The 56316-nt window shown below is 67.0% G+C and carries 51 protein-coding genes and 1 pseudogene (2 of these 52 cut by a window edge); 28 read left to right on the top strand and 24 right to left on the bottom strand.

What is annotated here, in order from left to right; all coding sequences use genetic code 11:
- Positions 1-1655 carry the 3' portion of a pitrilysin family protein gene (locus Q9Q95_RS02800; protein ID WP_306093542.1) on the top strand. The gene continues 1219 nt to the left of window position 1, outside the view, so 1655 of the gene's 2874 nt are visible here — the last part of the coding sequence; the start codon falls outside the window, past its left edge; the stop codon is at positions 1653-1655.
- 147 nt (positions 1656-1802) lie between these two features.
- On the opposite strand, the gene Q9Q95_RS02795 is transcribed toward Q9Q95_RS02800, so the two are convergent.
- From Q9Q95_RS02795 to Q9Q95_RS02785, 3 genes are read right to left on the bottom strand one after another with little or no spacing between them, the layout of a single operon-like run.
- Positions 1803-3587, bottom strand: coding sequence for a long-chain fatty acid--CoA ligase (locus Q9Q95_RS02795; RefSeq protein WP_306093540.1), 1785 nt, complete (start codon positions 3585-3587; stop codon positions 1803-1805).
- A gap of 39 nt (positions 3588-3626) precedes the next feature.
- On the bottom strand, positions 3627-5330 hold the full coding sequence (locus Q9Q95_RS02790; RefSeq protein WP_306093538.1) for a gamma-glutamyltransferase family protein: 1704 nt from the start codon (positions 5328-5330) through the stop codon (positions 3627-3629).
- Between the two features lie 45 nt (positions 5331-5375).
- Entirely contained in the window at positions 5376-6368 is a 993-nt protein-coding gene (locus Q9Q95_RS02785) for a quinone-dependent dihydroorotate dehydrogenase (protein WP_306093536.1), read from the bottom strand.
- 245 nt (positions 6369-6613) lie between these two features.
- Between Q9Q95_RS02785 and Q9Q95_RS02780 the strand changes: the two genes are divergently transcribed.
- From Q9Q95_RS02780 to Q9Q95_RS02730, 11 genes and pseudogenes are all read left to right on the top strand, one after another.
- The gene (locus tag Q9Q95_RS02780; RefSeq protein ID WP_306093534.1) at positions 6614-7564 is read left to right on the top strand and encodes a helix-turn-helix domain-containing protein; all 951 of its coding nucleotides are present in this window, start codon (positions 6614-6616) and stop codon (positions 7562-7564) included.
- Positions 7565-7638: 74 nt separating this feature from the next.
- Entirely contained in the window at positions 7639-8160 is a 522-nt protein-coding gene (locus Q9Q95_RS02775) for an SUF system Fe-S cluster assembly regulator (RefSeq protein ID WP_306093532.1), read from the top strand.
- Positions 8160-9623, top strand: a complete 1464-nt coding sequence (sufB, locus tag Q9Q95_RS02770; protein WP_306093530.1) for a Fe-S cluster assembly protein SufB — start codon at positions 8160-8162, stop codon at positions 9621-9623. The genes Q9Q95_RS02775 and sufB overlap by 1 nt, the downstream gene beginning before the upstream one ends.
- A gap of 145 nt (positions 9624-9768) precedes the next feature.
- Positions 9769-10287, top strand: a complete 519-nt coding sequence (locus Q9Q95_RS02765; protein ID WP_306093528.1) for a hypothetical protein — start codon at positions 9769-9771, stop codon at positions 10285-10287.
- Between the two features lie 85 nt (positions 10288-10372).
- Positions 10373-10795, top strand: a complete 423-nt coding sequence (locus tag Q9Q95_RS02760; RefSeq protein ID WP_306093527.1) for a hypothetical protein — start codon at positions 10373-10375, stop codon at positions 10793-10795.
- Positions 10792-11112: a hypothetical protein gene (locus Q9Q95_RS02755; protein WP_306093526.1), complete on the top strand. Its 321-nt coding sequence runs from the start codon at positions 10792-10794 to the stop codon at positions 11110-11112. The genes Q9Q95_RS02760 and Q9Q95_RS02755 overlap by 4 nt, the downstream gene beginning before the upstream one ends.
- A 46-nt stretch (positions 11113-11158) precedes the next feature.
- Positions 11159-11839, top strand: a pseudogene (gene sufC / locus Q9Q95_RS02750) (Fe-S cluster assembly ATPase SufC); the annotation flags it as partial.
- A gap of 181 nt (positions 11840-12020) precedes the next feature.
- Complete coding sequence (locus Q9Q95_RS02745; protein ID WP_306093524.1) at positions 12021-13166, top strand: SufD family Fe-S cluster assembly protein; 1146 nt, start codon at positions 12021-12023, stop codon at positions 13164-13166.
- The gene (locus Q9Q95_RS02740; protein ID WP_371876666.1) at positions 13166-14422 is read left to right on the top strand and encodes a cysteine desulfurase; all 1257 of its coding nucleotides are present in this window, start codon (positions 13166-13168) and stop codon (positions 14420-14422) included. The genes Q9Q95_RS02745 and Q9Q95_RS02740 overlap by 1 nt, the downstream gene beginning before the upstream one ends.
- Complete coding sequence (locus tag Q9Q95_RS02735; protein WP_306093523.1) at positions 14419-14913, top strand: SUF system Fe-S cluster assembly protein; 495 nt, start codon at positions 14419-14421, stop codon at positions 14911-14913. Before Q9Q95_RS02740 ends, Q9Q95_RS02735 begins: the two co-directional genes overlap by 4 nt.
- A 118-nt stretch (positions 14914-15031) precedes the next feature.
- Positions 15032-15391 carry an iron-sulfur cluster assembly accessory protein gene (locus Q9Q95_RS02730; protein WP_306093522.1) on the top strand — a complete coding sequence of 120 codons (360 nt, stop codon included), beginning with the start codon at positions 15032-15034 and terminating at the stop codon, positions 15389-15391.
- On the opposite strand, the gene Q9Q95_RS02725 is transcribed toward Q9Q95_RS02730, so the two are convergent.
- On the bottom strand, positions 15388-16443 hold the full coding sequence (locus tag Q9Q95_RS02725; protein WP_306093521.1) for a glycosyltransferase family 2 protein: 1056 nt from the start codon (positions 16441-16443) through the stop codon (positions 15388-15390). The genes Q9Q95_RS02730 and Q9Q95_RS02725 overlap by 4 nt on opposite strands.
- 113 nt (positions 16444-16556) lie before the next feature.
- On the opposite strand from Q9Q95_RS02725, the gene mgrA reads away from it, so the two are divergent.
- Both mgrA and Q9Q95_RS02715 read left to right on the top strand, forming a co-directional pair.
- Positions 16557-17618 (top strand): L-glyceraldehyde 3-phosphate reductase, encoded by a 1062-nt coding sequence (gene mgrA, locus Q9Q95_RS02720; RefSeq protein WP_306093520.1) that lies wholly within the window; start codon positions 16557-16559, stop codon positions 17616-17618.
- A complete protein-coding gene (locus tag Q9Q95_RS02715) occupies positions 17615-18082 on the top strand; it encodes a GreA/GreB family elongation factor (protein WP_306093519.1) in 468 nt (155 codons plus the stop codon). Before mgrA ends, Q9Q95_RS02715 begins: the two co-directional genes overlap by 4 nt.
- Positions 18083-18256: 174 nt before the next feature.
- Here Q9Q95_RS02715 and Q9Q95_RS02710 read toward each other — a convergent pair whose 3' ends face one another.
- Positions 18257-21034 (bottom strand): TonB-dependent receptor, encoded by a 2778-nt coding sequence (locus Q9Q95_RS02710; RefSeq protein WP_306093518.1) that lies wholly within the window; start codon positions 21032-21034, stop codon positions 18257-18259.
- Between the two features lie 169 nt (positions 21035-21203).
- Complete coding sequence (ligA, locus tag Q9Q95_RS02705; RefSeq protein ID WP_306093517.1) at positions 21204-23336, bottom strand: NAD-dependent DNA ligase LigA; 2133 nt, start codon at positions 23334-23336, stop codon at positions 21204-21206.
- 72 nt (positions 23337-23408) lie between these two features.
- Here ligA and Q9Q95_RS02700 point away from each other — a divergent pair, with 72 nt between their 5' ends.
- Positions 23409-24629, top strand: a complete 1221-nt coding sequence (locus Q9Q95_RS02700; RefSeq protein ID WP_306093516.1) for an MBL fold metallo-hydrolase — start codon at positions 23409-23411, stop codon at positions 24627-24629.
- Between the two features lie 53 nt (positions 24630-24682).
- Positions 24683-25159, top strand: a complete 477-nt coding sequence (locus Q9Q95_RS02695) for a hypothetical protein (protein WP_306093515.1) — start codon at positions 24683-24685, stop codon at positions 25157-25159.
- Between the two features lie 10 nt (positions 25160-25169).
- On the opposite strand, the gene Q9Q95_RS02690 is transcribed toward Q9Q95_RS02695, so the two are convergent.
- Positions 25170-25742 (bottom strand): DUF3617 family protein, encoded by a 573-nt coding sequence (locus tag Q9Q95_RS02690; protein ID WP_306093514.1) that lies wholly within the window; start codon positions 25740-25742, stop codon positions 25170-25172.
- Between the two features lie 481 nt (positions 25743-26223).
- Between Q9Q95_RS02690 and Q9Q95_RS02685 the strand changes: the two genes are divergently transcribed.
- The 6 genes from Q9Q95_RS02685 to Q9Q95_RS02660 all read left to right on the top strand — a co-directional run bounded on the left by Q9Q95_RS02685 (position 26224) and on the right by Q9Q95_RS02660 (position 32045).
- Positions 26224-26886: a DNA/RNA non-specific endonuclease gene (locus Q9Q95_RS02685; RefSeq protein WP_306093513.1), complete on the top strand. Its 663-nt coding sequence runs from the start codon at positions 26224-26226 to the stop codon at positions 26884-26886.
- The gene (locus Q9Q95_RS02680) at positions 26873-27286 is read left to right on the top strand and encodes a hypothetical protein (RefSeq protein ID WP_306093648.1); all 414 of its coding nucleotides are present in this window, start codon (positions 26873-26875) and stop codon (positions 27284-27286) included. The genes Q9Q95_RS02685 and Q9Q95_RS02680 overlap by 14 nt, the downstream gene beginning before the upstream one ends.
- 561 nt (positions 27287-27847) lie before the next feature.
- On the top strand, positions 27848-30043 hold the full coding sequence (gene uvrB, locus Q9Q95_RS02675) for an excinuclease ABC subunit UvrB (protein WP_306093512.1): 2196 nt from the start codon (positions 27848-27850) through the stop codon (positions 30041-30043).
- 108 nt (positions 30044-30151) lie between these two features.
- The gene (locus Q9Q95_RS02670; RefSeq protein ID WP_306093511.1) at positions 30152-30577 is read left to right on the top strand and encodes a hemerythrin domain-containing protein; all 426 of its coding nucleotides are present in this window, start codon (positions 30152-30154) and stop codon (positions 30575-30577) included.
- A 43-nt stretch (positions 30578-30620) separates the two neighbouring features.
- Positions 30621-31148 (top strand): hypothetical protein, encoded by a 528-nt coding sequence (locus Q9Q95_RS02665; RefSeq protein WP_306093510.1) that lies wholly within the window; start codon positions 30621-30623, stop codon positions 31146-31148.
- 525 nt (positions 31149-31673) lie between these two features.
- Positions 31674-32045, top strand: a complete 372-nt coding sequence (locus tag Q9Q95_RS02660; protein WP_306093509.1) for a hypothetical protein — start codon at positions 31674-31676, stop codon at positions 32043-32045.
- A gap of 51 nt (positions 32046-32096) precedes the next feature.
- Here the strand turns inward: Q9Q95_RS02660 and Q9Q95_RS02655 are convergent, their stop codons facing one another.
- From Q9Q95_RS02655 to Q9Q95_RS02640, 4 genes are read right to left on the bottom strand one after another with little or no spacing between them, the layout of a single operon-like run.
- Positions 32097-34181, bottom strand: coding sequence for a tetratricopeptide repeat protein (locus Q9Q95_RS02655; RefSeq protein ID WP_306093508.1), 2085 nt, complete (start codon positions 34179-34181; stop codon positions 32097-32099).
- A complete protein-coding gene (gene prsR, locus Q9Q95_RS02650) occupies positions 34165-35517 on the bottom strand; it encodes a PEP-CTERM-box response regulator transcription factor (protein ID WP_306093507.1) in 1353 nt (450 codons plus the stop codon). The genes Q9Q95_RS02655 and prsR overlap by 17 nt, the downstream gene beginning before the upstream one ends.
- Positions 35514-37568 (bottom strand): XrtA/PEP-CTERM system histidine kinase PrsK, encoded by a 2055-nt coding sequence (prsK, locus tag Q9Q95_RS02645; protein ID WP_306093506.1) that lies wholly within the window; start codon positions 37566-37568, stop codon positions 35514-35516. The genes prsR and prsK overlap by 4 nt, the downstream gene beginning before the upstream one ends.
- The gene (locus tag Q9Q95_RS02640) at positions 37568-38956 is read right to left on the bottom strand and encodes a TIGR03013 family XrtA/PEP-CTERM system glycosyltransferase (RefSeq protein ID WP_306093505.1); all 1389 of its coding nucleotides are present in this window, start codon (positions 38954-38956) and stop codon (positions 37568-37570) included. The genes prsK and Q9Q95_RS02640 overlap by 1 nt, the downstream gene beginning before the upstream one ends.
- A 166-nt stretch (positions 38957-39122) precedes the next feature.
- Between Q9Q95_RS02640 and Q9Q95_RS02635 the strand changes: the two genes are divergently transcribed.
- Together Q9Q95_RS02635 and Q9Q95_RS02630 are read left to right on the top strand one after the other, a co-directional pair.
- Complete coding sequence (locus Q9Q95_RS02635) at positions 39123-40178, top strand: mannose-1-phosphate guanylyltransferase/mannose-6-phosphate isomerase (RefSeq protein ID WP_306093504.1); 1056 nt, start codon at positions 39123-39125, stop codon at positions 40176-40178.
- 11 nt (positions 40179-40189) lie between these two features.
- Positions 40190-40531: an HNH endonuclease signature motif containing protein gene (locus Q9Q95_RS02630; protein ID WP_306093646.1), complete on the top strand. Its 342-nt coding sequence runs from the start codon at positions 40190-40192 to the stop codon at positions 40529-40531.
- Here the strand turns inward: Q9Q95_RS02630 and pepF are convergent.
- The 6 genes from pepF to Q9Q95_RS02600 all read right to left on the bottom strand — a co-directional run bounded on the left by pepF (position 40507) and on the right by Q9Q95_RS02600 (position 46675).
- A complete protein-coding gene (pepF, locus tag Q9Q95_RS02625; RefSeq protein WP_306093503.1) occupies positions 40507-42366 on the bottom strand; it encodes an oligoendopeptidase F in 1860 nt (619 codons plus the stop codon). The genes Q9Q95_RS02630 and pepF overlap by 25 nt on opposite strands.
- 95 nt (positions 42367-42461) lie before the next feature.
- Positions 42462-42686, bottom strand: a complete 225-nt coding sequence (locus Q9Q95_RS02620; protein ID WP_306093502.1) for a hypothetical protein — start codon at positions 42684-42686, stop codon at positions 42462-42464.
- Positions 42687-42838: 152 nt separating this feature from the next.
- Entirely contained in the window at positions 42839-44482 is a 1644-nt protein-coding gene (groL, locus tag Q9Q95_RS02615; protein WP_306093501.1) for a chaperonin GroEL, read from the bottom strand.
- A 53-nt stretch (positions 44483-44535) separates the two neighbouring features.
- Positions 44536-44823: a co-chaperone GroES gene (gene groES / locus Q9Q95_RS02610; RefSeq protein ID WP_066590981.1), complete on the bottom strand. Its 288-nt coding sequence runs from the start codon at positions 44821-44823 to the stop codon at positions 44536-44538.
- A gap of 173 nt (positions 44824-44996) precedes the next feature.
- Complete coding sequence (locus tag Q9Q95_RS02605) at positions 44997-45443, bottom strand: YrhA family protein (RefSeq protein ID WP_306093500.1); 447 nt, start codon at positions 45441-45443, stop codon at positions 44997-44999.
- Between the two features lie 44 nt (positions 45444-45487).
- Positions 45488-46675, bottom strand: coding sequence for a hypothetical protein (locus tag Q9Q95_RS02600; protein ID WP_306093499.1), 1188 nt, complete (start codon positions 46673-46675; stop codon positions 45488-45490).
- Positions 46676-46916: 241 nt separating this feature from the next.
- On the opposite strand from Q9Q95_RS02600, the gene Q9Q95_RS02595 reads away from it, so the two are divergent.
- From Q9Q95_RS02595 to Q9Q95_RS02585, 3 genes are all read left to right on the top strand, one after another.
- Positions 46917-47708 carry a DUF2189 domain-containing protein gene (locus Q9Q95_RS02595; RefSeq protein WP_306093498.1) on the top strand — a complete coding sequence of 264 codons (792 nt, stop codon included), beginning with the start codon at positions 46917-46919 and terminating at the stop codon, positions 47706-47708.
- 93 nt (positions 47709-47801) lie between these two features.
- Positions 47802-49694: a signal peptide peptidase SppA gene (gene sppA / locus Q9Q95_RS02590; protein WP_306093497.1), complete on the top strand. Its 1893-nt coding sequence runs from the start codon at positions 47802-47804 to the stop codon at positions 49692-49694.
- Entirely contained in the window at positions 49691-50251 is a 561-nt protein-coding gene (locus Q9Q95_RS02585; protein ID WP_306093496.1) for a GNAT family N-acetyltransferase, read from the top strand. The genes sppA and Q9Q95_RS02585 overlap by 4 nt, the downstream gene beginning before the upstream one ends.
- A gap of 60 nt (positions 50252-50311) precedes the next feature.
- Here Q9Q95_RS02585 and Q9Q95_RS02580 read toward each other — a convergent pair whose 3' ends face one another.
- Positions 50312-50944: a trimeric intracellular cation channel family protein gene (locus tag Q9Q95_RS02580; RefSeq protein WP_306093495.1), complete on the bottom strand. Its 633-nt coding sequence runs from the start codon at positions 50942-50944 to the stop codon at positions 50312-50314.
- Between the two features lie 78 nt (positions 50945-51022).
- Here Q9Q95_RS02580 and Q9Q95_RS02575 point away from each other — a divergent pair, with 78 nt between their 5' ends.
- Entirely contained in the window at positions 51023-51724 is a 702-nt protein-coding gene (locus Q9Q95_RS02575) for a YoaK family protein (protein WP_306093494.1), read from the top strand.
- On the opposite strand, the gene Q9Q95_RS02570 is transcribed toward Q9Q95_RS02575, so the two are convergent.
- The 6 genes from Q9Q95_RS02570 to Q9Q95_RS02545 all read right to left on the bottom strand — a co-directional run.
- The gene (locus Q9Q95_RS02570; protein WP_306093493.1) at positions 51721-51927 is read right to left on the bottom strand and encodes a DUF2188 domain-containing protein; all 207 of its coding nucleotides are present in this window, start codon (positions 51925-51927) and stop codon (positions 51721-51723) included. The genes Q9Q95_RS02575 and Q9Q95_RS02570 overlap by 4 nt on opposite strands.
- 74 nt (positions 51928-52001) lie before the next feature.
- Positions 52002-52364, bottom strand: a complete 363-nt coding sequence (locus tag Q9Q95_RS02565; RefSeq protein WP_306093492.1) for a DUF2314 domain-containing protein — start codon at positions 52362-52364, stop codon at positions 52002-52004.
- A 188-nt stretch (positions 52365-52552) separates the two neighbouring features.
- Positions 52553-53953, bottom strand: a complete 1401-nt coding sequence (gene lpdA, locus Q9Q95_RS02560; protein ID WP_306093491.1) for a dihydrolipoyl dehydrogenase — start codon at positions 53951-53953, stop codon at positions 52553-52555.
- 98 nt (positions 53954-54051) lie between these two features.
- Positions 54052-54342: a GIY-YIG nuclease family protein gene (locus Q9Q95_RS02555; RefSeq protein ID WP_371876664.1), complete on the bottom strand. Its 291-nt coding sequence runs from the start codon at positions 54340-54342 to the stop codon at positions 54052-54054.
- Between the two features lie 136 nt (positions 54343-54478).
- Positions 54479-55708, bottom strand: coding sequence for a 2-oxoglutarate dehydrogenase complex dihydrolipoyllysine-residue succinyltransferase (gene odhB / locus Q9Q95_RS02550; protein WP_306093490.1), 1230 nt, complete (start codon positions 55706-55708; stop codon positions 54479-54481).
- A gap of 91 nt (positions 55709-55799) precedes the next feature.
- Positions 55800-56316, bottom strand: partial view of a 2-oxoglutarate dehydrogenase E1 component gene (locus tag Q9Q95_RS02545; RefSeq protein ID WP_306093489.1) — the 3' portion only. The gene runs 2414 nt beyond the window's last position; the window shows 517 of its 2931 coding nt (coding positions 2415-2931); its start codon lies beyond the right edge, outside the window; its stop codon occupies positions 55800-55802.

The raw sequence follows: 56316 nt of genomic DNA, 5'->3' as shown, positions 1-56316 counted from the left end.
AAGCGTCGATGAAGCAGCGGATCGCCACCGCGCCGGTCGAATCGGGGATGAAGATCGCCGACGATCTGGTCGAGGCGGTCGACATCAACGAGACGGTGACGACGCCCGAGGCTTCGTACGACATCTTCAAGGCCGCGATCGCCGCGAAGATGTTCACTCCCGAAACCGTGCAGGCCGCGGCGAAGCGCGTATTCGAGGGCACCGCCACCCGCGCGCTGGTCAACGTCCACACTCCCGATCCGCAGCTCATGGCCAAGGTCACCGCGGCGCTGCAGGCCGATGTCGTCGCCAATGGCGGCAAGCGCAAGGCGCTCGGCAATGTCAGCTTCGCCCAGCTGCCCAGGCTCGGCGCGCCGGGCAAGATGGTCAGCCGCACGCCGCTGCTGCCCGAACTCGAGATCGAGAAGGTGGTTTTCGCCAACGGCGTCAATCTGCTGATGCGCAAGGATTCGTCCGAAGTCGGCAAGGTCTATGTCAATGTCCGCTTCGGAGGCGGGCTCAATGCGCTGCCGACCCGACCGAGCCCGGCATGGGCCGGCGAGATGGCGCTTGTCGCGGGCGGCGTCGGCAAGCTCGGCCAGGAAGAGCTCGATGCGCTGATCGGCAATCGCCAGATGGGCTTCGACTTCGACGTCGCCGGGGACGCGTTCCGCTTCAACGGCCAGACCAACAAGCAGGATCTGCCCGATCAGCTGCGGCTGTTCGCGGCCAAGCTGGCGGCGCCGGCATGGGATCCCAATCCGGTGACTCGCGCCAAGACCGCGGTGCTCTCGGGCTATGCCGGGCTGTCCTCTTCGCCCGACGCGGTGCTCGGCCGCGATCTCGAGAAATTGCTCCATTCGGGCGATCCGCGCTGGGGCATGCCCGAGCGCGAGACGATCGCGGCGACCACGCCGGCGAGCTTCCGCAAGCTGTGGGAGCCGTTGCTCGGCACTGGTCCGATCGAAGTCGAGGTGTTCGGCGACATGGATTCGGACGCGACGATCAAGGCCGTCGCGGAAACCTTCGGCGCGCTCAAGCCGCGCCCGGCGAGCAATGCGCCGGTGCCGTTGGCCGCCTTCCCCGCGCATGTCGACAAGCCGGTGGTCCGCACCCATAGCGGCAAGGCCGATCAGGCGGCGGCGGTGATCGCCTGGCCGACCGGCGCGGGCAGCGCGGGCATCACCGAGAGCCGCAAGCTCGAAGTGCTCGCCGCGATCTTCCGCGACCGGATGATCGATCAGCTGCGCAGCCAGGCGGGGGTCAGCTATTCGCCCAACGTCGCCAGCCAATGGCCGCTCGGCATGGAATCGGGCGGCAAATTGATCGCCTTGGGCATGGTGCCCCCCGACAAGACCGACTTCTTCTTCCAGCTCGCCCGCGGGATCGCCGCCGATCTGATCGCCAAACCGGTCGACGCCGACGAACTCAATCGCGCGCTGACGCCGATCAAGCAGATGCTGATCCGCCAATCGAGCGGCAACATGTTCTGGATGCGGCTGGTCGAGGGCGGCGCCTATGATCCGGCGCGGGTCGCCTCGGTGGCGACGCTGGCCCGCGACGTCGCGACCACTTCGCCCGCCGAAGTGCAGGCGCTCGCCCAGAAATATCTGCGGCCCGACAAGGACTGGACGATGGTGGTGGTCCCCGGCCCGGACGCGCAGGCCGGGGGCTGAGCCGAGCTTGATCCTCCCTCGCGCAGCGGGGGAGGGGGACCACGAAGTGGTGGAGGGGGCCTGTCCGCGAGCAGTGGATCTGCGGCGGCGCCCCTCCGTCGCCTTCGGCGCCACCTCCCCCGCTGCGCGAGGGAGGATTTAAGGGACTCAATACAGCGCGTTCAGCCGGTCCCCATACACCTGCTTCAGCACGTGCCGGCGGATCTTCAGGCTCGGGGTCAATTGCTCGTTCTCGATCGTGAACGGCGAATCGGCGATGATGAACTTGCGCACCCGCTCGACCACCGACAGATCCTTGTTGACCCGCTCGACCGCAGCGGCGACCGCGGCCTTGTAATCGGGATCGTGCGACAGCTCCCTGAAATGACAGGGCGTCGCGGTGTGCGCGCAATATTCGGCGGTCCATTCGGGATCGGGGACGATCACCGCGGTCATGTACGGCTTCTTGTCGCCCGCGATCATCGCCTGGACGATCTCGGGCTGGAGGGTGAGCATGCCTTCCACCTTTTGCGGCGCGACATTGTCGCCCTTGTCGTTGACGATGATGTCCTTCTTGCGGTCGGTGATCTTGATCCGGCCCTTCTCGTCGATCACGCCGATGTCGCCGGTATGGAGCCAGCCGTCCTTGAGGACGCGCGCGGTCTCCTCCTCGTTGCGCCAATAGCCGTGCATGACCAGCTCCCCGCGGACGAGGATCTCGCCGTCGGGCGCGATCCGCACCTCGACATCGGGGAGCGGCGGGCCGACCGTGTCGTGCTTGAGCCCGGCGCTCGGACGGTTGCACGAGATCACCGGCGCGGCCTCGGTCTGGCCATAGCCTTGCAGGAAGGTGAGGCCGATCGATTCGAAGAAGATCCCGACCTCGGGATTGAGCGGCGCCCCGCCTGAGACCATCGCCTTGATCCGCCCGCCGAAGCGCTTCGAGATCTTGGGCATCAGGGTCGCCTTGAGCAGCAGGCTCATCGGCGCGTCGAGCAGGGTCGTGCTGCCCGCCGCGCGCTTACCGCCGAGATCGACCGCGCGATCGAGCAGGAAATTGGCGAATTTGCCCTGCTTCTCGATCTGCTTGGTGATCCGGGTGCGCAGCACTTCGAACAGCCGCGGCACCACCACCATGATCGTCGGGCGGACTTCCTCGATGTTCGAGGCGAGTTTTTCGAGCCCTTCGGAATAATAGATCTGGGCGCCGAGCCCGATCGGGAAATGCTGCCCGCCGGTATGCTCGTACGCGTGGCTGAGCGGCAGGAACGAGAGGAACACTTCGTCCTCCCAGCCGAAATCCTCGGAGATGATCGTGCAGCAGCCATTGACGTTGTGGAGGATCGCGCCGTGATGCTGCATCACCCCGCGCGGGCTGCCGCCGGTCCCGCTGGTGTAGATGATGCACGCCGGCTCCTCGCGCCGGAACGAGGCGCGCGCGGCGACGGTCTCGGGGTCGGCCGGATGCTTCGCGATCAAATCCTTGTAATCGTGGAAATCCATCGTTCCCGACTGGCCGGCGCGGACCTCGTCGATGCCGATCACCATCCGCGCCGAGGACGATCGGATCGCGGCGGGAAGCAGGGTCTTGGCCAGCTTGGTGTTCGAGACGACGATCGCGCAGGCGCCCGAATTCTCGATGATGTGCTGGTGATCGCGCTCGGTATTGGTGGTGTAGGTGGGAACGGTGACGCAGCCGGCCGCCATGATCGCCAGATCGGTGATGCAGAATTCGGGGCGGTTCTCCGAGACCAGCATGATGCGGTCGCCATGCTTGAGCCCCAGCGCCTGGAAGGCCGTGGCGAGGCTGGCGACCTGACGCGCGGCCTCGGCCCAGCTGGTCGGCTGCCACGCCCCCCCGGCCTTGTGCCAGAGGAACGGCTTGTCGCCCTTCTCGCGTGCCCGCGTGAAGAACATCTGGACCAGATTGTCGAACCGTTCGAGTGTGCGCATCGCTCTCCCCCTTCGGGCACCGCTTTGGCGGCGTCCCTTTTATTCCGATGGACGGTTCGGCACGGCGCCGAAACGCTTGATCTCGGGCACGCGTCCGTCCTGATGCATCGCCACGCCTTCGCTGCGCGGATCGGCGGCACCGGCCCAGCGGCCGCCGACCTGCTCGATCGCATTGGCCTTGAGCCCGAGCGGCGCGGCCTGGACCTTCTCGCCCAGCGCCTCCAGCGCCGGGATCATCGCCTCGCGCTCGGTGCCCTTCTCGATCAGCGCGACCGGGCCGGGAGCATAGACCAATCCGAGCGCGATCGCATCCTGTGCGCTCAGCTTCCAGTCGACCACGCCGATGATCGCTTTCGCGACCTGCGCGATGATCGTCGATCCGCCCGCCGCGCCGACCGCGAGGCGGACCTTGCCGTCGGGGCCGTAGACGATCGTCGGAGCCATCGAGCTGCGCGGGCGCTTGCCGCCCTCGACCCGGTTGGCGACCAGAATGCCGTCCTTCTCGGGCACGATGTCGAAATCGGTCAGCTCGTTGTTGAGCATCGTTCCGTCGACCGACAGGCCCGAGCCGAACGGGCTCTCGATCGTGGTGGTCACCTGCGCGACATTGCCCGCGCCATCGGCGACCGACAGCGAAGTGGTGCCTGCGACTTCGCTGGTGGAGGCGCGCACGCGGGGCGGCGCCCCCGGCGGCGTGCCGGGAGCGATGGTCGCCATGCTGCCGGTCGGGCTGATCAGCGCCGAGCGGCGGGCGATATATTGGGGGGCGAGCAGACCTTTGAGCGGGATCCGGACATAATCGGGGTCGCCGAGATACATGTCGCGATCGGCATAAGCGAGGCGCGAGCTTTCGGCGAACAGATGCCATGCGACCGGCGAATCCTTGCCGAGCTTCGCCATGTCGAAGCGTTCGAGCTGCTTGAGGATCATCAGCACGGCGGTGCCGCCCGACGAGACCGGGCCCATCGAGCAGATCTTGTGCCGGCGATAGGTGCCGCACAGCACCGGGCGCTCCTTGGCCTCGTACGCGGCGAGGTCGCCCACGGTCATCTTCGACGGGTTGCGCGCGGCATTGTTGACCGTCGCGACCAATTTCGCCGCCTGCGGGCCGACATAGAAGGCGTCGGGGCCGAATTTGGCGACGCGCTCGAACAGATCCGCCTGTTCGGGATTGCGCACCGTGGCGCGCGGCTTGCCGTCGGGATCGTAGAAGATCGCGCGGATGGCGGCGTCGCCGTGGCGAAAGCGGCCGAGCGCGCCGTTGAAGCGCGGAGTCACCGCGAAGCCGTCGCGGGCAAGCCGGATCGCGGGCTCGAACAAGGTCGCCCAAGGCAATTTGCCGCCGCGCCGGTGCGCCATCGCCATCGCGCGCAGCGTGCCGGGAACCCCGACGCTACGCCCGCCGGGAATCGCGTCGCGAATGCCGAGCGGCTTGCCGTCGGCATAGAACCAGCGCGAGTCGGCGGCCATCGGGGCGGCCTCGCGGCCGTCGACGGTGGTCGTCGTCTTCCGCTTCGCGTCGTATACGACGAAGAACGCGCCGCCGCCGATCCCGGCGCTCGCCGGCTCGACCACGTTCAATGCCAGCATCGTCGCGATCGCCGCGTCGGTCGCGGTGCCTCCCTTGCGCAGGATCTCGACTCCCGCGGCGGCGGCGCGCGGGTCCGCGGCGCTGACGATTCCCTGCGCCGATGCGGCGAAGGGCAGGAACAGGGCAATCAGCAGCGCGACCATTCTTCTCATGGTCCCAGCCGTAGCCCGCTTTGGCGTGCCGGCAAAGACGCTATGTCAGCGGCTTGCGGCCAATCCTCGGACGATTTCGCGCGCGAGGCCGGGGCCGCGATAGACGAGCGCGCTATAGACCTGGACGAGCACCGCGCCGGCATCGAGCCGTCTTCGGGCTTCGTCCGGGCCGTCGATCCCCCCCGCCGAGATCAGCGGCAGCGCGCCGCCGCTGGCTTCGCGCGCCTCGATCAGCTTTGTCGCAGCGAGCGTGCGCAACGGCGCACCCGAGAGGCCGCCGGCCTCGCCGGCAAGCGGCGAGCGCAGTGCCGGGCGCGAAATCGTGGTGTTCGAGACGATCAGCGCGTCGATCCGGTTGTCGATCGCCGCGCGCACCGCCCCGTCGATTCCGGCGCGATCGAGATCGGGGGCGATCTTGAGAAACAAAGGCGTTCCGCCCCGCGCGGAATCGCAGGCGGCGAGCAATTCGTCCAATGCCGGGCGCGACTGGAGATCGCGCAGGCCGGGCGTGTTGGGCGAGCTGACGTTGATCGTGATGTAATCGGCGTGCGGCGCGGCCTTGCCCACCCCCTCGGCATAATCGGCGACCCGGTCGGTCGAATCCTTGTTGGCGCCGACATTGATCCCGAGCACCCCCGCGCGCCGCTTCAGCGCGGCGATTCGCGTCAACGCCGCGTCGATCCCGTCATTGTTGAATCCCATCCGGTTGATCACCGCCTCGTCCTCGACGAGTCGAAACAGCCGCGGCCTGGGGTTGCCGGGCTGCGGGCGCGGGGTCAGCGTCCCCACCTCGACCGCGCCGAAGCCGAGCCCGAACAGTCCGGCGATCGCCTCGGCATTCTTGTCGAGCCCGGCGGCGAGCCCGACCCGGTTGGGAAAGTCGATCCCGGCGACCCGGACACCGGCGGATGCATCCGATCCGGAGCGACCCGCGAACGGCGTGCCGAAGCCGCCCCACAGCCGCAATGCGGCGATCGTCGCGCGGTGCGCCGTTTCGGGATCGAGGGAAAATAGTGCGGAACGGAGCGGATAGGCCATGCGATCGCCTTCGCACCGCGGCGTCCGCGCGTCAAAAATCGCGCAATGTCGAATCCGTCCAATACGTAGGTCTACGTATTGGCTAGTCAGGTTTTGCGACCCGAGGGGTTTCCGCTTCAACGGGGGGAACCCTTTCCACTGGCCCGGCCGGGTAATACCGGCCGGGCCACTTTTATCTGCGCGCCCCGCCGGTTATAGACACGGCCGAGACACAGATTCGGGGAACCGGGGGGCTCGGGTCGCAAATGCGGGGCGTAACTACCATCAAATCCATCGTCGCGGATGCACATGCGCATCCCGCCCGCGATATCGTGGGCGCGTCGGGGCCGACGATCGAGCTCAAGCGCGCCAAGGGCCGGCTGCTCCCCCATGTCGAATCCTATTATCTGTTCCGCTGGGAAGGCGAGGGCGAACTCGAGCGTTCGGAGCGGATCGATCTCGGGCATATCCGCTTCCTGATCCAGGGCGAGGGCGAGATGACCTTCCCCGACGGTCATGTCGAACCGCTCAAGCCGATCATGGTCGCCGGCCCCGGCACCGCCGCCGCCAGCTATCGGATGCGCGGGCCGGTCTTGTGCTTCGGCGTGGTGCTGCGCGCGATCGGCTGGAAGGCGCTGATCGGCATCCCCGCGCACAAGGTCACCGATCACATCATCGACGGCGAGAAATTGTTCTGCGAGCGCGCGCCGCGGCTGCTCGAGCAATTGCGCGACATGACCCAGCTCGACGAGATGATCTCGGCGATCGCCCCGCAGCTGATCATGCGGCAGGAGGAAGTGAAGCCGGTTCCCGAGGCGCATTTCCCGTTCCTCAACGCCGTGCGCGAATGGGCGGCGAGCGAGGATCCGACGATCGATGCGCTCTACGGGACGATCGAGGCGACTTCGGGGCTCGGCGAGCGTCAGGTCCAGCGGCTGTGCCTCGAATATTTCGGCGGGCCGCCGACCAAGCTCAAGCGCAAGTTCCGCGCGATCCGCGCCGCGATGCAGATCTTCCAGGGCGCGCCGATCTCCGACGTGGTCGGCCCGTTCGCCGATCAGTCGCACATGATCAACGAAGTCAAGCACTTCACCGGGCACACCCCGACCAGCCTGCGCGGCAATGGCGATCCCGCGCTCGCGCTGACCCTGCAGAACGAAGGACTGCACTTCCTGCCCGAAGTCATCCCCGAACCGGTTGACCTTCGCGCCGCTTAGGCCCATTTGCAATCGGACAGAATCGTTCTGATTGATGCCCGTCGCGCGATTGCGCAAAGGGCGAATGGGATTAGATGCGCCTTTCGAGCCTTGCCGATTATGCCGTAGTGATGATGGCTGCCGCCGCGCGCCATTGCGGCGCGACGTGCCGGCTCAACGCGACTCTGCTCGCGAGCGAGACCGGGCTGCCTTTGCCTACGGTGCAGAAGCTGGTCAGCAAGCTCTCGGCAGCGGGGCTGATCGAGAGCGCGCGCGGCACCGGCGGCGGCTTCCGCCTGTCGCGCCCGCCCGCGGCGATCTCGGTCGCCGACATCGTCGAGGCGATCGAGGGGCCGATCGCGCTGACTGCCTGTGTCGACAATGGCCGGCATGATTGCGCGGTCGAGGGCACCTGCCGGGTCAGGCCGCACTGGAATGCCGTGAACGGCGCCGTTAAAGGCGCGCTCTCTTCGATCAGCCTCGCCAGTCTTTCCTTGTTCCCCGGCGAAGGCCGGGGTCCAGTTCCGGAGCGTTCAGTGGGCGAGGAAATCGCTATCAATCAAGGTTCGTCGCAGCTGGGCCCCCGCCTTCGCCGGGGAACGGGAGTGCTCGCATAATGGCCACCAGGAACGCCGAGGCGCTCGCCGCCGCGAACAAGAAGTATGAATGGGGCTTCGCCTCGGACGTCGAGCAGGAGTTCGCGCCCAAGGGGCTGAGCGAAGACACCGTCCGCTACATCAGCGCCAAGAAGAACGAGCCCGAATGGATGCTCGAATGGCGCCTCAAGGCTTTCCGGATGTGGCAGGAAATGACGCTTCCCGAATGGGCGAAGCTGCAGATCCCGCACATCGACTATCAGGACGCCTATTATTACGCCGAGCCCAAGGCGAAGAAGACGATCGGCAGCCTCGACGAGCTCGATCCCGAAATCCTGCGCGTCTATGAGAAGCTCGGCATCCCGATCGAGGAGCAGAAGGTCCTCGCCGGGGTCGAGGGCGCGCGCAAGATCGCGGTCGACGCGGTGTTCGACAGCGTCTCGGTCGCGACTACCTTCCGCGAGGAACTCAAGGCCGCCGGCGTCATCTTCCTGTCGATCAGCGAGGCGATCCGCGAATATCCCGAGCTGGTGAAGAAATGGCTCGGCAAGGTCGTCCCGGTGCGCGACAATTTCTTCTCGGCGCTCAACAGCGCGGTCTTCTCCGACGGCACCTTCGTCTACGTGCCCGAGGGCGTGCGCTGCCCGATGGAGCTGAGCACCTATTTCCGGATCAACGCCGAGAATACCGGCCAGTTCGAGCGGACTTTGATCGTCGCCGACAAGGGCGCGTACGTCTCGTATCTCGAAGGCTGCACCGCGCCGATGCGCGACGAGAACCAGCTCCACGCCGCCGTGGTCGAACTGGTCGCATTGGACGATGCCGAGATCAAATATTCGACCGTGCAGAACTGGTATCCCGGCGACGAGGACGGCAAGGGCGGGATCTTCAACTTCGTCACCAAGCGCGCGCTCTGCGCCGGGACCAATTCGAAGGTCAGCTGGACCCAGGTCGAGACCGGCAGCGCGATCACGTGGAAATATCCGAGCTGCATCCTGCAGGGCGACGGCTCGGTCGGCGAATTCTATTCGGTTGCGGTGACCAACGGCCGCCAGCAGGCCGATACCGGCACCAAGATGCTGCATATCGGCAAGAACACTCGCTCGACGATCGTGTCGAAGGGCATCAGCGCCGGCCGATCGGACAACACCTATCGCGGCAAGGTGCTGGTCAATGCCGGGGCGGAGAATGTCCGCAACTTCACCCAATGCGACAGCCTGTTGCTAGGCGATCAATGCGGCGCGCACACCGTGCCCTATATCGAGGTCAAGAACCCGACTGCGCAGATCGAGCACGAGGCGACCACCTCGAAGATCAGCGAGGATCAGATGTTCTACGCGATGCAGCGCGGTCTCGATTCGGAGGCGGCGGTGGCGCTGATCGTCAACGGCTTCGCGCGCGAGGTGCTCAAGCAGCTGCCGATGGAATTCGCGGTCGAGGCGCAGAAATTGCTGGGGATCAGCCTCGAGGGGTCGGTGGGGTGACCCGGCATCTCTCAAATCGTCATGCCGGACTTGTTCCGGCATCCACCGTGCAGCCGGGCGAAGGACGAGAGGCGCTTGCTTCTCGCTTGGCCGCCCGGTGGACCCCGGAACAGGTCCGGGGTGACGATGGGGCGGCAACCGCTCTGTGATCGCCTTTGCCCTCCTTCTCCTCGCGCAGGATGTGCCTGCAGCGCCGCCCGCGACCGACGAGGTGCAGGGTGAGGACATCGTCGTGCGCGCGACCTTCGGGCATACCACGATGCTGTTCGACAAGGGCGCCGACGGCAAGTTGCGCAATTGCCGGATCATGGTCTCCAGCGGCAGCCAGCGGCGTGATACCAATGCCTGCCAGTCGACCCCGGTCTGCTATGCCAAGACCGCCGATGAAGTCACCGATTGCCGCGAACTGACCTTCCTCGAGCTGGCGTCCGCCGCCACGCCGGGCGAGACGCGGCTCCCCGGCGCGAGCGCGCCGCAGACCTTCGTTCTTCCCAAATTCAGCGATCCCCGGCCGGCGCTCGGCGATGGCGAGGCAGGCCCACTGGGCCTCGGCGAGCCCAGCCGCGAGACCGAGCGCCAGCGCGTCAAATTGCCGCCTCTGCCCAAGCCGCCCTCCGATGGCCCGGTCATTCGCCTCGGGCCGGCGAAGGAACTCGGCGAATGAGCGTCGTGCCCAGTCAGCGCCGGGCAAGCATGGTTCGGGCAATGTCAGGAAAGGGGCGGATGTTCTCGCCCCCGGGAGTATCGCAATGACATTCGGAATATTGCTCGCGCTCGCCGCCCAGGCCGCCGGCGGAGTCGCCGTCGACGCCGTGCCGCAGATCGGCATCGCCACGCGCCATGCCCGCTGCATCGTGCGGCAGGTCGGGGTCGCGCCTGCCGCGGAAGCCGATCGCGCCGCGAGGGTGGCGGATGCGATCAAGGGCTGCCGCGCCTTTGTCGAGGGCGATTTCACCCAGGGCCGGATCCTGCTCGGCGACCGTCCGGTCAACAAGCGCTGGTGGGGGCGCATGCAGGGCATCCTCGATTCGGTCGAGGCCGATGTCAGCGCGGCGATCGTCCAGCCCAGGCAGTACAAGATCATCTGGGAATTGCCCGATGGCGGCCGGGTCGACGCCTATAACGCTCCCGAGCCGCTCAAGAACATCAAGCTGCTGACGGTGCCTTTATGAGCCTGTGGCTTGCTCTCGGCTTGCTCGGCGGGCAGGACGCGGTCGGCGAGGACATCGTCGTCACCGGTCGCGCCCGGCCGCTCCAGATCAATGTCCAGCTCGATTCGAAGCGCCGCGTCCATGCCTGCGCGATCGCGCAGTCCAGCGGCGACGAGAGCTTCGACCGGCTGACCTGCGAGACCGTCGCCGCCTGCTCGCGCGAGCCCGATCGCAGCAAGAAGGCGATCCAGGCCTGCACCCAGACCCAGATGACCAAGATCATCAACGATCAGTTCGGCGCGGACGCCGACCGACAGGATACAAATGCTCAGAATTGAAGACCTGCGCGCCGAAATCGACGGCAAGGAAATCCTCAAGGGGCTCAGCCTCACCGTCAATGCCGGCGAAGTCCATGCGATCATGGGCCCGAACGGTGCCGGCAAGTCGACGCTCGGCTATGTGCTGGGCGGGCGTCCGGGCTACGAGCCGACCGGCGGATCGGTGACGTTCGGCAGCGCGGATCTGCTCGAAATGGACGCGCACGAGCGCGCTGCGGCCGGCCTGTTCCTCGGCTTCCAATATCCGGTCGAGATCCCCGGCATCTCCAACGTCCAGTTCCTCCGCGAGGCGCTCAATTCGCAGCGCCGCGCGCGCGGCGAGACACCGCTTTCGGGCGGCGAATTCCTCAAGCTCGCGCGGGCGCAGGCCGACGCCCTGGGCATGGATCAGGAGATGCTCAAGCGCCCGGTCAATGTCGGCTTCTCGGGCGGCGAGAAGAAGCGCAACGAAATGGTCCAGATGGGCATCATCGGTCCGAAGCTGGCGATCCTCGACGAGACCGATTCCGGGCTCGACATCGACGCGCTCAAGGCGGTGGGCGAAGGGATCAACCGGATCATGCGTGCGCCCGACAAAGCGGTGCTGCTGATCACCCATTACCAGCGGCTGCTCGATTATGTGCAGCCCGATTTCGTCCACGTCCTCGAAGCCGGCCGCATCACCCGCACCGGCGGCCCCGAACTCGCGCAACAGCTCGAGCGCGAAGGCTATGGAGTGGCGGCGTGAGCGCGATATCGCAATTCCTCCCCGAGCTCGTCTCGGGGAGGGGGACCGCGCGAAGCGTGGTGGAGGGGCGCCGCGCAGCGGCGGACTCGGTGCGAGGCGTTTCCGCGACTGCGTCGCGGCCCCTCCACCACCGGCCTGCGGCCGGCGGTCCCCCTCCCCGAGCAAACTCGGGGAGGATTTGATGGCCTCCACGCTCGAACTTCCTTCGCCGCGCCTCGAGGAATGGCGCTGGGCCGATATGCAGGCGCTGCGCGCCGCCGCCGATGCCGCACCGCGTGATGCCGGGATCAAGCCCGCCGATCTCTTCCTCGATTTCGATGGCCCCCGCCTGCTCTTCGTCGACGGCGTGTTCGAGCCCGCGCATAGCCGCCCCGGTCCGGTAAAGGTCGCGCGCTTTGCGCCCGAGACCGCGCACCCGCTTGGCGAGCTGGCCGAAGGCGAGGGCTGGGTGCTGTCGCTCGACGCGCAGGCCGCGGTGACCGGCATCCAGATCGTCCATCTCGGCACCGGCGGCGAGAGCCATGTGCCCGCGCGGATCACGCTCGCCGAAGACGCCGTGGCGAGCGTCGTGGAAACCTATGCCGGCGCAGGCTGGGCGAATCGCATCGCACAGATCACGCTCGCGCGCGGCGCGCGGCTGATGCGCTCGGTGCGGCTGCTCCAGGCTGATGGCTTCGTGTCGATCCGCGACGAGGCCGAGATCGGCGAAGCGGCGAGCCTCGTCTCGATCTTCCTCGGCGCCGGCGGGATGGGCAGCCGGATCGACGGCGCGCTGACCCTCACCGGCAAGGGCGCATTCGCCGAGATGGGCGGCGCGCTGCTGACTTCGGACAAGCAGCGCCAGGAGGCGGCGGTTTCGGTGCGCCACGAGGCCATCGAGGGTACTTCTCGCCAGCTCTGGCGCGCAGTCGCCGCGAACCGTTCGGTGGCGAGCCTCGCGGCGCGGGTCGAGGTCGCGCGCGACGCGCAGCAGACCGATGGCGAGCAGTCGTTGCGCGGATTGCTGCTCGAACGCGGCGCGACGGTCAATCTCAAGCCCGAGCTCGAAATCTTCGCCGACGACGTCAAATGCGCGCACGGCGCGACGGTCGGCGAGCTCGACCAGCGCGCGCTCTTCTACCTCCAGAGCCGCGGCGTCCCCGAGCCGCGGGCCAAGGCCTTGCTCACTCGCGCCTTCGTCGCCGACGCAGTGTCGCGGATCGGCGAGGAAAAGGTTCGCGCGGCGTTCGAGGCGGATGCCGAGGCGTGGCTGGAGAACTCCCTCTCCCATCGGGAGAGGGAAGGGGCCCGCTCGCCGGAGGCGAGTGGGAAGGGTGAGGGCGCGTAATGGCCAGTCACCCGCACCCTTCCGCGCCTACGGCGCTCCCTCCCTCTCCCGATGGGAGAGGGACCCGCCCCCTCGATCTGCTCGCCGATTTCCCGGCGATTCCCGCGGGCTGGGCCTATCTCGACACCGCCGCGACCTCGCAAAAGCCCAGACCCGTGCTCGATGCGATCGCCCGCGGCTATGGCGAGACCTACGCGACCGTCCATCGCGGCGTCTATCAGCGCTCGGCAGACATGACGCTGGCGTTCGAGGCCGCGCGCGAGCGGGTGGCGAAGTTCATTCATGGCAAGCCCGAGGAAACGATCTTCGTCCGCGGCGCGACCGAGGGGATCAATCTCGTCGCGCAATGCTGGGCGGGCACCCAGCTCAAGCGGGGCGACCGTATCCTGCTCTCCATGCTCGAGCATCATTCGAACATCGTGCCGTGGCAGATGGTCGCCGAGCGCGTCGGCGCCGCGATCGACGTGATTCCGCTCACCGCCGACCAGCGCATCGACCTCGACGCGATGGCCGCGATGATCACGCCGCAGCACAAATTGGTCGCGCTCGCGCATGTCTCGAACGTGCTCGGTTCGGTGCTCGACGCGAAACGCGCGACCGAGATCGCGCATTCGGTCGGCGCCAGGATCCTGCTCGACGGCTGCCAGGCTGTGCCGCGGCTGCCGGTCGACGTCGCCGCAATCGGCTGCGACTTCTACGTCTTCTCGGGCCACAAGCTCTATGGTCCCACGGGGATCGGCGTGCTGTGGGGCCGTTTCGAGCTGCTCGACGCGATGCCGCCCTATCAGGGCGGCGGCTCGATGATCGATCGCGTCAGCTTCGCGCGCACCACCTATGCCCCCCCGCCGGGCCGGTTCGAAGCGGGCACGCCGCACATCGTCGGCGTGGTCGGGCTGCACGCCGCAATCGACTATGTCGAGAGCATCGGCCTGGCGCGCATCCACGCGCACGAGGCCGCGCTCGTCCGCCAGGCGCGCGGGGCGCTCGCGCAGATCAACAGCGTCCGGCTGTTCGGCCCCGACGACAGTGCCGGGATCGTCAGTTTCGCAGTAGAGGGGGTGCATCCGCACGACGTCGCCACCATCTTGGACGAAGGCGATGTCGCGATCCGCGCCGGGCATCACTGTGCCCAGCCGCTGATGGACGCGCTCGGCGTGCCGGCGACGGCGCGGGCGAGCTTCGGAGTGTATAACGGCGCGGACGACATCGCCGCGCTGGTGAGGGGTGTCGAACGCGTGACGAGGATTTTCGGGTGAACGACGAACGCAAGATCGCGGTGGAGGAGGTCGACGCCGTTGCGGCGCCGCCCAAGGCGCGGGTCGAGGACGCCTTTGCGCCCACCGAAACATCGCCGGACGTGCAGGAGACGTTCGAGCGCAAGCGCGACTATCTCGCCGGTTTCCTGTCGCAGAAACCCGAGCCGCATCCGGCGGGCGAGCCCGGCGGCGAGCTCTACGAATCGGTGATTCAGGCGCTCAAGGAAATCTACGATCCCGAGATCCCGGTGAACATCTACGATCTCGGGCTGATCTACGGAGTCGACATCACCGCCGACGGCCATGCGTCGGTGCAGATGACCTTGACCACGCCGCATTGCCCGGTGGCCGAATCCATGCCGGGCGAAGTCGAATTGCGCGTCGGATCGGTCCCGGGGATCGGCCATGCCGAAGTCAATCTCGTCTGGGATCCGCCCTGGGATCCGCAGAAGATGACCGACGACGCCAAGCTCGAACTGGGAATGCTCTAAAATTCCCCTCCCGCTTGCGGGAGGGGTTAGGGGAGGGGCTGTCGGAGGCCGTACCGCTCCCCATATCGTCCAAGGCCCTCCCCCGACCTCTCCCGCAAGCGGGAGGGGAGCGAGAAAAATGATGACCGACACCAAGACCCGCCAACGGCCCGCCGCGCTCCATCTCACGCCTGCTGCCGAGGCGCGCATCGCCGCGCTGATGGCCAAGGCCCCCGAGGGCACGATCGGCGTCAAATTATCGACTCCGCGCCGCGGCTGTTCGGGGCTGGCCTATTCGGTCGACTATGTCCGCGAGGCCGCGCCGTTCGACGAAAGGATCGAGACTCCCGGCGGCACCTTCTTCGTCGACGGCGCCTCGGTGCTCTATCTCGTCGGCTCGACGATGGACTGGGTCGAGGACGATTTCACTGCCGGCTTCACCTTTCAGAACCCCAACGCCAAGGGCAGCTGCGGCTGCGGCGAGAGCTTCACCGTCTAGGCGGCGCGGCGCATCCCGGCGCCCATCTCGGCATAGAATGCTGCATCGTCGTCGATGCCCAGCGACTCATAGAGCATTGCGAGGTTCTGCGCGGCGAGCCAGCTCCCGCAGCCTTCGACCGACCCGTCGAGCCCCGGCTGCTCGCCGATCTCGAGGCACCGCTTCCACGCCCCTTCGACCACCGGCAGATATTCGGCCATCGCCGTCTCCGGGCGGCGGCTGGCGAGCTCGAGATAGAGGTCGGCGACCGCGAAATAGAAATCGGGCGAGCGCGCCCAATGCGACTGCTCGGCATCGGCGAAGGCCAGCGCCGCATCGAAGCGTTCGGCACGCTTGAGCGCCTGGAGCGCGGCGACGACCACGCCGTGGCGCCACGCGTCGCCGGTGGCGCCGGTGCGGTGCGCCGCGAGCAATGCGTCCGCCGCCGCGTCCGCACGCCCGCGCACCAGATGTTCGCGCCCCAGCTGGAACCAGAAATAGGAATCGCCCGGATTGGCCGCGAGCTCGGCGCGCAGCAGCGCCTCGTTGCGCCCGGCCTTGCGCGCGAGCTGGGCTTGCTCGAACCCGTCATGACGGACGGCCAGCGGCAGCACCGTCATCGGCAGCGGCGACACCGGCTGCTCGTGGATCCGGCCTTCGTAGCGCACCCCGCGCGGCAGGATCCGGGGCACGAACTTGCGCGCGGCCGACCCGGAGTCGGTACCGTTGACGATCCGCACGCAGCCGACGAAGCGCGCCGGTGCGGGGGCGGGCGGAAGCGTCGCCGCCGCGAGCATCCGCGCGTCGTCTTCGAGCCATTCGTCTGCATCGAGGATCAAGTTCCAGTCGGCGTCCGAATGATCGAGCGCGGCATTGCGCGCGGCCGCGAAATCGTCGCACCAGTCGAAATGGTGCACCGTCGCGCCGCAGCCTTCCGCGATCCCGACGGTATCGTCGGTCGAGCCGGTATCGAGCACGATCATCGCGTCGACATGGCCGCGCACGCTGTCGAGACAACGCGCGATGCAGCGCGCCTCGTTTCGCGCGATCATGACGAGCGACAGGCGCGGCATGGGAATCCTTCACTTACTCGGGGACGTCACCATCCATTATAGGACGACGGGCTGTCCCGCGCCGCCGGATCGGCTACATGCTGGCGGCTTCACGCGTCGGAGACTTGAGACCCATGCCCTATCCGCAGCCTTGGCACGCCGATCCCGCCCGCTATGACGGCCGCATGCCTTATCGCCGCTGCGGCCGCTCGGGGCTCGATCTGCCGGCGATCAGCCTCGGCCTCTGGCAGAATTTCGGCGGCACCGACGTCTTCGAGACCGGCCGCGCCATCCTGCGCCGGGCGTTCGATCGCGGCGTCACCCATTTCGATCTCGCGAACAATTACGGCCCGCCTTACGGCTCGGCCGAGGAGAATTTCGGCCGGGTGATGGCCAGCGATTTCGCCGGCCATCGCGACGAACTGATCGTCTCGACCAAGGCGGGCTGGGACATGTGGCCCGGGCCCTATGGCGACGTCGGCGGCAGCCGGAAGTATCTCATCGCCTCGTGCGACCAGAGCCTCAAGCGGATGGGGCTCGATTATGTCGACATCTTCTATTCGCACCGCGTCGATCCGAAGACGCCGCTCGAGGAGACGATGGGCGCGCTCGCCCAGATCCACCGACAGGGCAAGGCGCTTTATGTCGGCATCTCGTCCTACTCGCCCGAGCTGACCCGCCAGGCTGCGGCTATCCTCGCCGAGCACAAGGTGCCGCTGCTGATCCACCAGCCGAGCTATTCGATGCTCAATCGCTGGGTCGAAGACGCGCTGCTCGACACGCTCGGCGATCTCGGGACCGGCTGCATCGCCTTCTCACCGCTCGCGCAGGGCATGCTCACCTCGAAATATCTGAATGGTGTTCCCGAGGATGCCCGTGCGGCCAAAGGCGGCTCGTTGGATCAGCAATTGCTGAGCGATGCGAACCTCGCCCGCATCCGCGCGCTCAACCATATCGCATCCAGGCGTGGCCAGACCCTCGCCCAGATGGCGATCGCATGGGTGCTGCGCGATCCGCGCGTCACTTCGGCGCTGGTCGGCGCGCGCACCGTCCAGCAGCTCGACGATTCGCTCGATGCGGTGCAGACTCTCGCGTTCAGCCCGGAGGAGCTCGCCGAAATCGACCGCCATGCAACCGAAGGCGCGATCGATCTTTGGAAGGTCTCTTCCACGCTAGAGGATCTGCCCCGGAGATGAGCGTCGCCTTCCGTCGCGACAGCGACGAGGAACACAAGGAACCGAAGTTCGAGATTCCGCTCCCCGCCGGTCCCAATCTGGTGACCGCGCGCGGGCTGGCGCTGACCGAGGCGAAGGTTACCGCGCTCGAGGCCGCGATCGCGGCCGAAGGCGAGGACGAGCCGCGCGAGATGCTCAAGCGCGAATTGCGCTACTGGAACACCCGGCGCACCACCGCGGAGATCGCGCCGGTGCCGGAAGAGGGCGTGGTCGGCATCGGATCGCGCGTGCGGATCCGGCTGGCGGGCAAGGAACGCGTGATTGATCTGGTCGGCCATGACGAGGCCGATCCGCACGCCGATCGGCTTGCTTTCTCGGCGCCGCTGGCCAATGCGCTGCTCGGCGCCGAGCAAGGCGAGCGCGTCGATTTCAACGGCCGTGCCGAAGCGATCGAGATCCTCGAAGTCTCAGCCATCCCCGCCTGACGAGGCGATCGTGCTCCTGCGAAAGCAGGAGCCCAGGCCAACGAGCGACATCCGCGAAACACTGGGCTCCTGCTTCCGCAGGAGCACTGCTTCGCCTTGATTCAGGCCGCACAAACGAAAGCCGCCGCTCCATCGCTGGAGCGGCGGCTTCCTGATTTCCCGGATCGGAAGGGCTTAGAAGCCCACCACCAGCGAACCGATGAAGGTACGCGGATAGCCGATCTGCGAGTTCGGCGCGTTGCCATAGTTCGTGATCGAGGTGCCGTTCGCGAGATAGGTCGGGCCCTGGTTGAGGTTGCCCGAGAAACCACCCACGAACAGCTCGTCGAACACGTTGAGCACGTTGAGCTGGAAGAAGGTGTTCTTGTTCAGGCCGGCCCATTCGAGGCCGACACGGGCGTTGAGGTCGACCAGGGTATAGGCCGGCGTCTTGTTGCCGAACACTTCATAGGTCGTGCCCGCGACGATCGCACGCACCGGCTCGTTGGTGTCGTAGATGTAGCGCGGACCGGTCCGCTTGACGTTGACGCCGAGATCGACCGGGCCGAGCATCGCCTGCGCGCCGCCGCCGAAGGTGTAGGTCGGCGAACCGGCCTCGCGCTTGCCGGCGGTCGGAGCGTAGATCGGCGAACCGACCGGACCCAGCGGACCCGCTGCCGTGGTGCGCGCGACGATGACGTCCTGCTGGATCTCCGACTTCAGGTACGAGCCGAAGGCGTAGAGGCTGAGCTGCGGGATCGGCTGGAAGGCGATCGAGCCGTCGAAGCCGTACTTCTTCACCTTGCCGAGGTTGCGATAGATCGTCTTGTCGAGATCGGCGTCATAGGCCTGGGCAAGACGGTTGTTATAGTCGGTGTACCACGCAACGACCTGCGCCTGGACCTGCGACGAACGATAGCGGATGCCGGTATCGAAATTGTCGGTGGTCTCCGGCTTCGGGTTCGCCTGCTCCGCCGTCACCGGGAAGTAGAACGAGTTGTACAGATTGTCCGTACCCGGAACCTGGATGCTCTTCGAATAATTGCCGAACAGCGAGATCTGGTTGGTGATGTCCGCGGTATAGCCGATGCTCGGCAGCGCCTTCTTGTAGTTCAGGACGCGCTGCTGCGGCCCCTGCGTCGCGAAGGAGCAGATGTTGAGCGGCGCGGCCGGCGCCGGCTGCGGAACCGAAGTGCAGGTCGCCCCGGTGGGAGCGGCTGCCGCGGCGATCACGTACTGCGACGGATTGGCAGCCAGATAGGCCGCCTGCGCGGCGCTGTCCGAACCGAAGCACTCGACGAAGCCGGCGGCGCTCGACGTGGCGCAATAGTTGGTCAGGTTGCGCTTGAAGAACGGCAGGCCGAGACCGGCGGTGACGTGCACCGTGTCGTCGAAGAAGTCGCCATTATATTCGATCGCGGCCTTGTGCAGGATGGCGAACGACAGGCGGTCGCGCTTCTGCAGGGCGCGGCCATTGGCGTCGAGCACCGGATCGTTGACCGGAAACACGTCGAACGGCTTGCCGTTGCCCTGGAGGAAGCCGGTCTCGCCGGTCTGACGGTGGCGTGCACGGTCATAGGTGTAGGCGAGGCGGACGGTCTGGCCCGGCGTGATCTCGTAGCGCAGCGATGCGATCAGCCCGATACGGTGCGTCTGGGTCTGGCTGGGCGCCAGCAGACGGATCGTGTCCAGCGTGTCGCCGTCGCCGTTGAGGTCACGACCGAAATAGGGCGTGCCGCCGATATAGCCGGTCTGGCAGCTCACCGTCGCGCTGTTCGCGGTGGTGTTGCAATTGGCGTTGTTCGCCGTCGAGCCGAAGCCGGTCAGCGGGTTGATCGCGCCGGTGAACGGGCCGGGGTTGACGTCGCGACGGGCTTCCTGACCCACCACGGTGCCGCCGCCATTCGCCTTCACATACTGATAGCTCGGGTCGACGTAGAGCGTCAGGCTGTCGGCCAGCGTGAAGCGCGAACCGACGCGGATGTTGCCGGTGTTCGACGGGTTGAAGCGCTCGTCGAAGAGCGAGCCGCAGCTGTTGGCCGCATCGGCGACGCCCGGGCGCGCGACGTTGTTGGTCAGGCAGTTGGCGACGGTGTATTCGCGCTCGTCGTTGGTGATCGGGAAGCGGTTGTTGGTGTTCGGGCCGACGACGCGGCCGCCGGTGACTGCCGCGGTGTCGGTGCGCAGCGGCACCGAACCCTGGAAATTGTTGCGGTTCTCGTTGTAGTGCCCGGCGATCGAGATGAAGTCGCCATTGTCGCCGATCGGCTGATAGAGGCGGGCGTTATACTGCTGCTTCTCGACGCGTGCCTTCTCGTTGAAGGGCGAGCGGTTGCGTGCCGTGCTGGCAGACACGAAGGCGCGGGTGCCGAACGAAGTGAGCTCGCCGGTGTCGACCATGCCGAAGATGCGGAAGAAGTCGAAATCGCCGGCCGAGCCCGAGAGCTTCACGCCGAAATCCTGACCCGGCAGACGCGTGCGATAGTTGACGGTCGAGCCGGTCGCGCCCGCGGTCGGGCTGTCGATGTCGGTGGTGCCGAGGTTGACGTTGACCTGCTCGATCAGCTCGGGGTCGAGCTGCTGGTTAGAATAGATCGCGTAATTGCCCGAGTCATTCAGCGGAACGCCGTCGAAGGTCTGGCTGATGCGGCTCGAATCGAAGCCGCGGATGGTGAGCGTGCCGCCCGACGAACCGAACGGATCGTTGTTCTGGAAGCTGACGCCCGGAAGCTGGTTGATCACGTCGTTGACCGACTGGCCCGGCGCCTGGCGCTGGATGAATTCCTGGGTGAGGACACCCTTCGCCTTCGACGTGTCGGGAACCACGATCCCGCTGACGCCGTTATTGGCGCGGCTGCCGGTGACCACGATCTCCGCTTCCTCGGTATCGATCGTGCCCGACGATTGCGCGAAGGCGCTCGCCGGAATCATCAGCGCGGCAAAAGCCACGCCGGCAAAAAGCTTGGTGCGCATTTTAGATAGTCCCTTTCGGTGTGCCCTGGATGCACGAATACTCGCTCGGTGTTCGTTCACCGTCGCGGCTGCCCTTGGAATTCATTTATGTCGACTCGATGACAGTCAACAGCAGCCTGCCGAGCAAGCTGTTGGTAACAGTTGATTCATTTGTTGCGTTGCAAAAAAGTCACTCGGCGGCGGCGACGATCTCCGCCCATTCTCCCTCCGAAATCACCCGGATTCCGAGCTCCGCGGCCTTTTTGAGCTTGGAGCCCGCGCCGGGCCCGGCGATCACCAGATCGGTCTTTGCCGACACCGATCCGGCGACTCGCGCGCCCAGCGACTCGGCCTGCGCCTTGGCCTCGTCGCGGCTGAGCGTCTCGAGGCTGCCGGTGAACACCAAGGTCTTGCCCGAGACTTCGGACGCCCGGGTCTCGACGACGAACGGCGGCGGAGAGACCTCGGCGAGCAAATCGTCCCATACCGCGCGATTGTGCGGCTCATGGAAGAAGTCGGCGAGCGCCTGACCGACCGCGCCGCCGACATTCTCGACTCCGATATGCTCGGCGACGGCCTTGTCGAGCCGCGCGCGGTGCTTCGCCTCGCTCTCGCCGATCACTGCGGGCATCGCCTCGCGCAATGCGATCACCTCGTCGGCAAGCTTCTTCAGCGCGTCGAGCGTCGTATACCGCTTGAGCAGGTCGCGCGCGGTGATCGCGCCGATATGGCGGATGCCGAGCCCGAACAGCAATCGCGCCGCGTCGGGCGCGCGCTTTGCCTCGATCGCGGCGAGCAACGCGTCGACCGACTTCGCCTGCCAGCCTTCGCGCCCGACCAGCGCCTCGCGATGCCCGGCGAGGCGGAAGATGTCCGCGGGTTCGGCGATCCAGCCGAGGTCGAGGAATTCGACGAGAGTCTTCTCGCCCAGCCCTTCCACGTCGAGCGCGCCGCGGCTGACGAAATGCTTGAGCCGTTCGAGCCGCTGCGCCGGGCAGATCAGTCCGCCGGTGCAGCGGATATCGACTTCGCCTTCCTCGGCGACCGCCTCGGAATCGCAGATCGGGCAATGGTCGGGGAAGGACCAGGGCGCGCGCGTTTCGTCGCGGGTGAGGTTCTCGACGATCTGCGGGATCACGTCGCCGGCGCGTTGCAGCACGACCCGGTCGCCGGGGCGGACGCCGAGCCGCGCGATCTCGTCGGCATTGTGCAGGGTCGCATTGGTGACGACGACCCCGCCGACCGTCACCGGCTCGAGCCGCGCGACCGGCGTGAGCTTGCCGGTCCGCCCGACCTGGATATGGATCTCGCGGAGAATGGTCTGGGCGCGCTCGGCGGGGAATTTGTGCGCCAGCCCCCAGCGCGGCGCGCGGCCGACGAAGCCGAGCCGGTTCTGCCAGTCGAGCCGGTCGATCTTGTAGACGACCCCGTCGATGTCGAACGGCAGATCGGCGCGAACCGCCTCGATCTTCCGGTACTGCGCCAGCGCCGCGTCGAGATCGACCGGCCCGACGAACAGCTCGGAGACCGGGAAGCCCATCGCGCGGATCGCGGCGATCGCCTGCGTCTGGGTGTCGCCGGGCAGCGCCGTCACTTCGCCCCAGCCCCAGGCGAGGAAGCGCAAGGGTCGCGATGCGGTGACCGACGCGTCCTTCTGGCGCAGCGATCCCGCCGCGGCGTTGCGCGGATTGGCGAACTGGCGCGCTTCCTTGCCCGCGGCCTCGGCCTCGGCCAGCAGGCGGGCGTTGAGCGCCGCGAAATCCTGCTTGGCCATATAGACCTCGCCGCGCACCTCGAACACGTCGGGCGCGCCCGCGATCGCCTGCGGGATGTCCCCGATCGTGCGGACATTGGCAGTGACGTCCTCGCCGATCTGACCGTCGCCGCGGGTCAGCGCCTGGACGAGCACGCCCTTCTCATAGCGCAGCGAGCAGGACAGCCCGTCGATCTTGGGTTCGGCGGTGAGCGCCACCGGTTCGCTCTCGCCCAGCGCGAGGAAGCGGCGGACCCGGCCGAGAAAGTCGCTCACATCTTCGTCGGCGAAGCCGTTGTCGAGGCTGAACATCGGCCGCGCATGCGCGACCTTGGCGAGCCGCCCCGCCGGCGCCGCGCCGACCAGCTTCGACGGCGAATCGGCGCGGACCAGCTCGGGAAAGGCGGCCTCGATCGCCGCGTTGCGCCGCATCAGCGCGTCGAAATCCGAGTCGCTGATCTCGGGCGCGTCGTCGCCATGATAGCGGCGGTTGTGATGCGCGATCTCGGCGGCGAGCCGTTCGAGCTCGGCGGCGGCGTCTTCGTGGGTCTCGGGCAGCGCGGATGTCATGCACGCGGGTTAGGGGAGGCGGGCGCCGCCGATCAAGCTTGATCGCGCGCGCCGGCCCCGCGACAAGGGCGCATGCGCCTGCTCAAGCTTTCCCTTGCCGGGCTGTTGTGGATCGTGGTGATCCTCTGCCTGCTCCTCACCGCGCTGCCGCATTTCCTCGACCGCATCTATTATCGCGGGCCCCCGAGCGCGCATTTCGACGGCGCCCATTTCTTCAATCCCGACGGCGACGACGACCGTCTCCCCGCCGGGCGCAGCCGCGCCGGCTTCATCGCCCGCCGGCTGCTCGGCGATCCGACCCAGCCGGCCTGGCCCGAACGCGTCGCGGTCACCCGCTCGAAGCCCGCGGCCCGGGTCGAAGGCGCGGCGATGCGCGTCACCTGGATCGGCCACGCCACCGCCTTGATCCAGACCAATGGCCTCAACATCCTCACCGATCCGGTGTGGAGCGACCGCGCCGGCCCCTTCGGCTTCGGCCCGCGTCGCGTCGCCGTGCCCGGCGTCCGCTTCGAGGATCTGCCGAAGATCGACCTCGTCCTCGTCAGCCACAATCACTACGATCATATGGATCTGGCGACGCTGAAGCGGCTGTGGGATCGCGATCGGCCGACGATCGTCACTTCGCTGGGCAACGATGCCGTGCTGGCGGGGCATGGGATCGACGCACAAGCCGGTGATTGGGGGACCAGCATCGCCCTGGTCGCGCCGGAAAAGGTTCCGCTCACCCGCGCGGAGTGCATCGATCCCGAGGGGCTCTGCCAGGCCCGCATATCCGTTGCCATTACCCGCAATCATCATTGGGACAGCCGCTGGTTCAGCGATCGCAACCGCGCGCTCTGGTCGAGCTTCGTGGTCGCGCTTCCCCACGGCAATATCTTCTTCGCCGGCGATACCGGGCTCGGCGACGGCAAATGGCCCGCCGAGGCCGCGGCGCTCGGTCCGATCCGCCTTGCCTTGATCCCGATCGGCGCGTTCCGTTTCGAGGAAGGCCAGATGGCGAGCGGCAGTCATATCGGGCCGCAGGGCGCGCTCCATGTCTGGGACCGGCTCGGCCGTCCGTTCGCGCTGCCGATCCATTGGGGCACGTTCCGGCTGTCGCGGGAAGGCTATGCCACGCCGCCGCGCATGCTGGCCGCGATGCAACGTTGTGCGGGGAGCGATCCGGCCCGCTTCGCCCCGGCCGCGATCGGCATGCCGGTGGAGGTGCCGCCGCTCGGCACCGCGCCGCCGTCGCCCGATATGGCGCGGGTCGCGGCCTGTGCCCGCGCGGGACGGTTCGCCGCATTCCGCTGAGCGCTGCTTGAGGCGGGGCCCGCACGCAGCTATTCTGCCGCGGGGAGAGGGCTGTGGAACAGGGCAATCGCCGCGCCGTCCGGGTGCAGCGCCGCTACGACATGTCGATCGACCGTGCCGGGCTCGCGCTCGGCGCGGGCAGCCTGCTCGCCGGCGGCATCGTGCTCGGCCTGTTGCTGCTCGGCGGCCAGCGCGATCCGCTCGGCCTGCTCGGCGGCTGGCTGATCGGCAGCGTCTTTTCGGGGATCGCGATCACCGCGGTAGGCGGTCCGATCTGGCTGGCGCTCCACGTGGCCGGGCTGCGCCGCGCATGGCATGCGGCATTGGTCGGGGCGACGACCGCGACGCTGATCTTCGTCGGCGCCCAGACCTATGGCTTCGGCATGGTCGGCATGCCGGTGATGGACGGGCGCACCCTGTTGTTCCGCTGGCTGAGCGCGCTGGCGTCGAGCGCGCTCCTCGCCTTGATCGCCGCGGCGATCGGCGCGGTGATGTGGCGGATCGCCTATCGCCGCGGCATGGACGGCTGAGCCGGGGCGCTCAGCCCCTGGCCTGCGCCGGGCATTCGCCGACGCGCGTTCCCGTCGTCCGCATCCGCAGCAGCGAGTAACCGGGCCGGCCGGAAACCCCGGTCTTGTTCTCGGTCGTCACGTCGAACCCGGTGGCCCCGGTGGCGCCGTTGATCAAGATCGTCGTCGCCGGCGCATCGGGCTTGGTGCACTGGATCTTCGCGTCGACCTTCCCGCCTTTGGCGACATAGCGGATGAAGGTGCACTTGCCCGCCGCCTTTTCGAGCTTGTCGATGTCGAACGGCTTCAATTGCTCGGCGGTCTTGCACTCGGTCGCGTCGCGCTCGAGGCCCTTGGCCAGGTCGAGCTGCTTCGCATTGTCGGCGCCCGGCCCGACATCGACCGCCTCGATGCGCAGCGTCGCCTTCCACAGTCCCGGCTTGACCGCGGTCTTGGGCGCCGCCGCCTTGATCAGCTTCGCGACCTGATCGGTCGGCGCGTTGGTCACTTCGATCTCGCCGGTCTCGGCGGCGCGCTTCTCCTCGGCGGACTGGCAGCCGGCGAGGGCGAGGGCGGCAGCGGCGAGGGTGATGGTGGCGCGCATTCGGTTGGTCCCTTGCGTTTCGATCGCCTCCCCCAAGCGCAAATAGCGATGCTTGGCAACCTCGAGATCGGCTCCATTCCGGAGGTTTGTTCTTGATTTGTTCGCAATATTATGTTACGTGGCCGTTCCAACAGGAGGATGTCCATGCAGCATCCGAACAATCAGACCCCTCGTGTCACGGCGTTTGAGATTTACCTGCGCACCGGCCGGCGCGTGGTCCGAGGCACCATCGAGCGCAAGTTCAATCCCTGGCATGACCCGGACGACGGCAAGTTCACCTTCGCGAACCGGGGCAACTACTTCCCCGGCGGATCGCCGCCGCAGAGCCCCGGTTCGCGTAGATCCCCGCAGCGGGCCGATAATGCCTTCGCGGCCGACACCGATGCGGCGCGAAGCCGGTCGCGAAATGACCCCCGCGATCCGCGAAACCACACGATCTACGTCGTAAAAGAGCGGCGACAGCCTCAGCCGCATCGCGGCGATGCGCAAAGGGCTGACGGTTGCAGATCTGGAATGGTTGAACGGCATCCGGGCCGATCGTCCGCTGCGGATCGGCCAGCAGATCAAGCTGCCGCATCAAGAGTTTCTGGACGCCGGTCGAGAGGCGAAGAACAGGTTTCTCGCTCTCGACTATTACAGGCGCACGCACGGCGGACGACTCCCGCCAGACCCCGCCAATCCACCTTCGCTAGAAAGTCAGATCCTCGATCGTGACTGGAATCAGGAAATACGGAGCAGTTATCATTACTTCATCGACCAGGGATCGCGATTCCGACTCGTCTTTGGCCTGGTAACGCTCTCCGAGAAGCCCAAGCGATCCCGGAAAAGCCAGCGCGAGGTACCCGAACGCGGACCGCGAGACGATGGCGGCCATTATGTCGCTCCGCGGTTCAGCGGTCCGACCGACTGGTTCAATCACTTCGCCCAGGACCTGCACGTCAATCGCGGGGCATACCGCGTCATGGAAGACGGGTGGTACAAGGCAGCGGCCGCGGGAAAGAAGGTGTTCATCAACATCAAGCCTGTCTACCCCGGCGCATCCCGGCGGCCCTCTCATGTTGAAGTTAGGTGGGAGATTGACGGCAAGAGGCACTTCAAGACTTTCCCAAATCAAGCTGCGGACAGTGAAGATGGAAAAAGATAGGTTCGATCTGCTGGGGCCGCTCCTGAGCGACGTCGGGGGCGTTCTGGCGACCATCGCGGCCGGGGATCCCGAAGGAGTGTTCCTCTATGTGGAGATCGGTGACGGCTGGATTAGCCCGAACATATTCAAAGACGAAGGCGAGTTGGTTCGCTGGCTCGAACCAGGCGACAGTGAGCTGATCGACCTGCTCTATGAAGCTTGGCATCTGGAGCCAAAGGGCAAACGGTGGTCGGTTATGGAATATGACGTGAAGGATGGCAAATTCGCGGTGTCGTTCAAATATCCCGAGGAAGTTGACGTCGAATCGATGGACCGCGATCGGCGCGAGGATGCGCTGGTCGCGCGCTATGGCGACAAGCCGGTGATCTATCCCCCGCTCGAAGACGCGTTCGAATTGTAGAAGCGTCTTTGCGCCATGCGCGAGCGTAGAAACAAGGCGTCATCCCGGACTTGTTCCGGGATCCACCAGGCCCCACGCAGAGGTGCCCGAAACGAATGCCATCCAATGCGGCGCGGTGAGCCCCGGCACAAGGCCGGGGTGACCACAGGGACCGTGTCGCTATCGGTCTTTGGCGATCATTCCAGTAGGGTCGGTCTCCGTAGGCCGATACTTCCCACTGATCCGGCTACGTCAGCCGAGGCCTTTGCCAAAATGCTGGCAAAATTGGCTTTGATCTGCCTTTGTTCCGACAATGCAAGCGCAGCGCCATCCTTCTCGATGCAATGTCGCCCCGGTGCCGCGCCATAGTCGCGAACCCGTCGCGAAGCCGGCGCGTTCGTGGCGCGTCGCTGTCGCGTGCCCGCCGCATCGGTGTCGCGTTGATGTCGCGTCGATGTCGCGTCGCCGGCGCGTCGTCACCGCCGCTCCCTCCATGCCGCTCCGAAAAACTGCGTTTCGTGTCAACCGTGTCAACTGACACGCCCCGATTGCGTCGCCAGCCAGAGGTCCCATATTCCCATCATGGTCATCCAGATCCGCACCAGCCTCGCCGAGCCCGATACCGGCGACACCTTCGTTCCGCATCGCCCCAATCGCCCCGAAAAGTCCGAGGGCGGCAAGGCGTTCAAGCTGGTCAGCGACTATCAGCCCTCGGGCGATCAGCGCTATGCGATCCCCGAACTGGTCGAGCAGGCGCGCAACGGCGAGCGCGATCAGGTGCTGCTCGGGGTCACCGGCTCGGGCAAGACCTATACCATGGCCAAGGTGATCGAGGAGCTTCAGCGCCCGGCGCTGATCCTCGCGCCCAACAAGATCCTCGCCGCGCAGCTCTATGGCGAGTTCAAGAGCTTCTTCCCCGACAACGCCGTCGAATATTTCGTCTCTTACTACGATTATTATCAGCCCGAGGCGTACGTCCCCCGCTCGGACACGTACATCGAGAAGGAAAGCTCGGTGAACGAGGCGATCGACCGGATGCGCCATTCGGCCACCCGGTCGCTGCTCGAACGCGACGACGTGATCATCGTCGCCTCGGTGTCGTGCCTCTACGGCATCGGTTCGGTCGAGACCTACAGCGCCATGATCTTCGACCTCAAAAAGGGCCAGGTCGAGGACCAGCGCGAGATCATTCGGAAACTCGTCGCGCTCCAGTACAAGCGCAACGACCAGGCGTTCGCGCGCGGCAATTTCCGGGTGCGCGGCGACAGCCTCGAAATCTTCCCGTCGCATTATGAGGACACCGCATGGCGCGTATCCTTCTTCGGCGACGAGATCGAATCGATCACCGAGTTCGATCCCTTGACCGGCAGCAAGGTGGCCAATCTCGATTATGTCCGGGTCTTCGCCAATTCGCATTATGTGACGCCGGGGCCGACGCTCAAGCAGGCGATGGGCGCGATTCGGCACGAGCTGACCGAGCGATTGAAGGAGCTCGAGGCCGAGGGCAAGTTGCTCGAGCATCAGCGGCTCGAGCAGCGCACCAATTTCGATCTCGAGATGATCGCCGCGACCGGCTCTTGCGCGGGGATCGAGAATTACAGCCGCTTCCTCACCGGCCGCATGCCCGGCGAGCCGCCGCCCACCTTGTTCGAATATCTGCCCGAGAATGCCTTGCTCTTCGTCGATGAGAGCCACCAGACGATCGGCCAGATCAACGGCATGTCGCGCGGCGATCACAAGCGCAAGATCACGCTTGCCGAATACGGCTTTCGCTTGCCCTCGGCGATCGACAACCGGCCTTTGCGGTTCAACGAATGGGACGCGATGCGTCCGCAGACCACCTATGTCTCGGCGACCCCGGGCGGGTGGGAGATGGAGCAATCGGGCGGGGTGTTCGTCGAGCAGGTCATCCGCCCGACCGGGCTGATCGATCCGCCGGTCGAGATCAGGCCGGTCGAGGAACAGGTCCAGGACCTGATCCAGGAATGCAAGGCGACCGCGGCCAAGGGCTATCGCACCCTGGTCACCACGCTCACCAAGCGCATGGCCGAAGATCTCACCGAATATATGCACGAGGCGGGACTGAAGGTCCGCTACATGCATTCGGACACCGAGACGCTCGAACGCATCGAGCTGATCCGCGACCTGCGGATGGGCGTGTACGACGTGCTGGTCGGGATCAATCTGCTGCGCGAGGGGCTCGATATCCCTGAGTGTGGCCTCGTCGCGATCCTCGATGCCGACAAGGAAGGGTTCCTGCGTTCGGAGACCTCGCTGATCCAGACGATCGGCCGCGCCGCGCGCAACGTCGAGGGCCGGGTGATCCTCTATGCCGACCGGATCACCGGCAGCATGGAGCGTGCGCTCGCCGAGACCGGGCGCCGCCGCGAGAAGCAGCATGCGTACAATATCGAGCACGGCATCACGCCCGAGACGATCAAGCGCAACATCGGCGACATCATCGCGCACGTGTCGAACAAGGACGGCGTCACCGTCGAGATCGACGAAGACCGCCCGCACATGGTCGGCCACAATCTGCGCAGCTATATCGAGAGCCTCGAAAAGAAGATGCGCGATGCCGCGGCCAATCTCGAATTCGAGGAGGCGGGGCGGCTGCGCGACGAGATCCGCTCGCTCGAGGCCGAGGAGCTCGGGCTGCCGGCGAGCGAGCACAAGGCGCCGATCATGGGCCGCTCGAACGAAGGAAAACCGGGCACGCGCAAGACGCGGTACGGCAAGCAGAGCAAGACGCGGTTCGGCGGCGGGCGCGGCCGCTGATCCGCACGGATGGGCCTCTCCGTAACGACACTTAATGGGGACTCTACGGACTGACCGATCTGCCTGCGCTGTGCTTTGGGTCTGGCTGGGATCATGGGAGACGAGCGGGTGATCAAGAGTCTTTGCGCAGAACACCGGGCCCTCGAGGCTCAGGCTGCGCAATTGCTCGCGATCGTCTCCGCTTCGGTGCCCGACGCCGCCGCCGTCGCCGCGATGCGCTGGCAGATGGCGCAGGCGCTGCGCGATCATTGCGCCGGCGAGGACCGGCTGATCTATGATCGTCTGCTCTCCTCGGGCGACGCCGTCGCGACCGAGATCGCCTGGTCCTATCGTCAGGATCACGGCATGCTGGTGCCGGCTTTCGCCAATTACATGGCGGCGTGGCCGGTCGGTCGGATCTCGCGCGAATGGGAGCGTTTCCGCGCCGAGACGCGCATCCTCCTCGCCGATCTCGCCGAGCGCATCGAGCGCGAGGAGCGCGTGCTCTACGCCCATGTCGAGCGGGTCATCGCGCGCCAGCGCGCGGCCGCCTGATCCGAGGTTGAGACGGCGGGGGACTTCCCGCATAAGGCGCGGCATGCGTCGTTCCGTGTTCGCCAGCTCCGCCCTGGCCTTGTCGCTCGCCGCCTGCGTGGCGCCCAGCCAGCCCCCTGTGCGGCCCGCGCCGCCCGTGCCCGTACCCGCCGCGCCGACCCCGGCACCCACGCCGGCGCCGCCGCCGCGCAGCGCCGATTGGCGCGATTGGCCGCTGACGCCGGGCAGCTGGAGCTGGCGGCAGGACGGGCAGGGCAGCGTCGCCGCGTTCGGGGTGCCCGCCCAGGCGCCCGAACTGACGTTACGCTGCGATCGGACGCGCGGCCGCATCCTGCTGTCCCGCCACGCCGCCGCGCCGAGCCTGACCGTCCGCACCACCAGCATGGCGCGCACTCTCGCCGTCACCCCGACGACGACCGGCGCGGCCGCCGATCTCGGCGCGCGCGACAATCTGATCGACGCGATGGGCTATAGTCGCGGGCGGGTGGTGATCGAGGGTGCCGGCGCGCCGACGCTCGTCGTGCCGGCCTGGGCCGAAATCTTGCGGGTGGCGGAGGATTGTCGCGGCTGAGTCGCGCGATGGGTCCGCATCCGGCGAACCACAGAACTCTAAGAATCGCACCATCTTCGGTGTAAAACAAGACTTGTTCTGCGATTCCGGATGATTCAAGATTCGTCCGTGGCCGCAAGCCACGCTCGTTCTTCAACTAGCGAAAGGAGGTGATCCGATGTCTCATGGTTCAGCAATGGGGTCGGTTCAGTTCGTTCGGGAGACGCGCCGCTGATCTGGGGGCGCGGGCGGAAGTCCTCCGTCCGTGGGGCTAGCGGGAGGTATTCTCCTCCAATCAACGCTCGCCAGCCAGCAGAACAGCGGCCCGCATGGTCTCCCGGGCTGGAACTCTCCGGCCGCTGACCATGTCGGAGGTCGCCGGAATCCCTGAGGGGTTCCGGCGGCCTCTTTCATTTCGGGAGGATGTGCGCGCTCCGCGGCCGGGTGGGAATCACACCGCCAGGGCCGCCGCTACATATTTTCCGAAGCGGACCCTGGACAGGCTAGGCTGATCGAATCGATATACGGACAAACGGAGGAATGAGGATGGCTGCCGGATCCCATTGGAGAAGATTGCGCTCTGCCGCCTTCTTTATACTTTGCCTGACGGCAGCCGCTTCTTCGCACGGTGCCATCGGCGATACCGTCACCACCCAGAAGAAGATCATATCCCAGATTCTGATCGGGGCCGGGCCGGGGGGATCCTCTTACTATATGCGCGCGGATGGCGGCTGGGGGGCCACCGGCTGCGCCGGCGCACTCTATGCCTATATCGACGAGAGCCTGCCCGGGGCAGAGGCGGTGTTGTCGGCTGCGCTGACGGCGCGCTCGACCGGCAAGCCGATCAGCTTTATCGGGATCTGCGGCGATTCCGCCGGTAGCGGCGAATATATCCAGATCCGGACGGTGATTTTCTGAGCGGCTCCGTCCTCTCGCTTGCCGTCTAGCCGTTCGCCAGCCCGCCGCTGATCAGGATTGCGCGGCCATCGCCGCGGCGGCGGCGCGATCGGTGAAGCGCGGATCGGCGAGCGCGGCCTGTGCCTGCGCCCGGGCTTCGGGCTTGCGGCCGAGATCGGCATAGACCTGCGCGAGATGCCAGCGCAGCCCGGCATGGCCCGGCGCCAACAGGACTGCTTTTTGCAGCAGTTCGACCGCCGCCTGCGTATCGCCCTTGCGATACAATGCCCAGCCATAGGCGTCTGCGATCACCGGATTGCCCGGCGCGAGCGCATAGGCCGCTTCGCCGAAATCCTCGGCCGCGTCGAATTCGTCCGCGCCGGCATAAGCGACCGAAAGATCGGCGTTGAGCGCGGCGTCGCCGTCACCGATCCGGTCGCGCAGCAATTCGAACGTGGCGATCGCAGCTTCATAGTCGCCGGCGGCGAGCTGCCACGCGCCCGAGAGGCGCAGCGCGGCGGCATTGACCGGGTTTTGCGACAGGAACAATGCGAGGACGTTGGCGGCATCGGCGCGCCGGTCGGCGCGGTCGAGCGCCTCGACCAGCCGCAGCATTGCCGGCTCGTCGAAACGCAGATCGGCGGCGCTGCGATAGGCCGAAGCGGCATCGGCGAAGCGATTGGTCAGCATCAGCGTGTCGCCCACGATCAGGTGGGCGGCGGGCGCGCCGGGATGACGCCGCGCGAGATCCTGCGCCTCGGCAAGCGCGCCTGCTTTGTCGCCCTGGCCGATCAACGCGCGGATCAGCGGCACCCCCGCGCCGGGGTCGCCGGGGCGCTGGTCCGCGTCGGCGGCGAGTACTGCGGTGCTGTCGTCGGCCGAGAATGCGCTGGCATCGCCGCGCGCCGGCCAGACGGCACGATCGAGCAATTGCGCCGCGGCGGTGCGGTCGCCGATCCGTTCGAGGCCCCGTGCCGCTAGCGTCAGCGAATAGCTGTCGGCATCGCCGCGCTCGATCACCGGGCGGAGCAGATCGATCGCATTGCGCGCGGAATCGGTGCGCAGCAGCGCCACCGCGAGCAATTTGCGCGCCGCGAGGTTCATCGGCTGGTTGGCGACGAGCGGCTTCAATTTCTCCATCGCCTGCTCATAATCCATGGCCTCGATATCGAGCGCGCCGCCGAGCAGCAGCGCCGCGGGGATCTGGGCGAGCCCGCTGCCCGCCCGACCGATCAGGCCGCGGGCAAGATCGGCATTGCCGGCGCGCGCCGCGATCACTGCCTGCAGATAGAGCGCCTGCGCGCTGCCGGGCCGCGCTGCCAGTGCGCGCCGCGTCGCCGCGAGCGACTCGACCGTGCGTCCGGCATCGCCCAAGGTCGCGGCATATTCGATCAGCGCGCCGAAATCCTCGGGATCACGCTTCAGCGCCGCCTCGAACCACGGCAGTGCCGCGACCAGTCCGAACTGGCTGCGCACCATCTCGCCGCGCAGCACCAGCGCATCGAGATTGCCGGCGTCGAGCTTCACGGCTTGCTCCGACGCGCGGATCGCGCCGAGCACGTCGCCCGCCTCGAGCTTGAGCCGGCCGGCATCGGCCCAGAGATCGGCGTCGCGCGGCGCGGTCCGCACTGCCGCGTCCACCGCCGCAAAGGCTTCGGGCCATTTTCCGAGCGCGGCGAGCGCGCGGGCGCGGATACGCAGCGCATAAGCGCGGTTCGCCGGATCGGCCCTGCCGGCCTCGGCCAGCGCTTTCTCTTCCTCGCCCTGCAGCAGCAATGCGTGCGCGCGCAGATGGGCGACTTGCTTCGGCTTATAGCCGGCGTCGATCGCGCGCTGCAGCTCGGCCTCGGCACCCACGCCGTCGTCGAGCGCGAGCATCGCCCGCGCCAGCGTGAAATGCGCCTGGGCGTTGCCCGGATCGGCGCGGACCGCCGCCAGCGCGGCCGCACGCGCCGCACTGGCATTGTGCGCGTCGAGCAATTTGCCGCTGCGCTCGACTGCCGCTTCGGCGGCCGCCGGATCGAGCCGCGCGGGCGAAAGCGTGAACCATGCCGCGATCACCAGCGCGAACGCGCAGAGCGCGCCGACGATCACGAACAGGCGGCGGAGGCCGGGCTTGCGCCGGGTGGAGCGGGAGCGTTTACGGCTGGAGGTCATAGGCCTTCATCAGATCGTAGAGAGTGGGGCGGCTGATCCCAAGCAACCGCGCGGTGCCCGAGATATTGCCCTCGGCGCGGGCGAGCGCGTGACGGATCGCCTTGCGATCGGCCAGCTCGCGCGCGGCCTTGAGGTTGATCGGGATGACATCGGTTTTGTCCTCGAGGTCGAGATCGGCGGCGGTGACCATCTTGCCTTCGGCCATGATCGCGGCGCGCTTCACCCGGTTCTCGAGCTCGCGGACATTGCCCGGCCAGCTCCAGGCGTCGATCGCAGCGAGCGCGTCGGGCGCGAAGCTGCGTGCGCCGGTCTGCATCGCAGCGGCATATTTGGCGAGGAAATGCCGCGCGAGCAGCCCGGCATCTCCCGGCCGCTCGGCGAGGCTGGGAATGCGGATCACGATCTCGGCGAGGCGATAATAGAGATCCTCGCGGAAGCGTCCTTCGGCGACCATCGCGTCGAGATCCTGATGCGTCGCGCAGACCACTCTCGTATCGACCGGGATCGGCTTGCGGCTGCCGATCCGCTCGATCACGCGCTCCTGCAGGAAGCGAAGCAATTTGACCTGCAAGGGGAGCGGCACGTCGCCGATCTCGTCGAGGAACAGGGTGCCGCCCTGCGCGAGCTCGATCTTGCCTTCGGTGGTCTTGACCGCGCCGGTGAACGCCCCCTTTTCGTGCCCGAACAATTCGCTCTCGAGCAGAGTCTCGGGGATTGCCGCGCAGTTGATCGCGACGAACGCGCCCCTTTTGCGCGGGCTCGCCTCATGGACGCCCCGCGCGAGAAGCTCCTTGCCGGTGCCGCTCGCGCCGAGCAGCATCACCGACACGTCGGCGCCGGCGACGCGCTCGATCGTGCGGGTGACCTTGAGCATCTCGGGCGCGCCGGTGATCATCCCGCCGAGCACCGCGCCGGCCTCGACACGCTCGGCGAGGCGGCGATTTTCGGCCTCGAGCGCATGGACATGGAAAGCGCGTGCGACGATCAGCCCGAGCGCGTCGATGTCGATCGGCTTCTGGTAGAAATCCCACGCACCCAGCGCGATCGCCTTGAGCATGGATTCGTGCGCGCCATGGCCCGAAGCGACGATCACCTTGGTCTCGGGACGAAGCTGCAGGATCGTCTCGAGCGTCGCAAAGCCTTCGGTGGTGCCGTCGGGATCGGGCGGCAGGCCGAGATCGAGCGTCACCACCTGCGGCTCCTCGGCGCGGATCAGCGTGATCGCTTCCTCGCGATTGGCGGCGGTGTGGATCTCATAGCCTTCGTAGGCCCAGCGCAGCTGGCGCTGCAGGCCGGCATCGTCCTCGACGATCAGCAATTTCTTCATATCGGTCATGCCGCGCGCTCGCGGAGATCGGCGGCGTGCGCGGCCTTCAGGATGACGCGGAAGCGCGTGCCCTCGCCTTCGCGCGAGACGACTTCGATCCGTCCGTCCATCGCCGCGGCGAGCTGACGCGCCTCGAACGCGCCGATGCCGAAGCCGCCGGGCTTGGACGAGACGAACGGCTTGAACAATTTGTCGCGCACGAAGCCGGGAGACATGCCGCAGCCCTGATCGATCACGTCGATCGTGACGTGGTTCCCGTCGGCGGCGACATGGACGGTGACCGGAACGTCCGCAGCGCTCGCCTCGATCGCATTCTGGACGAGATGGTGGAGCAACTGCTCGAGCGCGGCGGGATCGGCATGGGCGATCGCGCTGGAAAGACCCGATATGGTCACCGGGTGCTGTCGCGTGCGCGTGCTCGCCGCGCGCTGAACCAGAGGGAGTACCTCGATCGCGTGCGGCGCTTCGCTCCGTCCGCGATGATGCTGCGAGAGCCGCGCCAGCAGCCCGTTCATCCGCTCGGCCGAATCCTTGAGCGTCGCGATCATGTCCGCACGGAATTCGGGCTTGTCGGCATGCCGTTCGGCGTTGCGCGCGGTGAGGGTGAGCTGGCTCACCAGATTTTTGATGTCGTGGAGGATGAAGGCGAAGCGCCGGTTGAACTCGTCGAAGCGCTGGGCGTCGGCCAGCGCTTCCTGCGCGCGCGCTTCGGCGAGATAGCTCGCCACCTGGCGGCCGGCGACCTTGAGCAGATCGAAATCCTCCCAGTCGAGCGCGCGGTCGAGCGGCGGACGCGCGAGCAGGATCGCGCCGGCGAGGCTGCCGAGATGCGGCAGCGGCACGAGCACCCAGGCATCGGCGGCGTCGAGCATCCACGCCGGCACCGCGGCCGCATCGGCGCAGCGCGGATCCGCACGGACGCGGTCGAGCTCGATGATCCGGCCGGTGTCGGCGAGATGATCGGCAAGCGTCGGATCGGCGGCGGCCGGCAGCTTGCCGCGATCCCAGTTCCAGCTCGCGCCGGCTTCGAGACCGGCAGCGTCGGGCACCAGCAACAGGCCCGCCGGGGACTCGGTCAGATCGGCGATCGCCTTGACGATGCGCTGGTCGAGCGGCGCGGCGCCGTCGGGTGCGCCGAGCGTCTCGGTGAAGCGCATCCATTCGGCGCGATAATCATAGCGATGGCGGAAGAAATGCTTGGCGAGCTTCACCTTGGTCCAGGCGCGCAGCCAGCCATTCGAAACCAGCGTGAGGATCGCGGCGGTCGAGCCGAGCACGAATGCGGTCTGGAGCACGCGTGCGTTGCTTCCGCCGATCGTCGCGAGCGCGCTGGTGGCGAGGGCGAGCAGTGCGAAATACGCGCCGATCGCGACCAGCGACAGCGACTGATAGGCGACCGCGCGCGACACCTGGACGCTGAGCTCGCCCTTGCGCTGGAGTGCGGTCACCATCGCCAGCGCCGCGGCGACCATCGCCACGCCGCGCGCGGCGATCGATTGCGGATGGGGATGCGCGGTCAGATATTCGGTGCAGAACAAGGCGAAGTCGGCGATCCACAGTCCGGCCAGTGCCGCCACGATCCAGCGCAGCCCGCTACCCGCCGACGGATTGAGCGCCGAGTAGAGCGCCTGGGCGAGGACCAAAGCGGCGACCGCGACCAGCATGCGGAGCAGCAGCGCGGCGCTGCCGATCTGTCCGGCAGCCTCGGGCGCGTCGACGCTTGCCGCGACATGCAGCACCAGCGCGCCTGCGGCGACCAATGCCACCACGCCATAGACCGTGCCGAGCGCGAGCGGCGGACGGTCATTGGCGTCGCGGCGATGCAGCGTGATCATGAAGCCGAGCCACGCCAGATTGCGCAGCGTCTCGAAGATCCGGGTGACCATCTCGTCCGCGCCGATCCCGGACACCGCGAGCGCCCAGAGCGCGGTCACCCCCAGCGCCAATGCCAGCGGACGGCGCGGCAGGCCGATTGCGGTGCCGCGGATCGTCCAGAAGGTGAGCCCGCCGAACAGCAATGCGGCGAGGGCGTGGCTCCACAGGATCAGCGTCGCCGTCATCAGCGCGCGCCTTCGGGAAACAGCACCACGCGGATCGTCTGCAGCAGGATCAGCAGGTCGAGAAAGGGCGAGTAATTCTTGGCGTAGAACAGGTCGTATTCGAGCTTCTGGCGCGAATCCTCGATCGAGGCGCCATAGGGATAGTTGATCTGCGCCCAGCCGGTGATGCCCGGCTTCACCATGTGGCGCTCGGCATAATAAGGCAGCTTCTGCTCGAGATCCTCGACGAATTGCGGTCGCTCGGGGCGGGGCCCGACGAAGCTCATCTCGCCCTTGAGCACGCTCCAGCACTGCGGCAGCTCGTCGATGCGCAGCTTGCGGATCACCCGGCCGATGCGGGTGATCCGCGGATCGTCCTTCTCCGCCCACACCGCCTTGCCGCCGACCTCGGCATCCTGCCGCATCGACCGCAGCTTGATGACGTCGAAGCCGACGCCGTACAGGCCGACCCGGCGCTGGCGATAGAATGCCGGGCCCTTGCTCTCCAGCTTGATCGCGATGGCGGTCAGCAGCACCAGCGGCAGCGTCAGGACGAGCAGCAACAGGCTGGCGCCGATGTCGAAGAGGCGCTTGAACGCGCTCGACACCATGCGGCCCGACGAGAAACCGTCGGAGAAGATCAGCCAGCTCGGATTGACGCTGTCGAGATCGACCCGCCCGGTCTCGCGTTCGAGAAAGGTCGAGATCTCGTTGACGTGGACGCCGGTGGTCTTGATCCGCAGCAGATCCTTGAGCGGCAGCGCGTTGCGACGCTCCTCGAGCGCGAGGACGACTTCACTGGCGTTGAGCAGTTCGACATGGTCGGCGAGATTGTAGATGGCGTCGCGCGCGATCGCCTCGGGGATGACGCGATTGGCTTCGCTCATCGCGACATAGCCGACCACTGCGAACCCTGCGCCGGGCGCCTTGGCCAGCAGCTTGAGCCGCGCCGCGCGGGCGCCGGCGCCGAGCACGACGATGCGCCGCTTGAATGCCTGGCTTCCCAGCGTCTTGCCGAGCAGGATCCGCAGAAAGATCAGCAGCACGACCGATACGCCCATCGCGTAGAGCAGGTTCGAGCGCCAGAAGCTGATCTCGGGGATCAGGAAATAGAGGACGCTGAGGCCGATCACGCCGAGCGAGATCGCCACGATCAGCCGCGCGGTTGCGTAGCGCAGCGACTGGAGCGCGTCGGCGCCGTAGACGCCGACCGCGATCATCGCCACTTCGATGAACGCCATGTAGCTCAGCAATTGCGGCGTCCGCTCGGCCATCGGGGTCGGGCCCATGCCCAATTGATGCGCGCGCAGCAGCCACCCGAGCTCGCCGGCGGCCAGCAGCAGGACGAGGTCCAGCAGGCCGAGCAGCAGCACGGCGTTGGGCACGTAATGCTTGAAGAGACGGATCATGGCCGCCGCAGGACTAAAGCCTAAGTGTAAACAAACCCGACACGCGTTGCGGCGACGGAGAAAGTGTCGGAAACAGCGGTCCGGCACGAAACCGTTGCGGGCGCACATCGTTTAGTGGCGCGGGGCAAGTACCTATATCTGCAGCCTAAACAGGGAGCCATGCGTCATGCCGCAAGCCAAGCCGATCATTCCCGTCATCCTCTCGGGAGGATCGGGGACCCGGCTGTGGCCGCTGTCGCGCCCCGAGCAGCCCAAGCAATTGTTGCCGCTGACCGCCGAGCAGACCATGCTGCAATTGACTGCGCTGCGGGCCGCCGGCGAGCGCTTCGCCCGGCCGATCATCGTGGCGAATGCCGCGCATGCCGATCAGGTCGAGGCGCAGCTCGCCGAGGTGACGACCGACGCGCAGGCGCTGATCCTCGAGCCCGCTGGCCGCAACACCGCGCCTGCGATCGCGCTTGCCGCGATTGCGGCGGGCGGCGGAAGCGATCCGATCCTCGTAATGCCGTCGGACCATGTGATCGCCGATGTCGACGCGTTCCACGCGGCGATCCACGCGGCGCTTCCGCTCGTCGAGGAGGGGTGGCTGGCGACCTTCGGCATCGCCCCCGATGCCCCCGAGACCGGCTATGGCTGGATCAAGGTGGGCGAGCGGCTGGCCGAGGGCGTCCACCGGGTCGAACGCTTCGTCGAGAAGCCGCCGCATGACAAGGCCGAAGCGATGCTCGCTGCCGGCGATCATGCATGGAACGGCGGCATCTTCCTGTTCCGCGCCGACATGTATCTGGGCGCATTGAGCGTCTATGCGCCCGAGATGCTGGTCGCGGCGCAGCAGGCGATGGATAAGGCGCGGACCGAGGGCGCGCGCATCTGGCCCGACGCCGAGGCCTTTGCGAAATCGCCGTCGGATTCGATCGATTATGCGGTGATGGAGAAGGCGCCGCGCGTGGCGGTGGTCCCCGTCGCGATGGGTTGGAGCGACGTCGGCAGCTGGGACGCGCTCCACGCGATCAGCGACGCCGATAGCGACGGGAACGTAAGTCGCGGCGAAGTGATCGCGATCGACACCGCGAACTGCCTCGTGCGCAGCGAACCGGGCAAGCGGGTGGCGCTGGTCGGGGTTCGCGATCTGATCGTGGTGGCGGCCGGCGACGATGTGATCGTGCTGCCGCGCGGCCGCAGCCAGGAGGTCCGCAAGATCGTCGAGGCGCTCAAGCCGTGACGCGCGGGCGGGTGCGGCACAAGGCTGCGCTCGCGGCGCTGGACGGGAAGGCGGTTCCCGCTCCCGAGGTTTGCGGGCTCTGCGGTCGGCCGCTCGGGACGCGGACCGAATGGCACCATGTCGTGCCGAAGAGCGAGGGTGGGCGCGACACCGTCCCGCTCCACCCGATCTGCCACCGCATCATCCATGCGACGGCGTCGAACGCCGAGCTCGCGCGGTCGTACCCGACGCTCGATGCATTGCGTGAACGGGCGGACATCCGCCGCTTCATCGCATGGATAGCGGGCAAGCCGCCCGATTTCCATGCGCCGACGCGGCGGAAACCGGGTCAGGCGAGCAAGGCCTCGGCCTGATCGAGCGTGTCCCTGAAGCTGGCGACGAGCGCCTGATACGGCGCGGGCGTCGCCATATCGAGCCCGGCACGCTTGAGGATGTCGACCGGATAGTCCGAGCCGCCCGCCTTCAGCACCGACAGATAATTGTCGCGCTCCTTCGGTCCGCCCTTCAGGATCGCCTGGGCAAACCAGGTCGCCGCGGCGATGCAGGTGGCGTACTGATAGACATAGAAGCTGTTGTAGAAGTGCGGGATGAACGCCCATTCGTTTCCGTAGGACGCTTCCAGCTTCATGTTCGGGCCGTGATAGCGCTTGAGCAGGTCGAAATAGACGCTGGTGAACTTGCTGCCCGACAGGCCTTCACCCGCCTCGGCGAGATCATGCGCCTTGAGCTCGAACTCCGCGAACATCGTCTGGCGGAAGAAGGTGCCGCGGAAATTCTCCATCTGCTGGCCGAGATAGAAGAGCTTCTCCTCCTTCGTCTTCGCGTTCTTCAGCATCTGGGCCACGAGCAATTGCTCGTTGAGCGTCGAGGCGATCTCGGCGAGGAAGATCGGGTAATCGGCCTTCTCGAACGGCTGCGCCGCATTGGCGAGCAGCGAATGGAGCGCATGCCCCCATTCGTGCGCATAAGTGCTCAGCCCGTCATATTTCTCGCTGAGGTTGAGCAGCAGATAGGGATGCACTTCGTACGCGCCGGGATTCATGTATGCGCCGGGGCGCTTGCCCTCGCGCGGCCACGGATCCATCCATTTCGCCGCAGTCGCCCTGGCGATACGTGCCTGATAATCCGGGCCGAGCGGCTTGACCGCCTCGAGCGTCAGCGTGCGCATCTGATCGAGGCTGAACGGGCGATCGAGCGACACCAGAGGCGGGTAGATGTCCCAATAGCCGAGGTCGGGAAGCTTGAGCATCCGCCGCCGCAGATCGAAATAGCGATGCAGCTGCGGCAGGCCCTTGTTGGTCTCCGATACCAGCGTGCGATAGACCGCCTCCGGCACGTTGTTGCCCGAAAGCGCGGCGGCGAGCGAGGTCGGATACTTGCGTGCCTTGGCGTAGAAGATGTCGCCCTTGACCTTGGCGTTGTAGGTCGCGCCGAACGAGTTCTGGAATTTGCCGTGCGCAGTCCAGAAGGCGTCGAACACCGCCTTGCGGTCGGCACGGTTCGGCGCGTCGCGGTTGAGCGTATAGCCTTGGCTGTCGAGGCGGACTTCCTTGCCCGTCGACAATTTGATCGTCGGCCACGGGATGTCCGACGAGCGCAGCTGGCCCGAAATGTCGCCGGGCGCCTGAAGCGGTGCGCCGGCGCTGGCGAGAAGTGCCTCGCCTTCGGGCGACAGCGTGTGTTCGGCCTGGCGGACGATATTGGCGAGATAGAAGTCGAAGCGCGTCTTGAGCGCCGGATTGGCGGCGACGAAGCCATCGATCTTCGGTTTGCCCGCTGCGATGATCTCTGGCGCGAACCATGCGGTCGCCTCGCCGAACGCCGTGTAGAGGTCGATCGCCTGCGCCTGTTTCTCCTGCCAGGCGGCGACGCGAACGTCCTCGTCGCCCTTCAGGCTGACATAGGTGTAGACCCGGCCGATCGTCTTGCCGAGATCGGACTGGAGCGTCAGCGCCTCGGCCAGCACCTGTGCGCTCTCGCCGAGCCGGCCCTTATACCGGGCGATGGCCGGGAGGGCGGCCAGCGCGCCTTTGCGAGCCGCGTCCCACGCGGCCTCGTCCGGATAGATCTCGGTGAGGTCCCAGGCGGCGGCGCCCTGGGCGTTGCCCTGCGCCCAGCCGGGGGCGGACATTGCGAGAGTCGCGAGCGCGCCTGCAGCCAGCGCGTCGCGGCGAGTCAATTCGGTCATTCACGGCTTCCCCGAAGAGAGCGCCGATGGTTCGGCGCCTGGTTTGAAGCCGGCAATCTGTCGCGCTTTTCAAGCCAAGGAAAGCGTTTGTTGCCTTAGGGAGCCAACACACCCCGGCCGGCGGCGCCACGGCGCACGTCGCGATATTCGGCGCGGGAGATCACTACCCAGTCGCGCTTGGCGCGGCGACGCATCGGCGTCCCGCAGAAGCGGCACTTGCTGACGAAACGCTCGTCGTTTCCGGCGCGCTCGATATGCTTCTCCGAACGCTCGTGCCTGCCGCCGAAGCAGCGCACGCGCCCGGCAAACCAACTAAACACCTATGCGACCTCTTCTTTATTTCCGGAGCCCCGACTTCCTGATCCGGCTGCCGGGGTCAAGCTCCGCGATCCGGGTTCGTCGCAAAAATTGCCCGGAAAAGCAAAAGGGCCGGGTTTCCCCGGCCCTTCGCATGGTCAATGATCGGAAGGACTTAGAAGTCCATGCCGCCCATACCGCCCATGCCGCCGCCGCCCATGGGCATGGCGGGCTTGTCTTCCGGCAGCTCGCTCACCGCCGCTTCGGTGGTGATTAGCAGGCCGGCGACCGAGGCCGCGTTCTGCAGCGCGGTACGGACGACCTTGGTCGGGTCGATCACGCCGGCCGCAACCAGGTTCTCATAAGTGTCGGTCGACGCGTTGAAGCCGAACGACGTGTCGGTCTGGTCGAGCAGCTTGCCCGAGACGACCGCACCGTCATGACCGGCGTTCTGGGCGATCTGGCGAACCAGCGCAGTGAGCGAACGACGAACGATGTCGATGCCGCGGGTCTGGTCCTCGTTGGCGCCTTCGAGGCCGTCGATCGCCTTGGTCGCGTACAGCAGAGCCGTGCCGCCACCGGGGACGATGCCTTCCTCGACTGCCGCGCGAGTCGCGTGCAGCGCATCGTCGACGCGGTCCTTGCGCTCCTTGACCTCAACTTCCGAAGCGCCGCCGACCTTGATCACGGCAACGCCGCCGGCGAGCTTGGCGAGACGCTCCTGGAGCTTCTCACGGTCGTAATCGCTGGTGGTGTTCTCGATCTGCTGGCGGATCGCGTCGGTGCGGCCCTTGATCGCATCGGCTTCACCCGCACCGTCGACGATGGTGGTGTTGTCCTTGTCGATCGAGACGCGCTTGGCGGTGCCGAGCATGCCCAGAGTCACGGTCTCGAGCTTGATGCCGAGGTCTTCCGAGATGACTTCGCCCTTGGTGAGGATCGCGATGTCCTCGAGCATCGCCTTGCGGCGATCGCCGAAGCCCGGTGCCTTGACCGCTGCGACCTTGAGGCCGCCGCGCAGCTTGTTGACGACGAGCGTGGCGAGAGCCTCGCCCTCGATGTCCTCGGCGATGATCAGCAGCGGACGGCCCGACTGGACGACCGCTTCGAGGATCGGAAGCATCGCCTGCAGGTTCGACAGCTTCTTCTCGTGGATCAGGATGTACGGATCGTTGAGTTCGACCGTCATCTTGTCCGGGTTGGTGATGAAGTAAGGCGACAGATAGCCGCGGTCGAACTGCATGCCCTCGACGACGTCGAGCTCGAATTCGAGACCCTTCGCCTCTTCGACGGTGATCACGCCTTCCTTGCCGACCTTCTCCATCGCTTCGGCGATCTTCTCGCCGACGACGGTGTCGCCATTGGCCGAGATGATGCCGACCTGGGCGATTTCGTTGGTGCCCGAAACCGGCTTCGAGCGCGCCTTGATGTCGTCGACGACCTTGGCGACGGCGAGATCGATGCCGCGCTTGAGATCCATCGGATTCATGCCGGCCGCAACCGACTTCATGCCCTCGCGAACGATCGCCTGGGCGAGCACAGTCGCGGTGGTGGTGCCGTCACCGGCGACGTCGTTGGTCTTCGAAGCGACCTCGCGGACCATCTGCGCGCCCATGTTCTCGAACTTGTCCTTGAGTTCGATTTCCTTGGCGACGGTGACGCCGTCCTTGGTGATGCGCGGTGCGCCGAACGACTTGTCGATCACGACGTTGCGGCCCTTCGGTCCGAGCGTGACCTTGACTGCGTCGGCGAGGATGTCGACGCCGCGCAGGATGCGTTCACGCGCGTCGCGGCTGAATTTCACGTCCTTGGCTGCCATGTTGGCTACCCTTTCGAATCTGGAAGTTTAGAAAGTTGCGGTCCTGGCGAGGTTCAGCCGACGATCCCGAGGATGTCGCTTTCCTTCATGATGAGGAGGTCCTCACCATTGACCTTGACCTCGGTGCCCGACCATTTGCCGAACAGGATGCGGTCGCCGGCCTTGACGTCGAGCGGCGTCACCTTGCCGTCTTCGGACTTGGCGCCCGAACCGGCGGCTACGACTTCGCCTTCCTGCGGCTTTTCCTTGGCGGTGTCGGGGATGATGATCCCGCCGGCGGTCTTTTCCTCGGCTTCGACGCGGCGGACGAGCACGCGGTCGTGCAACGGACGGAAGTTCATTGCGCTGCGATCCTTTGTCAGGTTGAACAGGGTTTGGCACTCACCTTTCGCGAGTGCTAACGTATGGGGATATGCGTAGGACCGCGGGATTCGTCAACCGGTTCGCGCGCTAAATCTTTCGACCTTCGCACACGCGACGATGCGCTTGCTCCTCGCGGGCGCGCCGGCCTGGTTCAGCCCCGGGTGGCGAGCAGGCGGCGGAGTGCGGCGTCGACGCTGGGAAAGGTCTCGTTGACGTCGCTCGACACCTTGTCGCGAAGGACCGGGTTGCTGCCGTCGAGATCGACCGTGAACAAGTCGATGTCGGTCTCTCCGAGCACGAGATAGCGGGCGTGGCCCGGCCCCTCGCGCCACAATTTGTTGGCAGCGACGAGGCCCTGCCAGAAGCCGCCGGGACCCGGGTTCGCCTCGCTCTGCGCGCTGCCGTAGAGAACGAGGCCGTCGAAATCCACGCCGTCCGAGCGGCGCAGCAGGGCGGCATAATCTTCCGGCAGGGTGGCGCCGAATTCGCGCTGAAGCGCGCCGCGCAACACGCCGATCCGTGCCTCGTCGGCGCCCGCCTGGACGGTCTCGCCGATTGCCACCTGTGCGTCGCGCGCCGCCATTATCACTGCATCCATGCCTTCGTCTCCGGCCATCGGCGTTCAGCGTCCCGTGCAGTCGATCACGGGGCGGGAGGATAGACGAAGCCGCGGGGGATCGGGAAGTCCACCTGGCGGCTCTGCCCGACGGTGAGATCGCCGACCAAGGTGCGCTGGGCATTGGTGAGCGCGATATGGTGCGGATCGTTCCTGATCAGCACGAGATTGTCGAAGCTGTTGGTGCCGCCGTCGTCGAGCGGAAGCTTGTGATGGACCTGCCAGCCCTGCGGCACCCGGCCGGTGGCGATCCGGTCGATCGCAGCCTGATCGAGCCCGGCGCGGCGCAGCGCGTCGACCTTGGCCGGATCGCCGGCGAGGTCGCGCAGGAAATCGCCGCGCACGGTCGAATCGAAGTCCTTGCGCAGCGCCGCATATTCGACGCGGTCGCGCTTCACGTAATTGACCGGGACCGAGTCGATTCCACGCAGACTGACGCTCTGCCCGCGGACGGTGCCGGTGTAGAGGCCCTCATCGGCCTGCCGCGCGCTCGCGCCGAAGAACTCGTCGAGCTGGCCCTTCATGCGATTGAGCGCGTCGCGTGCGCTGGCGGGGAGCGCGTCGATCGCGCCCCGCGGGATGGCGTCGACGGCGTTCTTGACTTGTCGCAACGCGGGCTCGAGCGCGCCGCGCAGCGCCGGATTGGCGACCACCGCGGCAACCGAGTCGCTGATCGTCTGCGCCCATTTGCCGACCTTGCCGGCTTTGGCGGCGTCGCCGAGATAGGGGAGGATTCCGGCGGCGGAGAGCACGCCGTTGAGCGCATGACCGCCGGCATCGCCGAAATCGCCGGAGAAGAGCGAGCCGATCGCCCGGCCCGCCGAGATGATCGTGTTGCTGCCGTCGGAAAAAGGCGTCGGCTCGATGATCCCGGTGATGTCGAGCGCGAGCTGGGTGAGATCGAGCCCGAGCTGGACCGGATCGGGGCCGGCGTCGTTCGCCGGAGTCGGCGGCGTGGCGCTGCCGCCTTCGAGCGCGCGGGCGAGTTCGCCGCGCTCGACCGGCGTCAGATTGCGGTCGATCTCGGCTTCGACCCAGCCCGCGGCTTGCGGATTCTCCTGGCGGACGCGTTCGACGCTGGCGGCGAGGCCCTGCACGTCGACGCCGCCGCCGGGGAGGCGGTTCGCGCTGAGCGCGAGCTGGGCTTGCGTGGCGAGCTGCGGCGACGGCGGACCGATCGGGTTTTCCGTAGTGGAGCGGGCGGGGTCGACCATGCGGGTCTCCGTGTCTTGCACGCCGATTTTAGTCCGGACCGCGGCGGGCGGCTGTAGTCGATTCGGTTACGGCTCTTCTCCCTCTCCCCGCTTGCGGGGAGAGGGTCGGGGAGAGGGGGCTATCGAGACGGCATTGCACTTGCCCCTCTCCCCGAGGGGGAGAGGGAGTTTTTGCACCGCGTTGTCGATCGGACGGAACAGGCGTACAATCCTTCCGCCGGGGATATCGAAGGAGCGCGTCATGACTGTCGCTCGTATCCATGCTGTCGAGCGCCCTGCGGAGGCGTATCCGGTCCGCACGATCACCACTGCCGATCTGCGTGCCGCGCTTCGCAAAGGCTGGTCGGACTTTCTCCAGCACCGCGGCGACCTGCTGTTCGTCGGAATCATCTATCCGCTGGTCGGGTTCGCGGCGGCGGCGATCGCGCTGCAGGATACGCTCATTCCCTTGTTCTTCCCGATCGCCGCGGGCGTCGGGCTGATGGGGCCGGCCGTGGCCGGCGGCTTCTACGAACTGGCGCGGCGGCGCGAGCAGGGGCTCGATTCGGGCTGGTCGCATTTCTTCGACGTGGTGCGGCGGCCTTCGTTCGACGCGTTCCTCGCGGTCGGGGCGCTGCTGCTCATGCTGTTCTTCGCGTGGCTGGCGGTCGCTGCCGGGCTCTATGTCGCGGTGATGGGGGTCGCCGCGCCCGGGAGCGTGGCGGCGTTCGCGACTCGATTGTTCACCACGCCCGAGGGCTGGACGCTGATCGTGCTCGGCAATCTCGCTGGACTGTGCTTCTCGGCGGCGGTGCTGACGGTGAGCGTGGTCGCGATGCCGATGCTGATCGACAAGGACGTCGATGCGCGGACCGCGATCCATACGTCGCGGATGGCGGTGATGGCCAACAAGGGCGTGATGGTCCGCTGGGGTCTGCTCGTCGCGGCGTTGCTGGTGGCGGGGTCGATCCCGTTCTTCGTCGGGCTCGCGGTGGTGCTGCCGGTGCTCGGCTATGCGACGTGGCACCTCTACACAAGGCTGGTGGCGCGCTGATCCTGCGGCCTGTATTGGCTAAATAACACACGAGCCGTTTACTCGCCTTGCGCCATCCGGTAGCAGAAGGGCGCAATCGAGGAGCGGTGCCAAGTGAAACTGGTTCGGGGCGCGTGGAAGATTTTGGTCGGGATCAAGGACTTTCTGGTCCTGGTCCTGATGTTGTTGTTCTTCGCCGCTTTGTTTGCGGCGCTCTCGTACAAGCCCAACAAGGCCGCGGTGAGTGACGGCGCATTGGTCGTCGCGCTCGACGGGGCGCTGGTCGAGCAGCCCGAAGAGGCCGATCCCTTCGCCAATCTCGGCGGTGGCGAAGTGACCAAACAGCATCGCCTCCGCGACGTGCTGCGCGCGCTCGAGACGGCGCGGACCGACGACCGGGTCAAGGCCGTCGTGCTCGATCTCGACCGTTTCATGGGCGGCTATCCGGCGGCGGTTACCGAAGTGGCGGACGCGGTGGGCAGGGTCCGCGCGAGCGGCAAGAAGGTGCTGGCCTATGCGACGGGCTATACCGACGACGGCTATGCGCTCGCCGCCAATGCCAGCGAGATCTGGGTCAATCCGCTCGGCGGCACCTTGTTCGCCGGGCCGGGCGGCACCCAGCTCTATTACAAGGGGCTGATGGACAAGCTCGGCGTCAATGCGCACGTCTACAAGGTCGGCAAGTTCAAGTCGGCGGTCGAGCCCTATATCCGCAGCGACATGTCGCCCGAGGCGCGCGCCGCCAACGACGCGCTGTACGGCACGCTGTTCGCCCAGTGGCGCGAAGGCGTCGCCAAGGCGCGGCCCAAGGCGCGGATCGCCGACTATCTCGCCAAGCCCGACGAAGTCGTCGTCGGCGCGCGCGGCGACATCGCCGCGTCGAACCTCGCTTACGGGCTGGTCGACAAGGTCGGCGACCGGCTGGCGTTCGGCAAGCGCGTCGCCGAGATCGCGGGCGCGCCCACGGGCAAGCCGGCGGGAAGCTTCAAGACGATCAAGCTCGCCGACTGGGTCGCCGCCAATCCGGCGCCGACCGGGGGCGACGCGATCGGGGTGATCACCGTCGCCGGCGAGATCGTCGACGGCAAGGCAGGGCCCGGCCATGCCGGCGGCGACAGCGTGAGCGCGCTGCTGCTCAAGGGGCTCGCCGAAAAGAAACTGAAGGCTCTCGTGGTGCGGGTCGATTCGCCCGGCGGTTCGGCGATGGCATCGGAGCAGATCCGCCAGGCGATCCTGCAGGCCAAGGCACAGGGGCTGCCGGTCGTTGTCTCGATGGGCAGCCTCGCGGCGAGCGGCGGCTATTGGGTGTCGACCGCGGGCGACACGATCTTCGCCGAACCGGGCACGATCACCGGGTCGATTGGCATCTTCGGGGTACTGCCGTCGTTCGAGAACAGCCTCGCCAAGATCGGCGTGACCACCGACGGGGTGCGCACCACGCCGCTTTCGGGCCAGCCCGACGTGATGGGCGGGATCAATCCGGTCACCGATCGGATCCTGCAGGCGGCGATCGAGAGCGGCTATGGACGCTTCGTCAATCTGGTCGCGCAATCGCGTAAGCTGACGCCGCAACGGGTCGACGAGATCGGGCAGGGCCGGGTGTGGATCGGCGGGGTCGCGCACCAGCTGAAGCTGGTCGATCGCTTCGGCGGGATCGACGCGGCGATCGCCGAGGCGGCACGGCGCGCCAAGCTCGATCCAGCCAAGGTGCATGCCCTCTATCTCGAAAAGGCGCCGAGCGCGTGGATGCAGTTCGCGGCATCGCTGGCGGGCGGCGACAAGGACGACGAGGATTGGGCGGACCAGCCCGCGGGGGCCGATCTCTACGGCCGCATCGCGCTGGAGCGGCGGGCATTGCTCGGCCAGGCGCTGGGCGATGCGCGGCGCCTGGCATTGGGCGGGTCGGTGCAGGCGCGCTGCCTCGAATGCGCGGGGCTGGCGCCCGCGATGGTGCGGGCGGAGGACAAGAGCCTGCTCGATCTGCTGATCGCGAGGATCGGACTGTGATCGCGATCCGGCCGGCAACGCCCGAGGATGCCGCGTCGATCGCGGCGATCTATGCGCCGCACGTGCTGACCGGCACCGCCTCGTTCGAGATCGAGCCGCCCGACGCGCGGGCGATGCGGACGCGAATGGCGGCGAACGACGGGCTCTATCCGTGGATGGTCGCGACCACCGGCGATCCCGATGGCGGGGTGATCGGCTATGCCTATGCCGGCAAGTTCCGCGATCGGCCGGCCTATCGCTATGTCTGCGAGACGTCGATCTACCTCACCGACGCGTCGAGCGGTTCGGGAGTGGGGCGGCTGCTCTACGAAGCGCTGATCGACACGCTGCGCGCGCAGGGCTTCGTCCATGCCATCGGCGCGATCACCTTGCCCAACGATCGCTCGATCCGGCTGCACGAGGCCACCGGCTTTCGCCGCGCCGGGGTCTATCGCGAAGTCGGCTTCAAGCACGGCCAATGGATCGACGTCGGCTTCTGGCAATGCGAGCTCAACGCGCCTGCCGTGCCGCCGGTGGAGCCGAAGAAGTTCAGCGACATCGGCGTGGTGCGGGCCTAAGGCTTCCTTCCCTCCCCCGACCCCTCCCGTTACCGGAGGAGTCGGGGGAGGGGGTAGCGGTTAGTGCCCGCCGCGGTACGCGGGCAGATGCAATTTCCAGACGATCGCCGCGGCCCGCAGCGCGAAGCCCGCGGCGGCGGCGATCAGGCCGGCGGCGAGCGGCGTGAGGCCGGCGAGGCTCAGCGCGACATAGACTGTCGAGGCGAGCGCCGCGGCAGTGACGTAGAGCTCGGGCCGCATCAGGATCGAGGGTTCGCCGACCAGCACGTCGCGGATGATCCCGCCGACACAGGCGGTCATCACGCCCATCAGAGCGGCGGGAACCGGCGGGATGCCGTAACCGAGCGATTTGGCGGCACCGAACGCGGCGTAAGCGGCGAGGCCAAGGGCGTCGAGCCAGTCGAAGGTCTTGTCGCTCCACCACCGCTGGGGGGTGAACCAGATCGCGGCGGCGACGGCGAGGATCAGAACCGCGACGGTGGCGTCGTGGACCCAGAAGACCGGCGCGCCGATCAGCAGATCGCGCACCGTGCCGCCGCCGACTCCGGTGATCAGCGCGAAGAAGGCGCAGGTGACGAAGGTCTGGGCGCGCCGCGTCGCGGAGAGCGCGCCGGTCGCGGCGAACACCGCGATGCCGAACAGATCGAGCACGGGGAGGATCGGGCCGATCTGGGTGGCGACCTGGACTTGCATGCGGCCTTGTCTCCTGTCGGCGCGGAGAGGTCAAACGCGGGGTGGCGACATCCGACGCACTGCGGCATTAGGGGGGGCATGGAACGGACTGAATCGCCGTTGATCGCCGTCGCCGTCTGTCTCGCCGCGCTTGCGGGTTTCGTCGACGCGCTCGCTTTCACCAGCCTCGGCGGCTTCTTCGCCTCGTTCATGAGCGGCAATTCGACGCGGCTCGGCGTCGGGCTGGGTCAGGGGATCGGCGGCGACGCGACGATGGCCGCCGGGCTGATCCTGAGCTTCGTCGGCGGGGTGATCGTGTCGAGCGTGCTCGTCCGCGCCGCGAGCGAACGGCACAAGGCGGCGGTGATGGCCGTGGTCACGGTGCTGCTGACCTTGGCGGCGATCGTCGCGAGCATATCGCCCGGGCCGTTCGTGCTCGTCCTGCTCGCCGCGGCGATGGGCACCGAGAATGGCGTGTTCAACCGCGACGGCGAAGTGACGATCGGACTGACCTACATGACCGGGTCATTGGTGCGGATCGGCCAGAAGCTCGCCGGCGCGCTGATGGGCGATCGCGACCGCTGGGGCTGGGTGCCCTATCTGGCGCTGTGGCTCGGCTTCCTCGCGGGCGCGGTGTCGGGCGCGGCGAGCCAGTTGCGCTGGGGCTGGAACGCCTTGTGGCTGGCGGCGCTGATCGCGGCAGCGCTGACCATCGCGATCGCGCGCCTCACGGGCTGGCGCGGGTACGTATCAGCCGATATCCGGCCCCGGCCTTCGCCGGGGAGCGATGTCGACGGCTAAGGCCTGGGGTGGCTGTCGGAGCGTTGCATCCGCCCGTTCAGACCATGGATCGTCAGCTCGGTATATTGGTGCTGGCTGATCGGCCGGGCATAACCCTCGGCCTCGACCTTGGTGGTGGTGACATGGCTGGCGCGTGCGCCGCCGTCGCGCTTGACCTGCCATCCGTCGGGATGCGGCATCACGCGGTGGGTGTCTCGGGACATGATGAGTCTCCTTTACGGAAGATCAACGTGCCTTGCCGCGACATGGACTCGCGGGCGGGGACGAGGCGTGGCTGCTACCAGCCGAACCGGTCGCGCATCGCTCGGGCTGCTTTCGGATCCATCCGCGCGATCAGCACCCGCATCGTCGCGCCGCCGACCAGAGTACCGGCGCGCCAATATGCCCAATCGATCACTTTCCTGTCGGGAACGCTGACCTGCTGGTCCTTGGCGAAGCCGGCGGTCAGCGGCGTGTTGAGCAGGCGCGCGACGGTCATATCGCCCTTGTGCGAGACGATTTCGGCCCAGATCAGTTCGGAGGGGCCGGCGGGGCGCAGATCATATTTGATCATGAACCCGCCTTCGTCGGGGCCGGGCGCGGTCGCATGGCCGAAGAAGACGGGAAGGCCGGCGCGGGCTTTGGCGATCGCCGCGGCCATTTCCGGGTCGCCGGCGGGGACCGCGACCGTCGCATCCTGAGCAGACGCCGGCAGTGGCGGGACCAGCAGAAACAGAACAACAGCGACGCGGTAAAGCCGCGTCGTCGGTCGGCGCTTTGGCGCCGCCGGCCGGCCGGGCCCAATGCGCTCGCGATTAGCTCCGCTAATCCCGTCGCCGGCCCGGCGCATCAGATGTGGATCGGCTTGCCGAGCACGCCCATCGCCGCTTCCTTGATCGCCTCGCTATGCGTCGGATGCGCGTGGCAGGTATAGGCGATGTCCTCGCTGGTCGCGCCGAACTCCATCGCCTGCGCGACCTGCGCGATCATCGTGCCGGCGACGCTGGTGATGATCCACGCGCCGAGCACGCGGTCGGTCTTCGCATCGGCGATGACCTTCACCCAGCCGGTGGTGTCGTCGATCGCCTTGGCCCGGCTGTTGCCCGCCATCGGGAACTTGCCGACCTTGATCTCGCCCTTTTCCTTCGCCTGCTCCTCGGTGAGGCCGACGCCGGCGATTTCGGGGTGGGTGTAGACCACCGACGGGATCACGTCGTGGTTCACGATGCCGGTGAGTCCGGCGATGTTCTCGGCGACCGCGATGCCTTCGTCCTCGGCCTTGTGCGCGAGCATCGGGCCGGGGATGACGTCGCCGATGGCCCAGACGCCGTCTACCTTGGTACGGAAGCTGTGATCGGTCTCGATCTGGCCGCGCTTGTTCACTTCGAGCGCGATCTTGTCGAGGCCGAGGCCGTCGGTGTTGGGCTTGCGGCCGATCGAGACGAGCACCGCATCGGCCTCGATCGTCTCGGCAGCGCCGCCCGCGGCGGGCTCCACCGTCACGGTCGCCTTGCCATTATTGACGGCGACGCCGGTGACCTTGGTCGAAAGCTTGATCTCCATTCCCTGTTTCTTGAAGATCTTGGCGGCTTCTTTGCGCACCTCGCCGTCCATGCCGGGGAGCAATTGGTCGAGGAACTCGACCACGGTGACCCTGGCGCCGAGGCGCTGCCAGACCGAGCCCAATTCGAGCCCGATCACGCCGCCGCCGATCACGACCAGATGCTCGGGGACCTTCTCCAGCGCGATCGCGCCGGTGGAATCGACGACCACCTTCTGGTCGATTGCGACGCCCGGGAGCGGCGTGACCGACGAGCCGGTGGCGATGACCACGTTCTTCGCGGTGACCTTGCGGTCGCCGACCTGCACGGTGTGCGCGTCGACGAAGGTGCCGAGGCCCTTCACCCACTCGACCTTGTTCTTCTTGAACAGGAACTCGATGCCGCCGGTCAGGCCCTTCACCGCCTTGTCCTTGTCGGCCATCATCGCGGGGAGGTCGAGCTCGACCGAGCCGAGCTTGACGCCATGCTTCGCCAGCGCGCCCGAAGCGGCCTCGTGGAACAGCTCGGAGGCGTTGAGCAACGCCTTGGACGGGATGCAGCCGACATTGAGGCAGGTGCCGCCCAAAGTCTCGCGGCTCTCGACGCAGCCGGTCCTGAGCCCGAGCTGCGCGGCGCGGATCGCGGCGACATAGCCGCCGGGGCCGGAGCCGATCACGAGGACGTCGAAGTCGTAAGTTCCGTCAGCCATCTCAACCCTTCCGTGCTCCGGCGAAGGCCGGAGCGTTGGGCAGCAGGACGAATCGCTTGCCGCCAAAGCTCCGGCCTTCGCCGGAGCACATTACAATATTAGGCCGCCTTCGCCGGAGTGCGGTTCAAAGCAGCGTGTCGGACAAGTCCCGCCACTCGGGATTGCGCTCTTCGATCAGCCTTATCTTCCACGCACGGATGCCACTTCTTCATTCGGTACTCGCAGGCGCGGGCGTCCTGCAGGTCGTCGAAATATTCGTACCAGACGAGCAATATGCAACCGTTCGCCTTCGAATGCCCCTCGATTACGCCGTTGCGGTGCTCCCACGCGCGCTTTGGCAAGTCGCTCGTCGCACCCAGATACGTCTTCCCGGGGCGGTGGTTCGCCATCAGGTAGGCGCATCCTGATTTCACCTTTCCGCGCCTCCCGTGCTCCGGTGAAGGCCGGAGCGTTGGAAGCCGTCGACATTCGTGTCTTCTCCAGCGCTCCGGCCTTCGCCGGAGCACAAGGGGTTGTTTCCGCGCCTTACAGGTCGATCAGCAGCCGGGTCGGGTCCTCGATCGCGTTCTTGAGCGCGACGAGGAACGTCACCGCCTCGCGGCCGTCGATCAGGCGGTGGTCGTAGCTGAGCGCCAGATACATCATCGGGCGAACCACGACCTGGCCGTCGCGGACCACCGGACGGTCCTCGATGCGGTGCAGGCCGAGCACTGCCGACTGGGGCGGGTTGATGATGGGAGTCGACATCAGCGAGCCGAACACGCCGCCGTTCGAGATGGTGAAGGTACCGCCCTTCATCTCTTCCATCTTGAGCGTGCCTTCCTTGGCGCGCTTGCCGAAATCGCCGATGGTCTTCTCGATCCCGGCGACCGACAGATCCTGCGCGTCGCGGATGACCGGCACGACGAGGCCCTGCGGCGCGGAGACCGCGACCGAGATGTCGGCATAATCGTGATAGACGATCTCCTCGCCGTCGATCGACGCATTGACCGACGGGATGTCGCGCAACGCCTGCACCGCGGCCTTCACGAAGAAGCCCATGAAGCCCAGCCGGACGCCGTGCTTCTTCTCGAACAGATCCTTGTACTTCGTCCGCGCGGCGATGACTTCGGTCATGTCGACGTCGTTGAACGTCGTCAGCATCGCGGCGGTGTTCTGAGCCTCCTTGAGGCGCTTGGCGACGGTCTGGCGCAGGCGCGTCATGCGGACGCGCTCTTCCTTGCGGCCGCCCGCCGAAGCGGGGACGGCAGGCGCCGCGGTCGGCGCGGGCGCGGCGGCGGGCTTGGCGGCAGCCGCGGCGACAACGTCGTCCTTGGTCAGGCGGCCATCCTTGCCGGTGCCCTGCACGGTCGAAGGGTCGACGCCGGTCTCGAGCACCGCGCGGCGTACCGACGGCGACAGCGCCGCGGCGTCCGCGCCGCGCTCGCGGACCTGCTCGCCGGGGCCGGTCTGCTCGCCAGTGGTGGTCGGCGCGGGGGCCGCCGGAGCCGAAGCCGGGGCAGGCGCTGCCGCGCCGGTGCCGCCCTCGCCGATCGTCGCGATCACCGCGCCGACCGCGACGGTGTCGCCGACCTTGACCAATTGGTCGCCCATCACGCCTGCGACGGGCGAGGGGACCTCGACCGAGACCTTGTCGGTCTCGAGGCTGGCGATCGGCTCGTCGAGCTTGACCGGGTCGCCCGGGTTCTTGAGCCACTCACCCAAGGTGGCTTCGGTGATCGACTCACCCAGAACTGGAACCTTGACGTCTGCCATCTTGTCTACCTCGTCATCCCGGCGAAAGCCGGGACCTCATGGTGTTGTACTCTATCGCCCGAGATCCCGGCCTTGGCCGGGATGACGAGAATTACGACTTCCGCGTCCGCCGGATTTCCTCGCGGACGCTGTGACCGAGCGCTTCGGCGACGAGCGCCCCCTGCTCGGCGGTGTGGCGCTTCATCAGGCCGGTGGCGGGCGATGCCGCCGCGGCGCGGCCGGCATAACGCGGACGCTGCGGCTTGACTCCGGCATCGATCAGGCACTGCTCGATGAACGGCTCGACGAAGAACCAATATCCGTTGTTCTTCGGCTCTTCCTGCGCCCAGATCACCTCTTCGAGGTTGGTCATGCGCTTGAGACGCACGGTGAGCGGCTCGCCCGGGAAGGGATAGAGCTGCTCGATCCGGACGATCGCGGTGTTCTTGTCGCCTGCTGCGTCGCGTGCCTCGATCAGGTCGTAGGCGACCTTGCCGCTGCACAGAACGAGCCGCTTCACGTCCTGATCGGCCGGCGCGCTGGGGTCCGACAGGATGCGCTTGAAGTGCGTATCGCCGATGAAATCCTCGGCCTTCGACACCGCCATCTTGTGGCGGAGCAGCGACTTG

It is taken from the genome of Sphingomonas sp. DG1-23 (assembly GCF_030730875.1).
Classification (GTDB): Bacteria; Pseudomonadota; Alphaproteobacteria; order Sphingomonadales; family Sphingomonadaceae; genus Sphingomonas.
Note: the sequence above shows the minus strand (reverse complement) of the source record. Positions and strands in the feature narration are given on the sequence as shown.

What these genes read in the sequence shown, in the direction of transcription:
- prsR (WP_306093507.1), bottom strand. Translation starts at nt 35,517, where the DNA reads ATGACCGATATGAAGAAATTGCTGATCGTCGAGGACGATGCCGGCCTG.
- mgrA (WP_306093520.1), top strand. Translation starts at nt 16,557, where the DNA reads ATGCCCTATCCGCAGCCTTGGCACGCCGATCCCGCCCGCTATGACGGC.
- Q9Q95_RS02665 (WP_306093510.1), top strand. Translation starts at nt 30,621, where the DNA reads ATGCGTCGTTCCGTGTTCGCCAGCTCCGCCCTGGCCTTGTCGCTCGCC.
- pepF (WP_306093503.1), bottom strand. Translation starts at nt 42,366, where the DNA reads ATGACCGAATTGACTCGCCGCGACGCGCTGGCTGCAGGCGCGCTCGCG.
- Q9Q95_RS02635 (WP_306093504.1), top strand. Translation starts at nt 39,123, where the DNA reads ATGCCGCAAGCCAAGCCGATCATTCCCGTCATCCTCTCGGGAGGATCG.
- groL (WP_306093501.1), bottom strand. Translation starts at nt 44,482, where the DNA reads ATGGCAGCCAAGGACGTGAAATTCAGCCGCGACGCGCGTGAACGCATC.
- prsK (WP_306093506.1), bottom strand. Translation starts at nt 37,568, where the DNA reads ATGACGGCGACGCTGATCCTGTGGAGCCACGCCCTCGCCGCATTGCTG.
- Q9Q95_RS02780 (WP_306093534.1), top strand. Translation starts at nt 6,614, where the DNA reads ATGCGGGGCGTAACTACCATCAAATCCATCGTCGCGGATGCACATGCG.
- Q9Q95_RS02745 (WP_306093524.1), top strand. Translation starts at nt 12,021, where the DNA reads ATGGCCTCCACGCTCGAACTTCCTTCGCCGCGCCTCGAGGAATGGCGC.
- sufB (WP_306093530.1), top strand. Translation starts at nt 8,160, where the DNA reads ATGGCCACCAGGAACGCCGAGGCGCTCGCCGCCGCGAACAAGAAGTAT.
- Q9Q95_RS02570 (WP_306093493.1), bottom strand. Translation starts at nt 51,927, where the DNA reads ATGTCCCGAGACACCCACCGCGTGATGCCGCATCCCGACGGATGGCAG.
- Q9Q95_RS02685 (WP_306093513.1), top strand. Translation starts at nt 26,224, where the DNA reads ATGCGCAAAGGGCTGACGGTTGCAGATCTGGAATGGTTGAACGGCATC.
- groES (WP_066590981.1), bottom strand. Translation starts at nt 44,823, where the DNA reads ATGAACTTCCGTCCGTTGCACGACCGCGTGCTCGTCCGCCGCGTCGAA.
- Q9Q95_RS02600 (WP_306093499.1), bottom strand. Translation starts at nt 46,675, where the DNA reads ATGGTCGACCCCGCCCGCTCCACTACGGAAAACCCGATCGGTCCGCCG.
- ligA (WP_306093517.1), bottom strand. Translation starts at nt 23,336, where the DNA reads ATGACATCCGCGCTGCCCGAGACCCACGAAGACGCCGCCGCCGAGCTC.
- Q9Q95_RS02785 (WP_306093536.1), bottom strand. Translation starts at nt 6,368, where the DNA reads ATGGCCTATCCGCTCCGTTCCGCACTATTTTCCCTCGATCCCGAAACG.
- Q9Q95_RS02690 (WP_306093514.1), bottom strand. Translation starts at nt 25,742, where the DNA reads ATGCGCGCCACCATCACCCTCGCCGCTGCCGCCCTCGCCCTCGCCGGC.
- Q9Q95_RS02555 (WP_371876664.1), bottom strand. Translation starts at nt 54,342, where the DNA reads ATGGCGAACCACCGCCCCGGGAAGACGTATCTGGGTGCGACGAGCGAC.
- Q9Q95_RS02755 (WP_306093526.1), top strand. Translation starts at nt 10,792, where the DNA reads ATGAGCCTGTGGCTTGCTCTCGGCTTGCTCGGCGGGCAGGACGCGGTC.
- Q9Q95_RS02730 (WP_306093522.1), top strand. Translation starts at nt 15,032, where the DNA reads ATGATGACCGACACCAAGACCCGCCAACGGCCCGCCGCGCTCCATCTC.
- Q9Q95_RS02565 (WP_306093492.1), bottom strand. Translation starts at nt 52,364, where the DNA reads ATGGCCGCGGCGATCGCCAAAGCCCGCGCCGGCCTTCCCGTCTTCTTC.
- odhB (WP_306093490.1), bottom strand. Translation starts at nt 55,708, where the DNA reads ATGGCAGACGTCAAGGTTCCAGTTCTGGGTGAGTCGATCACCGAAGCC.
- Q9Q95_RS02700 (WP_306093516.1), top strand. Translation starts at nt 23,409, where the DNA reads ATGCGCCTGCTCAAGCTTTCCCTTGCCGGGCTGTTGTGGATCGTGGTG.
- Q9Q95_RS02655 (WP_306093508.1), bottom strand. Translation starts at nt 34,181, where the DNA reads ATGACCTCCAGCCGTAAACGCTCCCGCTCCACCCGGCGCAAGCCCGGC.
- Q9Q95_RS02680 (WP_306093648.1), top strand. Translation starts at nt 26,873, where the DNA reads ATGGAAAAAGATAGGTTCGATCTGCTGGGGCCGCTCCTGAGCGACGTC.
- Q9Q95_RS02595 (WP_306093498.1), top strand. Translation starts at nt 46,917, where the DNA reads ATGACTGTCGCTCGTATCCATGCTGTCGAGCGCCCTGCGGAGGCGTAT.
- Q9Q95_RS02760 (WP_306093527.1), top strand. Translation starts at nt 10,373, where the DNA reads ATGACATTCGGAATATTGCTCGCGCTCGCCGCCCAGGCCGCCGGCGGA.
- Q9Q95_RS02795 (WP_306093540.1), bottom strand. Translation starts at nt 3,587, where the DNA reads ATGCGCACACTCGAACGGTTCGACAATCTGGTCCAGATGTTCTTCACG.
- Q9Q95_RS02640 (WP_306093505.1), bottom strand. Translation starts at nt 38,956, where the DNA reads ATGATCCGTCTCTTCAAGCATTACGTGCCCAACGCCGTGCTGCTGCTC.
- Q9Q95_RS02575 (WP_306093494.1), top strand. Translation starts at nt 51,023, where the DNA reads ATGGAACGGACTGAATCGCCGTTGATCGCCGTCGCCGTCTGTCTCGCC.
- Q9Q95_RS02710 (WP_306093518.1), bottom strand. Translation starts at nt 21,034, where the DNA reads ATGCGCACCAAGCTTTTTGCCGGCGTGGCTTTTGCCGCGCTGATGATT.
- Q9Q95_RS02660 (WP_306093509.1), top strand. Translation starts at nt 31,674, where the DNA reads ATGGCTGCCGGATCCCATTGGAGAAGATTGCGCTCTGCCGCCTTCTTT.
- Q9Q95_RS02790 (WP_306093538.1), bottom strand. Translation starts at nt 5,330, where the DNA reads ATGAGAAGAATGGTCGCGCTGCTGATTGCCCTGTTCCTGCCCTTCGCC.
- Q9Q95_RS02725 (WP_306093521.1), bottom strand. Translation starts at nt 16,443, where the DNA reads ATGCCGCGCCTGTCGCTCGTCATGATCGCGCGAAACGAGGCGCGCTGC.
- uvrB (WP_306093512.1), top strand. Translation starts at nt 27,848, where the DNA reads ATGGTCATCCAGATCCGCACCAGCCTCGCCGAGCCCGATACCGGCGAC.
- lpdA (WP_306093491.1), bottom strand. Translation starts at nt 53,953, where the DNA reads ATGGCTGACGGAACTTACGACTTCGACGTCCTCGTGATCGGCTCCGGC.
- Q9Q95_RS02715 (WP_306093519.1), top strand. Translation starts at nt 17,615, where the DNA reads ATGAGCGTCGCCTTCCGTCGCGACAGCGACGAGGAACACAAGGAACCG.
- Q9Q95_RS02775 (WP_306093532.1), top strand. Translation starts at nt 7,639, where the DNA reads ATGCGCCTTTCGAGCCTTGCCGATTATGCCGTAGTGATGATGGCTGCC.
- Q9Q95_RS02605 (WP_306093500.1), bottom strand. Translation starts at nt 45,443, where the DNA reads ATGGATGCAGTGATAATGGCGGCGCGCGACGCACAGGTGGCAATCGGC.
- Q9Q95_RS02580 (WP_306093495.1), bottom strand. Translation starts at nt 50,944, where the DNA reads ATGCAAGTCCAGGTCGCCACCCAGATCGGCCCGATCCTCCCCGTGCTC.
- Q9Q95_RS02740 (WP_371876666.1), top strand. Translation starts at nt 13,166, where the DNA reads ATGGCCAGTCACCCGCACCCTTCCGCGCCTACGGCGCTCCCTCCCTCT.